The 57,671-nt window shown below is 32.8% G+C and carries 64 protein-coding genes (1 of these 64 running past the window's edge); 17 read left to right on the top strand and 47 right to left on the bottom strand.

The features are described 5' to 3' along the window. Window positions 1-98: 98 nt before the first annotated feature. The 17 genes from COJ46_RS11900 to COJ46_RS11980 form a co-directional block, all read right to left on the bottom strand. A complete protein-coding gene (locus COJ46_RS11900; protein WP_098565955.1) occupies window positions 99-692 on the bottom strand; it encodes a YdeI/OmpD-associated family protein in 594 nt (197 codons plus the stop codon). A gap of 268 nt (window positions 693-960) precedes the next feature. Next, the gene (locus tag COJ46_RS11905; RefSeq protein ID WP_097974631.1) at window positions 961-1,668 is read right to left on the bottom strand and encodes a nitroreductase family protein; all 708 of its coding nucleotides are present in this window, start codon (window positions 1,666-1,668) and stop codon (window positions 961-963) included. Between the two features lie 121 nt (window positions 1,669-1,789). Continuing rightward, window positions 1,790-2,212: an RrF2 family transcriptional regulator gene (locus tag COJ46_RS11910; RefSeq protein ID WP_176522472.1), complete on the bottom strand. Its 423-nt coding sequence runs from the start codon at window positions 2,210-2,212 to the stop codon at window positions 1,790-1,792. A 169-nt stretch (window positions 2,213-2,381) separates the two neighbouring features. Continuing rightward, window positions 2,382-3,008: a class I SAM-dependent methyltransferase gene (locus COJ46_RS11915; protein ID WP_098565956.1), complete on the bottom strand. Its 627-nt coding sequence runs from the start codon at window positions 3,006-3,008 to the stop codon at window positions 2,382-2,384. Between the two features lie 89 nt (window positions 3,009-3,097). Beyond that, window positions 3,098-4,609 (bottom strand): MDR family MFS transporter, encoded by a 1,512-nt coding sequence (locus COJ46_RS11920; protein ID WP_098565957.1) that lies wholly within the window; start codon window positions 4,607-4,609, stop codon window positions 3,098-3,100. Window positions 4,610-4,766: 157 nt separating this feature from the next. Next, on the bottom strand, window positions 4,767-4,946 hold the full coding sequence (locus COJ46_RS11925) for a hypothetical protein (RefSeq protein WP_097974623.1): 180 nt from the start codon (window positions 4,944-4,946) through the stop codon (window positions 4,767-4,769). 288 nt (window positions 4,947-5,234) lie between these two features. Continuing rightward, on the bottom strand, window positions 5,235-5,777 hold the full coding sequence (locus COJ46_RS11930; protein WP_098565958.1) for an MFS transporter: 543 nt from the start codon (window positions 5,775-5,777) through the stop codon (window positions 5,235-5,237). Window positions 5,778-5,781: 4 nt separating this feature from the next. Further along, entirely contained in the window at window positions 5,782-7,218 is a 1,437-nt protein-coding gene (locus COJ46_RS11935) for an FAD-binding oxidoreductase (RefSeq protein WP_097974619.1), read from the bottom strand. A 108-nt stretch (window positions 7,219-7,326) separates the two neighbouring features. Further along, window positions 7,327-8,742 (bottom strand): PH domain-containing protein, encoded by a 1,416-nt coding sequence (locus tag COJ46_RS11940; protein WP_176522471.1) that lies wholly within the window; start codon window positions 8,740-8,742, stop codon window positions 7,327-7,329. After that, window positions 8,735-9,214 (bottom strand): PH domain-containing protein, encoded by a 480-nt coding sequence (locus tag COJ46_RS11945; RefSeq protein WP_098565959.1) that lies wholly within the window; start codon window positions 9,212-9,214, stop codon window positions 8,735-8,737. Before COJ46_RS11945 ends, COJ46_RS11940 begins: the two co-directional genes overlap by 8 nt. Window positions 9,215-9,433: 219 nt before the next feature. After that, a complete protein-coding gene (locus COJ46_RS11950) occupies window positions 9,434-10,219 on the bottom strand; it encodes a polysaccharide deacetylase family protein (RefSeq protein WP_097974615.1) in 786 nt (261 codons plus the stop codon). Window positions 10,220-10,564: 345 nt separating this feature from the next. Continuing rightward, window positions 10,565-11,833 (bottom strand): peptidase, encoded by a 1,269-nt coding sequence (locus tag COJ46_RS11955; RefSeq protein ID WP_097974613.1) that lies wholly within the window; start codon window positions 11,831-11,833, stop codon window positions 10,565-10,567. A 6-nt stretch (window positions 11,834-11,839) separates the two neighbouring features. Beyond that, the gene (locus COJ46_RS11960; RefSeq protein WP_420488139.1) at window positions 11,840-12,487 is read right to left on the bottom strand and encodes a 3-oxoacid CoA-transferase subunit B; all 648 of its coding nucleotides are present in this window, start codon (window positions 12,485-12,487) and stop codon (window positions 11,840-11,842) included. 11 nt (window positions 12,488-12,498) lie between these two features. Then, window positions 12,499-13,128 carry a CoA transferase subunit A gene (locus COJ46_RS11965; RefSeq protein ID WP_286133481.1) on the bottom strand — a complete coding sequence of 210 codons (630 nt, stop codon included), beginning with the start codon at window positions 13,126-13,128 and terminating at the stop codon, window positions 12,499-12,501. A 65-nt stretch (window positions 13,129-13,193) separates the two neighbouring features. Then, complete coding sequence (locus COJ46_RS11970) at window positions 13,194-14,522, bottom strand: aspartate aminotransferase family protein (RefSeq protein ID WP_097974608.1); 1,329 nt, start codon at window positions 14,520-14,522, stop codon at window positions 13,194-13,196. A gap of 639 nt (window positions 14,523-15,161) precedes the next feature. Then, window positions 15,162-15,950 carry an SDR family NAD(P)-dependent oxidoreductase gene (locus tag COJ46_RS11975; protein ID WP_097974606.1) on the bottom strand — a complete coding sequence of 263 codons (789 nt, stop codon included), beginning with the start codon at window positions 15,948-15,950 and terminating at the stop codon, window positions 15,162-15,164. A gap of 15 nt (window positions 15,951-15,965) precedes the next feature. Beyond that, on the bottom strand, window positions 15,966-16,946 hold the full coding sequence (locus COJ46_RS11980; protein ID WP_097974604.1) for an MBL fold metallo-hydrolase: 981 nt from the start codon (window positions 16,944-16,946) through the stop codon (window positions 15,966-15,968). 315 nt (window positions 16,947-17,261) lie between these two features. On the opposite strand from COJ46_RS11980, the gene proC reads away from it, so the two are divergent. Together proC and COJ46_RS11990 are read left to right on the top strand one after the other, a co-directional pair. Continuing rightward, on the top strand, window positions 17,262-18,101 hold the full coding sequence (gene proC, locus COJ46_RS11985; protein WP_097974602.1) for a pyrroline-5-carboxylate reductase: 840 nt from the start codon (window positions 17,262-17,264) through the stop codon (window positions 18,099-18,101). Window positions 18,102-18,179: 78 nt separating this feature from the next. Beyond that, window positions 18,180-18,431 carry a hypothetical protein gene (locus COJ46_RS11990; protein WP_097974601.1) on the top strand — a complete coding sequence of 84 codons (252 nt, stop codon included), beginning with the start codon at window positions 18,180-18,182 and terminating at the stop codon, window positions 18,429-18,431. Between the two features lie 118 nt (window positions 18,432-18,549). Here the strand turns inward: COJ46_RS11990 and cbpA are convergent, their stop codons facing one another. The 5 genes from cbpA to rnz all read right to left on the bottom strand — a co-directional run bounded on the left by cbpA (window position 18,550) and on the right by rnz (window position 23,211). Then, on the bottom strand, window positions 18,550-19,197 hold the full coding sequence (gene cbpA / locus COJ46_RS11995) for a cyclic di-AMP binding protein CbpA (protein ID WP_025671671.1): 648 nt from the start codon (window positions 19,195-19,197) through the stop codon (window positions 18,550-18,552). Between the two features lie 1,077 nt (window positions 19,198-20,274). After that, a complete protein-coding gene (locus COJ46_RS12005) occupies window positions 20,275-20,916 on the bottom strand; it encodes a PspA/IM30 family protein (protein ID WP_069033441.1) in 642 nt (213 codons plus the stop codon). Window positions 20,917-20,931: 15 nt separating this feature from the next. Beyond that, entirely contained in the window at window positions 20,932-21,261 is a 330-nt protein-coding gene (locus COJ46_RS12010) for a lmo0954 family membrane protein (RefSeq protein ID WP_097974594.1), read from the bottom strand. A 158-nt stretch (window positions 21,262-21,419) separates the two neighbouring features. Continuing rightward, complete coding sequence (locus tag COJ46_RS12015; RefSeq protein WP_097974593.1) at window positions 21,420-22,172, bottom strand: polysaccharide deacetylase family protein; 753 nt, start codon at window positions 22,170-22,172, stop codon at window positions 21,420-21,422. Window positions 22,173-22,284: 112 nt separating this feature from the next. Beyond that, the gene (rnz, locus tag COJ46_RS12020) at window positions 22,285-23,211 is read right to left on the bottom strand and encodes a ribonuclease Z (RefSeq protein ID WP_098565961.1); all 927 of its coding nucleotides are present in this window, start codon (window positions 23,209-23,211) and stop codon (window positions 22,285-22,287) included. 147 nt (window positions 23,212-23,358) lie between these two features. On the opposite strand from rnz, the gene COJ46_RS12025 reads away from it, so the two are divergent. The 3 genes from COJ46_RS12025 (at window position 23,359) to COJ46_RS12035 (ending at window position 25,677) form a co-directional block, all read left to right on the top strand. Next, entirely contained in the window at window positions 23,359-24,474 is a 1,116-nt protein-coding gene (locus COJ46_RS12025) for a BMP family lipoprotein (protein WP_098565962.1), read from the top strand. Window positions 24,475-24,546: 72 nt separating this feature from the next. Next, entirely contained in the window at window positions 24,547-24,930 is a 384-nt protein-coding gene (locus tag COJ46_RS12030) for a hypothetical protein (protein WP_098565963.1), read from the top strand. A 135-nt stretch (window positions 24,931-25,065) separates the two neighbouring features. Continuing rightward, window positions 25,066-25,677, top strand: coding sequence for a DsbA family oxidoreductase (locus COJ46_RS12035; RefSeq protein ID WP_098565964.1), 612 nt, complete (start codon window positions 25,066-25,068; stop codon window positions 25,675-25,677). A 166-nt stretch (window positions 25,678-25,843) separates the two neighbouring features. Here COJ46_RS12035 and COJ46_RS24160 read toward each other — a convergent pair whose 3' ends face one another. Beyond that, on the bottom strand, window positions 25,844-26,005 hold the full coding sequence (locus tag COJ46_RS24160) for a hypothetical protein (protein WP_176522467.1): 162 nt from the start codon (window positions 26,003-26,005) through the stop codon (window positions 25,844-25,846). A 226-nt stretch (window positions 26,006-26,231) separates the two neighbouring features. Here COJ46_RS24160 and COJ46_RS12040 point away from each other — a divergent pair, with 226 nt between their 5' ends. Continuing rightward, window positions 26,232-27,173, top strand: a complete 942-nt coding sequence (locus tag COJ46_RS12040) for a Gfo/Idh/MocA family protein (RefSeq protein WP_098565965.1) — start codon at window positions 26,232-26,234, stop codon at window positions 27,171-27,173. Window positions 27,174-27,241: 68 nt separating this feature from the next. On the opposite strand, the gene COJ46_RS12045 is transcribed toward COJ46_RS12040, so the two are convergent. After that, a complete protein-coding gene (locus COJ46_RS12045) occupies window positions 27,242-28,105 on the bottom strand; it encodes an AraC family transcriptional regulator (protein ID WP_098565966.1) in 864 nt (287 codons plus the stop codon). Window positions 28,106-28,186: 81 nt separating this feature from the next. Then, window positions 28,187-29,110 (bottom strand): DMT family transporter, encoded by a 924-nt coding sequence (locus COJ46_RS12050; RefSeq protein ID WP_098565967.1) that lies wholly within the window; start codon window positions 29,108-29,110, stop codon window positions 28,187-28,189. Between the two features lie 195 nt (window positions 29,111-29,305). Here COJ46_RS12050 and COJ46_RS12055 point away from each other — a divergent pair, with 195 nt between their 5' ends. Continuing rightward, entirely contained in the window at window positions 29,306-30,226 is a 921-nt protein-coding gene (locus COJ46_RS12055; protein ID WP_098565968.1) for an NAD(P)/FAD-dependent oxidoreductase, read from the top strand. A gap of 136 nt (window positions 30,227-30,362) precedes the next feature. Here COJ46_RS12055 and COJ46_RS12060 read toward each other — a convergent pair whose 3' ends face one another. The 3 genes from COJ46_RS12060 to COJ46_RS12070 all read right to left on the bottom strand — a co-directional run bounded on the left by COJ46_RS12060 (window position 30,363) and on the right by COJ46_RS12070 (window position 32,691). After that, a complete protein-coding gene (locus COJ46_RS12060; RefSeq protein ID WP_097974577.1) occupies window positions 30,363-30,749 on the bottom strand; it encodes a hypothetical protein in 387 nt (128 codons plus the stop codon). 479 nt (window positions 30,750-31,228) lie between these two features. Beyond that, complete coding sequence (locus tag COJ46_RS12065) at window positions 31,229-31,993, bottom strand: MerR family transcriptional regulator (RefSeq protein ID WP_097974575.1); 765 nt, start codon at window positions 31,991-31,993, stop codon at window positions 31,229-31,231. A 197-nt stretch (window positions 31,994-32,190) separates the two neighbouring features. Further along, on the bottom strand, window positions 32,191-32,691 hold the full coding sequence (locus COJ46_RS12070) for a hypothetical protein (RefSeq protein ID WP_097974573.1): 501 nt from the start codon (window positions 32,689-32,691) through the stop codon (window positions 32,191-32,193). A 250-nt stretch (window positions 32,692-32,941) separates the two neighbouring features. Between COJ46_RS12070 and COJ46_RS12075 the strand changes: the two genes are divergently transcribed. Beyond that, a complete protein-coding gene (locus tag COJ46_RS12075) occupies window positions 32,942-33,379 on the top strand; it encodes an SET domain-containing protein (protein WP_098565969.1) in 438 nt (145 codons plus the stop codon). 18 nt (window positions 33,380-33,397) lie between these two features. On the opposite strand, the gene COJ46_RS12080 is transcribed toward COJ46_RS12075, so the two are convergent. The 3 genes from COJ46_RS12080 to ggt are packed head-to-tail and all read right to left on the bottom strand — an operon-like array spanning window position 33,398 to window position 36,141. Then, a complete protein-coding gene (locus tag COJ46_RS12080; protein ID WP_097974570.1) occupies window positions 33,398-33,925 on the bottom strand; it encodes a chromate transporter in 528 nt (175 codons plus the stop codon). Beyond that, on the bottom strand, window positions 33,922-34,503 hold the full coding sequence (locus tag COJ46_RS12085) for a chromate transporter (protein ID WP_097974568.1): 582 nt from the start codon (window positions 34,501-34,503) through the stop codon (window positions 33,922-33,924). The genes COJ46_RS12080 and COJ46_RS12085 overlap by 4 nt, the downstream gene beginning before the upstream one ends. Window positions 34,504-34,524: 21 nt before the next feature. Beyond that, on the bottom strand, window positions 34,525-36,141 hold the full coding sequence (ggt, locus tag COJ46_RS12090; RefSeq protein ID WP_286133475.1) for a gamma-glutamyltransferase: 1,617 nt from the start codon (window positions 36,139-36,141) through the stop codon (window positions 34,525-34,527). A 229-nt stretch (window positions 36,142-36,370) separates the two neighbouring features. Here ggt and COJ46_RS12095 point away from each other — a divergent pair, with 229 nt between their 5' ends. Next, window positions 36,371-37,051, top strand: coding sequence for an N-acetylmuramoyl-L-alanine amidase family protein (locus COJ46_RS12095; RefSeq protein ID WP_098565970.1), 681 nt, complete (start codon window positions 36,371-36,373; stop codon window positions 37,049-37,051). Window positions 37,052-37,155: 104 nt separating this feature from the next. Here the strand turns inward: COJ46_RS12095 and COJ46_RS12100 are convergent, their stop codons facing one another. Further along, complete coding sequence (locus COJ46_RS12100; RefSeq protein ID WP_097974566.1) at window positions 37,156-38,394, bottom strand: DNA polymerase IV; 1,239 nt, start codon at window positions 38,392-38,394, stop codon at window positions 37,156-37,158. Between the two features lie 153 nt (window positions 38,395-38,547). Between COJ46_RS12100 and COJ46_RS12105 the strand changes: the two genes are divergently transcribed. The 3 genes from COJ46_RS12105 to COJ46_RS12115 all read left to right on the top strand — a co-directional run bounded on the left by COJ46_RS12105 (window position 38,548) and on the right by COJ46_RS12115 (window position 39,983). After that, window positions 38,548-39,066 carry a VOC family protein gene (locus COJ46_RS12105; RefSeq protein ID WP_098565971.1) on the top strand — a complete coding sequence of 173 codons (519 nt, stop codon included), beginning with the start codon at window positions 38,548-38,550 and terminating at the stop codon, window positions 39,064-39,066. Between the two features lie 123 nt (window positions 39,067-39,189). Further along, complete coding sequence (locus COJ46_RS12110; RefSeq protein ID WP_025672250.1) at window positions 39,190-39,567, top strand: globin domain-containing protein; 378 nt, start codon at window positions 39,190-39,192, stop codon at window positions 39,565-39,567. Between the two features lie 17 nt (window positions 39,568-39,584). After that, window positions 39,585-39,983, top strand: coding sequence for a thiol-disulfide oxidoreductase DCC family protein (locus COJ46_RS12115; RefSeq protein WP_098565972.1), 399 nt, complete (start codon window positions 39,585-39,587; stop codon window positions 39,981-39,983). 68 nt (window positions 39,984-40,051) lie between these two features. Here COJ46_RS12115 and COJ46_RS24480 read toward each other — a convergent pair whose 3' ends face one another. Further along, a complete protein-coding gene (locus COJ46_RS24480) occupies window positions 40,052-40,216 on the bottom strand; it encodes a hypothetical protein (RefSeq protein WP_175403474.1) in 165 nt (54 codons plus the stop codon). Between the two features lie 270 nt (window positions 40,217-40,486). Here COJ46_RS24480 and COJ46_RS12120 point away from each other — a divergent pair, with 270 nt between their 5' ends. Then, on the top strand, window positions 40,487-40,771 hold the full coding sequence (locus COJ46_RS12120) for a YiaA/YiaB family inner membrane protein (protein WP_056475296.1): 285 nt from the start codon (window positions 40,487-40,489) through the stop codon (window positions 40,769-40,771). Window positions 40,772-40,837: 66 nt separating this feature from the next. Here the strand turns inward: COJ46_RS12120 and COJ46_RS12125 are convergent, their stop codons facing one another. The 3 genes from COJ46_RS12125 to COJ46_RS12135 form a co-directional block, all read right to left on the bottom strand. Continuing rightward, window positions 40,838-42,178, bottom strand: a complete 1,341-nt coding sequence (locus tag COJ46_RS12125) for a glycosyltransferase family 2 protein (RefSeq protein WP_097974560.1) — start codon at window positions 42,176-42,178, stop codon at window positions 40,838-40,840. Window positions 42,179-42,365: 187 nt separating this feature from the next. Beyond that, complete coding sequence (locus tag COJ46_RS12130) at window positions 42,366-42,560, bottom strand: helix-hairpin-helix domain-containing protein (protein ID WP_097974558.1); 195 nt, start codon at window positions 42,558-42,560, stop codon at window positions 42,366-42,368. Then, entirely contained in the window at window positions 42,553-43,260 is a 708-nt protein-coding gene (locus tag COJ46_RS12135) for an alpha/beta hydrolase family protein (protein ID WP_097974556.1), read from the bottom strand. Before COJ46_RS12135 ends, COJ46_RS12130 begins: the two co-directional genes overlap by 8 nt. Window positions 43,261-43,455: 195 nt before the next feature. Between COJ46_RS12135 and COJ46_RS12140 the strand changes: the two genes are divergently transcribed. Then, the gene (locus COJ46_RS12140) at window positions 43,456-44,052 is read left to right on the top strand and encodes a DedA family protein (RefSeq protein ID WP_097974554.1); all 597 of its coding nucleotides are present in this window, start codon (window positions 43,456-43,458) and stop codon (window positions 44,050-44,052) included. 468 nt (window positions 44,053-44,520) lie between these two features. Here COJ46_RS12140 and COJ46_RS12145 read toward each other — a convergent pair whose 3' ends face one another. The 3 genes from COJ46_RS12145 to mce are packed head-to-tail and all read right to left on the bottom strand — an operon-like array spanning window position 44,521 to window position 47,625. Next, window positions 44,521-45,639 carry a M20/M25/M40 family metallo-hydrolase gene (locus tag COJ46_RS12145; protein ID WP_097974552.1) on the bottom strand — a complete coding sequence of 373 codons (1,119 nt, stop codon included), beginning with the start codon at window positions 45,637-45,639 and terminating at the stop codon, window positions 44,521-44,523. A 38-nt stretch (window positions 45,640-45,677) separates the two neighbouring features. Then, on the bottom strand, window positions 45,678-47,219 hold the full coding sequence (locus COJ46_RS12150) for an acyl-CoA carboxylase subunit beta (protein WP_097974550.1): 1,542 nt from the start codon (window positions 47,217-47,219) through the stop codon (window positions 45,678-45,680). Beyond that, window positions 47,206-47,625 carry a methylmalonyl-CoA epimerase gene (gene mce / locus COJ46_RS12155; RefSeq protein WP_097974549.1) on the bottom strand — a complete coding sequence of 140 codons (420 nt, stop codon included), beginning with the start codon at window positions 47,623-47,625 and terminating at the stop codon, window positions 47,206-47,208. The genes COJ46_RS12150 and mce overlap by 14 nt, the downstream gene beginning before the upstream one ends. A 443-nt stretch (window positions 47,626-48,068) precedes the next feature. Between mce and COJ46_RS12160 the strand changes: the two genes are divergently transcribed. Then, window positions 48,069-49,727 carry a M4 family metallopeptidase gene (locus tag COJ46_RS12160; RefSeq protein ID WP_098565973.1) on the top strand — a complete coding sequence of 553 codons (1,659 nt, stop codon included), beginning with the start codon at window positions 48,069-48,071 and terminating at the stop codon, window positions 49,725-49,727. A gap of 228 nt (window positions 49,728-49,955) precedes the next feature. Then, complete coding sequence (gene prli42 / locus COJ46_RS24485; RefSeq protein ID WP_156339731.1) at window positions 49,956-50,048, top strand: stressosome-associated protein Prli42; 93 nt, start codon at window positions 49,956-49,958, stop codon at window positions 50,046-50,048. A 70-nt stretch (window positions 50,049-50,118) separates the two neighbouring features. Here prli42 and COJ46_RS12165 read toward each other — a convergent pair whose 3' ends face one another. Both COJ46_RS12165 and COJ46_RS12170 read right to left on the bottom strand, forming a co-directional pair. Continuing rightward, entirely contained in the window at window positions 50,119-50,634 is a 516-nt protein-coding gene (locus tag COJ46_RS12165) for a L,D-transpeptidase (RefSeq protein ID WP_097974545.1), read from the bottom strand. Window positions 50,635-50,647: 13 nt separating this feature from the next. Continuing rightward, complete coding sequence (locus COJ46_RS12170; protein WP_097974543.1) at window positions 50,648-51,607, bottom strand: aromatic acid exporter family protein; 960 nt, start codon at window positions 51,605-51,607, stop codon at window positions 50,648-50,650. Window positions 51,608-51,755: 148 nt separating this feature from the next. On the opposite strand from COJ46_RS12170, the gene COJ46_RS12175 reads away from it, so the two are divergent. Continuing rightward, entirely contained in the window at window positions 51,756-52,280 is a 525-nt protein-coding gene (locus COJ46_RS12175; RefSeq protein ID WP_097974541.1) for an acyl-CoA thioesterase, read from the top strand. A 67-nt stretch (window positions 52,281-52,347) separates the two neighbouring features. On the opposite strand, the gene COJ46_RS12180 is transcribed toward COJ46_RS12175, so the two are convergent. The 6 genes from COJ46_RS12180 to COJ46_RS12205 all read right to left on the bottom strand — a co-directional run. Beyond that, on the bottom strand, window positions 52,348-53,898 hold the full coding sequence (locus COJ46_RS12180) for a solute symporter family protein (RefSeq protein WP_097974540.1): 1,551 nt from the start codon (window positions 53,896-53,898) through the stop codon (window positions 52,348-52,350). Then, window positions 53,895-54,239: a DUF485 domain-containing protein gene (locus COJ46_RS12185; protein ID WP_097974538.1), complete on the bottom strand. Its 345-nt coding sequence runs from the start codon at window positions 54,237-54,239 to the stop codon at window positions 53,895-53,897. The genes COJ46_RS12180 and COJ46_RS12185 overlap by 4 nt, the downstream gene beginning before the upstream one ends. 335 nt (window positions 54,240-54,574) lie before the next feature. Continuing rightward, the gene (locus COJ46_RS12190) at window positions 54,575-55,297 is read right to left on the bottom strand and encodes an amino acid ABC transporter ATP-binding protein (protein WP_097974536.1); all 723 of its coding nucleotides are present in this window, start codon (window positions 55,295-55,297) and stop codon (window positions 54,575-54,577) included. Next, the gene (locus COJ46_RS12195; protein WP_097974534.1) at window positions 55,290-55,949 is read right to left on the bottom strand and encodes an amino acid ABC transporter permease; all 660 of its coding nucleotides are present in this window, start codon (window positions 55,947-55,949) and stop codon (window positions 55,290-55,292) included. The genes COJ46_RS12190 and COJ46_RS12195 overlap by 8 nt, the downstream gene beginning before the upstream one ends. An 81-nt stretch (window positions 55,950-56,030) precedes the next feature. Continuing rightward, window positions 56,031-57,371: an aspartate aminotransferase family protein gene (locus COJ46_RS12200; RefSeq protein ID WP_097974533.1), complete on the bottom strand. Its 1,341-nt coding sequence runs from the start codon at window positions 57,369-57,371 to the stop codon at window positions 56,031-56,033. Between the two features lie 96 nt (window positions 57,372-57,467). Then, window positions 57,468-57,671: the final stretch of a transporter substrate-binding domain-containing protein gene (locus COJ46_RS12205; RefSeq protein WP_097974531.1), read on the bottom strand. It continues 552 nt past the right edge of the window; the window shows 204 of its 756 coding nt (coding positions 553-756); its start codon lies off the right edge, out of view — the gene reads right to left on this strand; its stop codon occupies window positions 57,468-57,470.

Below are 57,671 nucleotides of genomic sequence, written 5' to 3' on the forward strand. Positions count from 1 at the left end.
GCTTGCAATCAGTCTGAAAAACAAGTTTTTTGTACTTTGGCTACACACTAAAAGAGCAATATTAATCGCTCTTTATTTTTTTATTTGTTTTAATAAAACTAATCATTTAATCCTTTTCCATCGAGAATTTGACCAATGTATTTCTCAACCCTAGACGTACGTGTTTTCGATTGTTTTGGTTGAGAAAAATAATAAATATAAGCTCTTTGACGTCCTGGCGTTAATGCTTCAAAAGCCGTTTTTAAGGTCGGATTTTCATCTAATTTAAGTTGTAATTCTTCAGGAACTTCATAATCTGAAGTCTTTTTTAATTCTACTTGCAAACCTGCTTTTTCCACTTCAATTGCTTCTTTAATATAGTCCTTTAAAACGCTTTCCATTTCAATTATTTCCTGAATATTGGTGAACCGAATCTGACGTGCTGATTGTACATTTTCTGTTTGTTGAATCAGAATGCCTTTTGGATCTTTTAACAACGCACCTTTGTGAAACAGAAGTGCACAATATTCTTTAAAACCATGAATTAAAACGATATTTTTATTATCAAGTGTGTAACAAGGATGCATCCATTTAAAATCTTCAGTCAGTTCACAGTCAATGACGATATCTCTTAACTTATAAAATTCCTCTTGCCACTTTTTCGCTCTCAATAAAAATGCTTCAACTTTAGGATGCATATTATTATTTGACATCGATAACACCTCTTATTAATTCCACTTTTTTAGCATTACATAATTATAAATTAACGTACAACATGAAAAATCTTCATTTTAAATTTTACTATACATGTTTTTATAATACCACTAGGATTGGCTCATCTACTTTATTCTTAGCTAGTTGACTGGATAATTAGTCCCCTCCAAAAAAGCTATTCTTTAAACGGATGCAAATTTCCTTCAATCAAAAAAAGAACAGGTCAAAGGTTTCCCTTATCCCTGTTCTACATACTCTTCTAAGTAATTAGTACTGATCCCAAGCAACAACTTCATCTAAAGTTAAACGAACTTTTTCGAATCCTGCTTTGATTCCTTTACCAACTGAAATTAACATAACTGGTTTGAAGTTTGCTGGTACATTGAAAGCTTCTACAAATTTCGCTTGGTCAAATCCACCCATTGGAACTGTATCTAAACCTTTTGCTTTTGCTGCAAGCATAAATTGCATTGAAACTAATCCACCATCAACCATTGCAATTTTTGTTGCAATTTCTTCTGGTAAACCACCGTAGTTTTTCACGATTGATCCTACGTAGAAGTCTTTCACTTCCTGAGTCATCATACCTTTTTCTACTAATTCATCATAAATGCGATCGGCATTTTTGTATGCTTCTGTATCACCTAAAACAGCGATTACCGCAGAAGCATCTACAACTTGTTGTTGGTTATTAGCGATTGGTAATAATTTTTGTTTAGTTTCTTGGTCCTTAATAACAAGGAATCTCCATGGTTGTAAATTAGAAGAAGATGGAGCTTGAACTGCAATTTCTAGTAACTCCTTAATTTCATCATCAGACATTTGAAAGCTTGGATCGTAGTGACGAACTGATCTTCTTTCCTTTGCTACAGTAAAGAAATCCGTACTATCAAGTTCTTTTGGCGCTTCTTTACCAAAATCAATTTCGTTTACTTTATTTAAATATTCTTCTTTTTCAGATTTAACATTAGACATATTTAATCTCTCCTTAATTAACTGTATTCTTTATAAATACAGTATATGACTTTAACTGTATAAAAGTCAACTACAGTTTATAAAAAAAATAAAATCGAAACATTTTAGTTTCGATTTTATTTTATCCATTTTCCTTTGGTAATAAGTCTGCAATTGTTTTCTTTGCGAGACCTTCAACAAGCCAGCTTTCCATCTCATCTTTTAAATCATATAAAGCTGATCGTGTAGATGGTGTAAAACATTCCTTACTATTTACATCTAAAAAGCCTTTTGAATATGGATCTGATCTCATCGCATCATAAACATCTTTTAAAGTAATTTCATTAGCACCTCTGGCTAAATAATATCCACCATCTCGTCCTTCTTTAGCTGAAATAATGCCTGCCTTAACTAAATTAGCAAGAATTTTTCTTAAAAAAGTAGATTGTGCTTCAAGTTTTTGAGCTAATACTGCGCTTGGACAAATTCCATCTTGCTCCGCTAAAACTAGTAGAGATTGCAGTGCTAGTCCAAACCATTTCGTACTAGAAACCTTATCTTTCAAGATCATTCACCTCAGTTACTAGTCTAAACTATTTTTCGAAAAAGACAACCTTATCTAAATTAATGTTATACAGGGTGAAAAATTTAAGTGAATTTAGAAAAGCCCTACACCTTTTCCTAAATTCACAAAAATGATTCGTAGTTTTTAGTGACAATAAGATTTGCAAGGATTATTTCTTTTGACATTTCACCATCGTAAATTTAAAAGGAGGTTTACTTTCCATATTCTTATGTGGTTCAAGAATTTCGGAAACTTCAATCAATCCATAGTCTCCAAATTCTTGTTTGATCGTGTCAGAATCATAAAAGAACATTTTTATCCCTTCCATTATTTCAAAGTATTCTTTACCTAGCTGTTTGCCTTTTCCGTACATTGGTGCATCTTTTGAAATCGTAGTAAATACCATATAGCCATTCGGATTTAACAGATTATAGCAATCTTTAATAAACTTCTCTCTCTCTTCTTTATTCAATAAGTGAATAAGTGCGTAACAAAATATACCGTCATAAAGCTTTTGATCAAAAGGCATGTCGGTAACTGAACCATGAAAAATAGTAAAATTAATTCCATTTCGTCTTGCCAATTCAATCGCTGTTTTTGATATTTCAATACCTGTTACGTTTATTCCATTGTCAGTAAAAATTTTTGCGTTTCTACCATATCCAATCCCCGGAATCAAAACATCCTGAACTTTCTTTTCAAGGAAAAAGTCCTTTGTTAAAATTGCGGAGTCTGAAGGTTCAAATCCCCACATCATTTGATTTTCTATAAAACTCGACTCCCAAATTTCTGTCATATCTAAATCCCCTTTCAAAATCATTCAATCTACTTACCCAATTGTGTTCAAAAAAAGAAAGACCCAAGGCCTTTCTTTTTTATTTCTATTTATGACGCATTGCTCTTAGCCAATTCTTTATCTGATAAACGCTCGTTACCCATTAAGAAAATTGAAATCAATGCTAATCCTACAGGAACTAATGTCCAAAGGAATGTATGAGCAATTGATGTTGAAAACACGTCAGTAATTTTTGTCAATATTGGTGCAGGAATCAATTTGGCAGCTTCAGGAGTAAAGGCTTGATTAATATTTGAAAAATCCTGTGGTGCGCCAGTTTTTGCAAATGCATCAGCAATTTTATCAGTAAATACATTTCGTTGAATAACACCAAATACCGTAATACCTACTGTCATGCCAAGTGCACGTAGGAATGCGTTAGTTGAACTTGCAGAACCACGATTTTCATTATCAAAATGATGCATCGCAGACATACCAAGCACTGAGAACGATGCCCCTACACCAAATCCAACAATGATCATATAAACGATCACTTGGAATTTAGACGTATCAGGTGTTAAAGTACCTAGGCAAATAATACCTGCTAACAGAAGCACAACTGATCCGACCATAATATTACGATAACTAGTTTTATTTGCTAAAGTTCCACCAAATGCGGCAGAAATACTTACACTCACCATCATTGGTAATAAAACTAAACCAGAATTCGTAGCTGTTCCACCTTGAACAAACTGGATAAAGATCGGAATGTAAATTGTTGCAGCGATGAATGCCGCTCCATAAAATAATCCAACAAAGTTACTAGCAGCAAACAGACGATATTTAAACATACTAAACGAAATAATCGGCTCAGCTGCTTTACGTTCAATAAATAAAAAGCCAATAAGGAAAACAGCAAATCCAGCAAATAAACCTAAAATTTGAACTGAATCCCAAGCGTATTCTTTTCCACCTAGTTCAAGTGCAAACATTAAACAGACGATACTAATAATAAAAGTTGTTGCACCCCACCAGTCGATTTGTTGCTTTGTGTGGTTTTTTGACTCGATATAAAAATAACTAATTAGTCCAAGTGTTAAAAGTCCAAAAGGAATATTAATATAGAAAATATATCTCCAGTTAATATAATCTGTGATATAAGCACCAATCAATGGTCCAAGAACACTTGATAACCCAAAAACAGCACCAAAAACACCACTCATTTTACCACGCTTTTCAACAGGAAACACATCCCAAATAATTGAAAAAGCAATTGGCATTAATGCACTTCCACCAATACCTTGGATAGCACGATAAATACTAAGCTGAATAATAGAAGTCGCTGTTCCACAAAGAACTGAACCTAAAATGAATAGAATAATTCCTAACATAAAAAATCTTTTTCTACCGTACATATCAGAAAGTTTACCGAAAATTGGCATCCCAGCCATTTCTGTAACTAAGTAAGCTGATGTTACCCAAACAAATTTATCATAGCCACCTAAATCTTTTAATATTGTAGGCATTGCCGTAGAAACGATTGTGTTATCAAGGGAAGCGAAAAATATCCCAAGCAATAACGCTATCATAACAGGAACCAGTTTTGTTTCCCTTTTTTGCATGACCATCTCTCCTTTAACATTTCAAGCATAAAATTTAATTTCAATACTGTATTCATGGTCTAACTTAAGTATCTGACTGACTAAAAAACGCTATTCTTTCGAGGCACTTAGTCTGATAAGAGCTATCCTTTGGCAATCATTAGCACAGCCGTCAAAATCAGTCTTTATTAATGTATAAAATAGCATTACTTAATAGACCTAAACCTATTCCAATTCCAAAACCAATAAATCCTCCTACGACTAAATGTGATGTAAAATAACCTACACCTAAACCAATCGTTAATCCTAAAATAACAAAAGCAGCATAAAAAATCCCTACAGCTTCCTCATGTCTCATAATATATAATCATTCCTTCCATACAATTTAACTTCACATAAAGTAATGAATGTCTCCATAAATACTTTAATTAATTTAAAGTTAATATAACATTGTTTCGTTACTTAAACAATATATAAATTTAAATTTATTATTTTATTTTTATTAAAAACAGTATTTTATATGTAAATCATGGTACATATTCATTAACTTTATTGTATAAAAAGGAATATAACAACGTTACGCACAAAAACAACCTATAAAAACAAAACATTGTTGCGTTACTCTGAATTTAAATAATAAACTTCATTACTTAGGACCAGTCTGCCCCATGCTCCTTATCATTTTATAACAAAGACCAAGTGCACTTATTAAGAAAAGCCAAGCTACTAAATGAAACATAAATTGAATGTCAATTGAATCAAGTAAAGTTCCAACACCTATAATACAAATAGCAGTTACAAAAGAAGTCCAAAATAAGTAACTCCTATAAAAATCGGATGAAGCGTTCATAAATAATTTCTTTTCAGCGATCTTGAATAACGCAGTAAATCCTCCAAATAAAACTTGCCCAATATAAACAATCTTTATATTATCGATTAAAGGCAGTGAAAAAAACAATAAACAGCAAAATAATGAATGGAATATCATTAATAAAAATGGTGAAACCCGGTCAACGAATCGACCACCAAAGTATACAACTACACTTAAACTTAATGAAAAAATTCCATATAATAAACTAAATACGTCATACGCATCTCCTATATTCCTTAAGAAGAGGACATAATATGGAAATACTAAAGAGCTACTAAATCCAATAATACTAAGTAATGCGATTAAAAAACGGTTCATAGGATTACTCCCCATAATTTTCATAAAACGTATTCATAAATACACTATTTGGATCAAACTCTCTTTTCTTATTGAAAAAATCTTGCGTTTTTGGATATGCTGAAACCATTTGTTGCTTAGACTGATATGGATAATAAGGTAAATAATAAGTACCTCGATGCTCTAGAGTTAGATCAGTCCACTTTTGAATGACTTCTTTTGCATATTGAACAGAATCTTTATCTTTACCGTGTTGAATCAAAACAACGAAAGCAAACATATCATCTTTCGCATAATTCATGACTGTTTCATCATCTTTTTCAACATATCGAATCGTAATATTTAATATATTTAAATTTTCATATTGTAAATATTCTCTAACATCATCAATGTAACGAACAAATTCATTTACAGGTACAAAAAATTCCTGTAAAACTTGTGTATCTTGACGATCATCGAATTCCATAAACTTACTTTCAGAACGCATGACATTATTGCGAGTTTCATAGTTTCCATTTAGGGAGTGAATAAAGCGATATTGAAAATCCCAAAATAGATTTTTACCAATGTCCGAAGTTCTGGACATACCTAGTGCAAACTTCGGTAAAAAAGCAGAATGATCTTCCTTCAGCTCTTGATCTGAATCGGTCATTTTATGGGATGTTGCCATATAATTAATTGCATAAACCTTATCTAAAAAGCTATCTGGTGCTACAGAAATCCTAGCAATATGCATTCTTGCATTTGGGTTTTCTAAAACGTTCTTGTTAAAATAATTTGGATACTTCTTATAGTCCATCGTTTTTGTTTCTACTCGATATAATTCATTATTTGTTAGTTGAAACTCTACTTCTAAAATAATTCCAAACAATCCATATCCACCTAATACATACGGGAATAATTCTTTATTCTCGGTGCGGCTTACTTTAATTACCTTCCCTTCTGGTGTTAATAATGTAAACCAATTAACAGTACTAGCTAATGAGTGATTCCGAATGTCACGACCATGTGCGTTCACACTTAATGAACCACCTACTGAGAATATCTCTTGTGACTGAGTTACCTTCAAAGCAAGATGATAAGGATTAATCGCTTTTTGTATATCTCCCCATGTAGCACCACTTTGAACAATAACTGTCTTTTGAACAGGATCCACTTTTTCAACCTTATTAAATGTTTTTAAATCAATCACCACACCATCTTTATAATATGTATGACCTCCTTGACTATGTCGCTCACCTGCAATTGAAACTGTCTTCCCTTGTTTTTTTGCTTCAATTACAATTTTCTTTAATTGATCTACTTCCTTTCCTTTGACAATACGATCAATTTTAGTAGGAAGAAGATGGCCAACATCATCAATCACTCCATGCTTTAATGGTGCAGGTTTATTCCACAGCGTATGTAAAACTGTTACAAACACGGTTAAGAGGAGTATTCCTACAAATATTCTTTTCCCCAAGTTCTTTTCCTCCTAATTGAAAAAATAAATTTAAGCGTTAGAAAAAGACGTGCTTACACTAATGTATACACGTCTTCTTTTAACGATCTGTACTTGTTCAATACGATATTAACTAAACCAACCAATCATTTGATTTACGTCTTTTTCATCTAAATGTCTTACCTGATAAGTACGACCAAATTGGCTTGAAAGAATCGTAATGTAGATAGATTTTAGTTTTACTCTTTTTTGAAGGAAACTTTGTTCACCGATCAATACTTGTATTCGCTCTTTTGGTAAAATCGCGGTTGTTCTTGAGAAATAACCAGACTGAATGATCACAGTTCGATCTAATAATGTATAGCCTGCGTTTCTAAATCCTAATTCCCCAATAAATAGACCAATTAAAACAATGCCATAAGCCCAGAAATGGACAAATGGAAGTAATACAATTCCACTTGCTATTAGAAGAAAAGTAATAATCATTCTTGAATAATACGTTTTTCGAGCTCTTTTTGGTGCTCGGTTTGATATTTCATCATAGTTAATAGAAGGAATAAAATTTTTTAGGAATAAGTGGACATCCTTCGTTTTAATAAATGGATGTAGAACATGTCTACCTTGTTCCTGTTTATCCCCCATTCCAACAGCTTCGACGTAAACTGTAGAATAGCCGAATAATTGACGAATGATTCCTTCTTTTATAACTACTCCTTGAATTCGTTTTAACGAAACCGTAAATTCATTTTTTTCGAATAACCCTCTTGTAATAATAATTCGATCATCTCTTCTTTGGACAGTAAAGTTTGCAAATTTCAATATGTATCGAATGGTTGAAAAAATTAGGGAAAGTAATAAACTACCTAAAAATACAATAAAAAACATCATGTAAGTGAATGTTTGTATTTGATTATATATTGCCACATAAATACTATGTGGAAGTAAATCCTCGATTTGTGAAAATAATGATGCTAAAACGGCAAAAGCTAGTCCAACTTCAAAGGAAGTGATTCCAGCTAAAAAAAGTTTTCTCGTTTCAATTGTTAAACTTATATCTACTAAAGGTACTGCTTGTACACTATTTTCCTCAGCTACAACCAAACCTACTTTTTTCTTTTTAGAGTTTAATACTTCATTTTTTAATGAAAGTGCCACTTCCTTAGGTATCGCATTTAATATACCTTCAGCTTTTTTCCCACCAGCTGTTTCAATTCGTACGCTCACCACATTAAAAAACTGTTGAATAAATCCAGCATTAATTGAAAAAGACTGAATACGTTCTTTTTGAATAAATGTATTTTCGATTACAAATAATCCCGAACGAATTCTAAATTCATCTTCAGTTATATAGTAGGTAAATCGATACCATTTTATGATTGCTGAAGCAACTGGAAAAACAATCAGAACAGCAGCAAACAAATATTGAAACATTGAACCTTTACCACCTGAAACTAAAAGTATAATAAGTGGTATTAGTACGTTTTTAATTTGCTCTAAAAATACGGTAAGTATATAAGCTGGATGTTGTCTTTTTGGCTCATACATCGTCATCACTTATCCTTGCTAAGTAGATAATTTTATCTCTAAGCTTTTCTGCGACATGGTGTTCTAAGCCTTCAATTTCATGTGTGGTAGCAGCCGTGGAAATATTCACTGTAGATAAACCGTATCGACGCAGTATTGGTCCAACTTCTGTCGTCACGTGTTGAACTCTGACCATAGGAATAACAATTCGTTTAATAACAAATATTCCTTTTTGAATTTCTAACTCATTTTCATAAATCTCATATACGGTATATTTCAATTTAAGTGTAGGTAAAAATAAAGTTAAAAAAATAATTAACGCTATAACGATACCTATAATAATCATTAAAATAAAGAAGGGAAGTGAAAAATATCTCATAAGAAAATAATAGATAATTGGTAAAGCAACTAAAGAGATACTGCTAAGTAGTGATGTAATTCTCCATACTGACCTCATTTTAGATGATGGTCTTTGTGATGGATTTGCTCTCATTTAATCACCTTTTCTATCTCATTAATCTATCACTTACTATATCATACCATGAGACAAACTATTCACAAACCTCCTATTTATCGACAAAGTTAAAAAAAGGTAATTTTCCCCATGATTGATGAAAAAATAATCTTTTAACTAAGCAAATATCTTTAATAATCAATAAAATAAGGTTAACTCATAAAGTCGAACGTACAAAGACTTATGAGTAACCCTATATCAATCGTAATAAATAGTCTCAGATTCTCTAAAATTTACAATTACCTTAGCCTGTCCTTCTACAATCTTAGCAAATTCATCCATCGTAGTGTCATACTTAATATAGATTCTAGGTAAAAGATAGACTTCATTCTTTGTACCCTTTTCTAGATAATATTTCGGATCTGTCGCTACTGCAAATTTATAGTACTTTTTTGTTTCCTCAATTACTTTATCATTATGATAACCATAAGGATAAGAGAGAGCTATCACAGCTTTTCCAGTGATTGATTGGATCTTATCTTTGGAATCTTTCAACTCGTGATGATAATCATCTATCTTCCTTAAATCTGGATGGGTTGCAGTGTGTGATTGGATTGAAAACAACCCTGAATCAGACATCTTTTTTAAATCCGTACTAGAAAGACGATCCGGCCATCCAATATAGTCGGATATCGCAAAGATAGTTGCTCTTGGTGTAAACGTATCCGATTTCAATTTTTGAAAGATTTTTAACACATTTAAGTTATTTTTATAACCGTCATCAATTGTAATAAATACAGGTTTCTTTACGTTATTACGGTCTCCCCATTGTTCAAAAGTTAAAAGCGTAAATCCATGATCACGTAAATAGATCATTTGCTTTTCAAAATTCTCTGGTGAGACAAACAAGTCTCTAACTCCGTGACCAGTAAACTCATCAATGGAATGATAAATTAAAATTGGAATTTTGTCTGCAGCATGTGTTTTTTCTGGCAACTGCATCCACAAAAATAGACATAGAAAAAATAAAGTTATCTTTCGCATATAAATCCTCCCTTTATCTTTTTACTATTTAGTGTTCCAATTTCCATTTTAACTATCATTATTTCTAGTAATTTTATACTATTTGAAAAAGTTGTTTTACCTTCCATTAAAATAAACAATGAGGCTTAACTTTTCTATTAATAAATGAAGGCCCGTTACTCATAATGTAGTAACGGGCCTTTCTATTTAATGGTTCATTTTAGAAGGGGCAATTAGGTTGAATGTTCCTTCAATCTTCGTCGATTATTTACAATTTATTTAATATAAAATCTTAAATTATTTCCTTGAAAATATTTTGGGACTTCGTTTTCAGTTGTGTTCTACTTGTTTTAATTAAATAATTCATTATTCATCTACTCCACACCAATCTAGTAAAGTGTATGCAATTACCTCCGCACAACGAAATAATTCATCTAAATCAATGTATTCATTTGGATAGTGTGCAACCTTCGTTTCACCAGGTCCAAACACTATAGTAGGTATTTGTTTTATTTGTGAAAATAATCCGCCGTCCGTACCCCATGGAGAGGCTTCAATAATTGGTTCATTTTTATAAACATATTCATATGATTTCTTCAGAGATTCCATAAATGGATGCTCAAGATCGATACTACCTGGTAACCATCTTGCTCCAAAAAATTCAAGCTCAACCGGATTTTCAATAAACCAATCATCAATTAATGAGAGTGTTTTAAGCCACCTCGTTATTTCAAGTTTAGCTTCTTCGATTGTTTCATTTGGTGAAACACCTAGCCTTCCCTCAAGAGTAACTAGATCCGAGACAGAGGAGGGCCAAGTACCTCCATTTATTTTTCCGATATTAATTGGAATTGGAATTGGCACATTTTTGTATAGTGGATCATCTAGTAATCTTGTATTTCGAACTTTTTCTAATTGATTTATATGATTAATAACCAATATACTTTTTTCAATTGCACTAATACCTTCATACCTTGTTCCACCGTGGGCGACTTTACCTTTTACTTTTATTCGAAACCAAACACTGCCTTGCTGTTTCGGAAAAATTTTCATTTTAGTTGGTTCTGGAATAAGGACAGCATCAGCTTCGTATCCTCGTAATATCGTTGCTAGCGTACCTGCCCCTCCGCTTTCTTCCTCAATAACACTTTCAAAATAGATGTCGCCTTTAAGAGGAATATTACATTTTTTTATTGCTTCAATCGCAAATAATGCAGCAACATTTCCGCCCTTCATATCTGTTGTTCCCCTACCATATAAGCGATTTCCTACGATTGCACCACTATACGGATGGCGCTCCCAACTACTTAGTTCACCCTTAGGAACCACATCAATATGTCCATTTAATATAATCGATCTACCATTTCCTGTTCCCTTAAAAATTGCAACGATATTCGGACTATCTTCAAATGAAGTTCGTTCTGAAATAAAATAAGATGATTTTGTTAATTCCTCAATTGACGGCTCAAACCGATCAATCACTAATTCAAGATTTTGTAAATAATTTGAGACAATTTTTTGTGCAGCAGCTTCATTTCCTGAAACACTTTTTTCACGAACAAGATTTTGAAGTAATTCAATTGCCTTGTTCTTATTTTTATGAATGTAGTCATTAATTTTAGCTTTCAAATCCAATCTTGATCACTCCCAACGATGAACAATAACATTTGGGTTCACAAATAGTGGAGCACCAGTTTTCTCAATCACATCGCTGACTAAATATGGAGACATTACTTCATTTAACCAAAGCTCTCCACTTTCTTTTTTAACTTCAATTACGGCCATTTCAGTAATGATTAAATCTACGCAATTTGGAGATGTAAGAGGGAGTGTACATTCAGAGACTATTTTTGGATCACCATTTTTATTAGTATGGTTCATTAAAACAATTACTTTTTTTGATTTTTGAGCTAAGTCCATCGCTCCACCAATTCCTGGCACTCTTTTACCAGGGACAATCCAATTGGCTAAATCGCCATTTTTACTGACTTCGAGGGCACCTAGTACTGTTAAATCTAATAAACCTTTTCGAATAATCGCAAAGGCTATGCTACTATCAAAATAACTCGAACCCGGAATTAATGTTACAGGTAATCCTGCAGCATTACATAAATTCTCATCTTCTTCACCTTTTTGCGGAGTAGGTCCTAAACCTAATACGCCATTTTCTGCATGGAACATTACTTGGCAATCATCTGGTAAGTAATTTGGGATCAGTGAAGGAATTCCAATCCCAAGATTCACAATCATACCGCTCTTTACTTCTTTTGCTGCACGTTTTGCCATCATTTCCCTAGGATTTATTTTTCCCAAACCCACTTCCAATTCACCCCTTCCGATTGAACGATGTGGTTTACGAAAGCGCCAGGCACGATAATTTCTTCAGGTTCTAATGCTCCTAATGGAACAATTTCATCAACTTCAGCAATTGTGATTTTTCCGGCCATTGCTACATAAGGATTCGTATTGCGAGCACTTTTATCAAAAACTAAATTCCCAAAAGGGTCTGCTTTCTTCGCATATACAATTGAAACATCTGAAATGAGAGGAGTTTCAACTAAATACTCTTTCCCAAATACATTCACTCTCTGTTTATCAATATCTATTACACTATCAATCCCAATATCCACTAAAACGCCACCTAATCCAACTCCACCCGCCCGGATCCGTTCGATAAATGTACCTTGAGGACTGAACTCTATTTCTAACGTACCATCTGTCATTTGCTTTCCAGCATTCGGATTTGATCCAATATGCGTTGTAATCATTTTTTTTACTCTTTTAGCCGTCACTAATTGACCGATCCCAACATCTGGAAAACCCGTATCATTTCCAATTAGAGTAAGATCTTTCACACCTTTCTCTAAAATGCTCCTTATTAATGTTGGTGGGTTACCGATTCCTCCAAACCCACCGAACATTAACACCATATCATCTTTAAAATAAAGCAAAGCTTCTTCAATACTAATGATTTTTCCGAAAGTATTGATTGCCATTATTCGATCTCCTTTGCTTCTTGATTTAGCTCATTAAATACTTCCTTCAATAAAGTTAGCAATTCATTTACTTGCGCATCAGTAATGACTAAAGGTGGAGAAAGCAAGAAACTATTTTCAGATCTTCCATATGGACCACTAACAGATGGATACAGTAATAATCCATGATTTTTAGCAATCTCAATTACACGATTTGTTACACTTTTACACTCAAAGAAATCATCATTTATTTCAATACCGATCAGTAGTCCTTCTCCCCTAACATCGAATAGAAAAGGATACTCTTTCTGCCAATCTTTTAGTTTTAATTTAATTTTTTCACCTTGTATTTTAGAATTTTGTACTAATCCATTTTTTTCAACATAGTTTAAAACCGCTAAACCTATACTTGCAGAGAGAGGATTCGCACTAAACGTATGTCCACTCATAACAAGTCGACTGCCTTCTAATATTGGTTGCATTACACGATCACTTGCGATTGCTACAGCAATTGGCGTATAACCAGCAGCTAATCCCTTACCGAGGACTAATAAATCGGGCACACAATTCCAATGGTTCATTCCGAACATTTCCCCAGTTCTACCTATTCCCGTCATTACTTCGTCCGCAATAAGTAACACATCATGTTTATCACAAATTTCTTTAATTTTTTCATAATATCCTTTTGGAGGAGTTAACGCAGCTCCTGCCGCACCAACAATAGGTTCAGCTATAAAGGCTGCTACATTTTCAGAACCTAATTTCTGAATTGTACGGTCAAGTGCGGTCGCACAAAGTAAACCACAATTTCCATGCTCTAATTCAAATGGGCACCTTTTGCAATACGGCGCTTCAACCATTGGATAATCCTCTAGTAAACTAGTAAAACGTTTCCTCCTTAAAGGATGCCCTGACATAGATAAGGATCCGATGGTGATGCCATGATAGCTCATGCTCCTTGATATAATCTTCGTTTTCGTATGAATTCCTCTTTCTTGAAAATGCTGTATTGCCATTTTCATAGCTGTTTCAGTAGCTTCAGTACCACTATTAACAAAAAAACTCCAGTTTAAATCTCCAGGTGCTAGCTGAGCTATTTTTTCAGCTAATTGTTCTGCCGCCTCACTCGTAAACTGTGATCTATAAACAAACGCCACTTTAGAGGCCTGCTTTACCATTTCATCAATTATTTCCTTCACACCATGACCAATACTTGCAGCAACTGCACCCGAAGAACCATCAATATATTTCTTTCCTTGCTTGTCCCATAGGTAGATAGTTTCTCCTCTATCAATTGTTGGATAACTATCACCTACAAGTGGTTTTATTAAATAATCCCTTTTAGTCATACTATCCCACCATCTTTCACTTAGATCTCATTACTATATATATAGTTGAAAGCGCATGAAGTTAGACTAATGAAAAACAATGGGGTTTACTTCGAATGAAATTATGTTGATTACAACTGAAAAAGACCACAAAAATGTGGTCTTAACTTTTCTTTATGTATTTAGCAAACTAATACGTTAGTTTACAACGAAGCTATTAATAACTTTTAAGTTAAAGGATTAAAAATTACAGGAACATCTAACTCGAATTGAACTTTTTTTGCCAATAATGCTCCCATTTGATTATGTTTAATTTTCTTAACTTTTGGTAGTGAAGGTGCCTTAAATAAATCTACTGAATTTTGATATTCAAGTACCCATGATATTAATTCTCTAGATAACTCTTCAGATATGTGGAGGTCATCAATATCAAAATTCCAATTACACTTTGCACACCAAATGGGATCAGCAAAATCTACTTCTACTCGATATAATTAACCATGACTACATTTATTTTTATAAATAATAAAAATCCCCTTTAATCTTTAATTGCAATATTTCTTTTTATATTTGATTCTTTGACATTAAAAAAAGCCTCGAGAAGATTCCTCTCTTAGCTCTTTTTTCTATCACCTAAGCAGTCTATATGAACAGCTTCTGTTATTTTTTATTTCCGAATTTCATCATTAAATAATAACTTACTTTAGGGAATACTGAATAGACTTTTGCTCCAAATCCCATCCATGAAGGTAGATCGATTTCATGAACATTTTTTCCAATTAAAGAAATAACTTTCGAAGCAACTTTTTCAGGGTCTAACATCATTTTCCGAACAGATTTTGCGTATGATCCTGACTCATCTGCTATCTCAAAAAACGGTGTATCCATCGGACCTGGATTTATATTCGTAATATAGATTCCGTCTTTTTCAACTTCTTGTCTTAAAGCATTGCTGAATCCTAGCACCGCATGCTTAGAACCTGCATATGCTGCAGCCTTTGAAGTTGCAATCTTACCGGCTAAAGAAGCGATATTAATAATATGTCCCTTCCCTTTTAGCTTCATTGACGTAAGGGCAAGCTTTGAACAAATCATGACTCCAAATACGTTGACATCAAACATTTGCTTCATATCTTGAAGTGACATTTGTTCAACTGTTTGAAATAGACCAAACCCTGCATTATTTATTAAAACATCGATTCCATCAAATTGCTCTTCGATTTGATGAAATGCATCGTATACTGCATTTTCATCTGTCACATCTACAACAAAATAATGACATTTAACTGGAAAATCTTCTTGTATTTTTGCCTTTAAGTTTTTTAGCTCTGTTTCTCTTCTAGCAATTAAGACGATATTAGCGCCTTGTTTTGCAGCAGTTAAAGCTAAATCTTTCCCAAGACCACTCGAAGCACCTGTTATTACTACCGTTTGGTTACTTAACCTCAAAAATTTCCACCTCTATTATTGACTGACTGAATGCTCATTCGTTTTATACTCAAGTATACCATCATTTCGTTCATTTAAACTAATAAAACCTAAGTTTTCCAGGTAGTCTAATTGACCAATTGTTTCAGACAAAGTAAGTGAAAGTTGTTTTTGATAAACCTTTGGAAATAACATTTGGCAAACTTCATAAGCAGTTAACGGTTGTTTTTTAATCATTTCATATACTTTTTCAGATCTAGCTTTTTGCTTTTCTAATCTACTTTTTACTAACCCTTTAATATCTGTAACTGGTTCACCATGACCAGTATATAATTTTGTAATCGGAAGTTCCGCTATTCTTTTTAAAGAGTGATTGTATTGTAATAATGGTTTTACACGTTCGGTTTCACCATTTAATGGGGGCTCAATAATTGGGTTTGACGAAACTTTATCTAATAATAAATCTCCACCGAATGTAATGCCATCATCCTCACTGAATAAAGAAATGTGAGAAGTTGCATGACCAGGTGTGTACAATACTTTCAACCCAAAAATACTATCAATTTGATCGCCTTCATCTATCGTATGAGTTAAAGAACGAATACTAGTATATGGCATTTTCTCTGTTGTACGTGGCATTCTTTGTACATATTCTTGTGGTACACCGTATAATAGTGCATTTTCAATAAAGTACTCATTATAGTAATTTAGGAATGATTGTTCCTGAGTTAAATACGGAATATTTCGTTCATGGCCTAAAATCTTCACATCTTCATTGAACTCTTCTAATAATCCTGCATGGTCTGGATGATGATGAGTTAAAATGACCTGTTCAATATCTTCTAATTTATACCCTATTTTATCTAATTCACTTTTAAGTGCATCTAATGTATCTGGCGTATTCGTTCCTGTATCAATTAAAGTCAATAAATCTCCTTCAACTAAAAAAACATTTACTGTATTCATTGCATAAGGTACCGGGAGTGTAATTTGGTGAATCTTATCTTCAGGGATCATGTTAATTCCTCCTTATCTGAATCTTCTTACAGTTAATTCTAATATACATTTAAAAAAATACAAACAAAGATGATTAGAATTTTACATTAATGTAATACCAGAACCTAGAAAGTACTGTGAACACGGGGATCGAAAAAGGTATTAATCGTTACAAAACTAAAAAAATTTCCCAATTACTTCTTTTCTGCTTAAAACTTTGCCTTCATCTAAAAATTATTTAAAAATATTTTTAAAAAATGATATAAAAGTAACTAGGAATATAGCTTTTATTTCTCTAATATAAATATCTATTACAATAGAGGTGAGGTGAATGTAATGTTTCTAGGAAAAGTTGCGTTTATTGGTGCAGGTAGTATCGCAGAAGCATTAATTGCAGGATTAATTGATAGTGGGTATATTGAGAGTGATCAAATTGCAATCACTAATAGGAGTGATTTAGAACGTTTAGATAGTTTACATACAAAATATGGTGTATTAGCTACTACTAACCGTCAGCTAGCAATCTCTGGTTCAAGTGTAGTTTTTTTAGCGATGAAGCCTAAAGATGTTACAATCGCTCTTGATCAAATTAAAAGTTTTTTCAATGAAAAACAATTAATTATTTCATTAGTAGCAGGTGTTACAATTAGTACACTTAAACAGTTATTAGGAAATGAAAATCTGAATATTGTTCGAGCAATGCCAACTACGTCTTCACTCGTAAGAAAATCTGCTACAGCACTTGCTTATCCAGATGAAGTTCCTTATGAAAAAGTGCAAACAGCAAAAAAATTATTTGAGCGTGTCGGTATTGTCGCTAAAGTTGAAGAAGACGAATTACATGCTATGACTGGATTATTTGGTAGTGGTCCAGCCTATATATATTATGTCATCGAACAATTTGAACGAGCTGCAATGGCACTAGGGATCCATCGTGATATTGCCAAGCCATTTATTCAACAAACTTTAATGGGTTCGATTTCAATGCTTCAAGAAACGAATAAATCTCCATTAACATTGAGGAAGAAAGTTACTAGCCCAAATGGCACTACTCAAGCTGGAATCTCTGTTCTTGAAGACCGTGAAGTTGCTAATTCATTTTTAAATTGCTTTATTGAAGCAACTGTTCGATCACGTGAGATTCAAGAGGAGTATGAAAAAATTAATAAAATTTAATCAGCTTGTCATGACTCTCTTCTTTAGGTAATAAAATGATACAGGTAACTGTGTTGTCCTAAGGGGGAGAGTTTTCTGATGAAAATAACAAACAGTAGAGTATTACGAGCAAGTATTAAGCGTATTCTCATCACAATTGCTTTAATCGTTACACTAGTTTTAATTGTTGGCTTTCTAACAATCAGTTATGTTGTTGGTAATTCAATGGTAGAAGCAAAAGGCAAACCACTTAGCTACCCTCAAAAAGTATCAACTCTCCTACTATTAAAATTCGATTCATTAAAGAAAAATAAAGAATCAAATCATGAAGTACATAAAAAGCTAAATTAAGGGTTTAACTAAGTCCAAGCCTATCAAACTAGCATCAAAAATTAAAAATCAAATTAAAAATATGCTTATAAAAAAAGAGCAAGGGACTGTATAATGATCCCCTTGCTCTTCTTTTTAATCATTTTTGAGTAGCATGACTTGTTGCAACTTCTTCATGCATAATATGAAACTCTTTTTTAATAATATCTTTTTTCAACTTAATATAATCGTCTTCACTAATAGTTGGTGGTAGCGTAATTAAAACTCTTCGATAAACCGAATCACTATCTAGTGTAATACAGCTCTTCAAATTAGAATATTTATTTACAAGCTTAGCTAATCTTGCTAATGCACCTTCATGTTCCATCGTACTAACAGTTAATGAATAACCGCCGTCCTTCAGTCCCCATGCTTCTTCTAATAATTCAAAAACTGTTTTATGCGTTAAAATTCCTACAAATTCATTTAAATCATTTACTACTGCTAAATATGGAAAACGTTTAATCGTAAAGAATACTTTGAAAAATGGTGAATCCTCCTGAATTGGTGGACATTCTTTGCGCACAAAATCATTTACTGTCTTGCCTTGCAAAGAATCGTTATCTACTAAATACTCAGCTAAATCAACACGATAAAGATTCCCAACATACTCTTTATCATTTTCACTTAAAACTGGAATACATCGATATTTTGTTTTCTTTAAAAGATCCCATGCAAACTGTGCCTCAGTTGAAACCATACAATGAACTACATCATGTTTTTTTACGATATTACCCTTAATTCTCAATAATAACCCTACTTTCAAAATTTATTTTACTAATCATTCTTAATTTTTCTATTTTAAAAACACATATACAAAAATTACAACTCCATCAAGTCGCATGTTTTAATTAAAAGCACTGTTAACATAAGTAGAATCGATTCAAGCCCCTCATCCCAAAGATTGAAACTCTACAAACCTCCTTATACGCCCCTTAAATGTAGGATCTTTATTTATGTGGGAATCTTACGGATCTTACGTTAATAAATAACAATGTCTTTTAAAACCATCTCGAAGCCTTTCATAATTAATTCGCCCTTTCTCAAAATGTACCTTTTTTGTTTCACAAACTAATTCAAAATTTTCAAATAATTGAACAATACTATTTAAAGTCAACATCATATCTATATTTTTAAAAGAGAAATTTATTCCAAAATAATCAAAGAAAAGACAAAAGAATGGGTTCATGAAGAACTTAAAATGCTTTTTCTTGTCATTTACTTCCTCATAACGGGTTCATGAGAGTACTTAAATTGCTTTTTCTTGTATTTTACTTCCTCATAACGGGTTCATGAGGTACTATAATTGCCTTTTCTTGTATTTTACTTCCTCATAACGGTTTCATGAGGTACTATAATTGCCTTTTCTTGTATTTTACTTCCTCATAACGGGTTCATGAGGTACTTATATTGCCTTTTCTTCTAATTTATTTCCTCATAACAGGTTCATGAGGTACTTATATTGCCTTTTCTTCTAATTTACTTCCTCTTAACGGGTTCATGAGGTACTTATATTACCTTTTCTTCCAATTTACTTCCTCATAACAGGTTCATGAGGTACTTATATTGCCTTTTCTTCTATTTTACTTACTCATAACAGATTCATGAGGTACTTAATTTGCTTTTTCTCTGTACCTCCTTATAAAAGGTTCATAAGTAACTTAAATTACTTTTTCTTGAGAATTACTTACTCATAACATCCTGTAGTGGAAATCCACCTCACTCATCTACTTCTCAGTGAAAAAAAATGAAATTAGTTGAATTGTTCCATTTTAAATCCACACAAAAAAAGAAGAGATAGGTGATCTCTTCTTCTCGAAAACGATTATGCTTCTTGCTTTACTTTATTTGTTAATTCTTTTTTTAATAAGTCAATTTTGTAATCAAATGATTGAAGATCAAATTCTGAACGAACTCTTAGCTCTAAATCACGAATTTGTTTTTCAAAGTAGTTGAAGTCAATTGATGGCATTTTACTATTAAGTAAATGGTGAGTTTCATTTATTTTTTTTGTCGCGTGAGCCATGTTTTGGCGAGACATTAAGTCATATTTTTTCGTATGAAGCTCTTTTAACTTTTTTTCAATTTGATTAACTTGCTCATGCATAAAGCTAATTTCTTCTTCTGTTTTAGCGATTAACGTAACAAACTTTTCAGCTTGTTCTTTATAAAAAGCTAGATCTTCAGTTGCACGTTTGATTAACTCTTCAGCTCCAGCTTCATTTGCAACCTTTAATTGTTCTTCACGTTTTTGCACCATTTGAAGTGCTCCCTCACGTTCGACCTGGAATTTCGTACGTAATGAGTAATGTCTTTCAAGTAATCCCCTTACTTTTCCTAATTCACTTTCAGATTGTTTAATGAAGTAATTCAATTGTGAGATAGGATTTTGTTGTTCTTTCTCATCTAATAAGCCATGTAAATCCGCTGAGATTTGATTTTTAATACGAGTAAATAAGTTTTTCATAGTCATACACTCCTCTTATTTTATAGGGTTGAAATTTTCATCATAAATATTAAATTCATCATCTTTAAGTTTTTTTTGATTTTTATAATCTTTATATAGGTAATAAAGCAAAATTGCTGCTGCTGCACCTATTAAAGAAGGAAGACCACTTATTGCAATCGATAATCCGATTAATCCAATAATTGTCCAGATGATTTTCATTAAAATCGAATCTGTTTTCATAAACTTTTTAAAACTGAAATATGTGATTACTAACCCAAGTGCTAAAGTAATCAAGCCACCTAAATTCGCTAAAGCAACTCCAATTAATATTAGTACGAGGATAAAAGTTAAGAACTTCTTCATGACCTCGTCGCCTCCTTTCAACTTATACTCTTATCTTATACAAGTTTTTATATTGGAATAATGGCCTGAGGAATGGTTTTATATCAGACTTAAGAAGTAGAAAAGCCAGACAAACAAAAAACCAGATCAATTTGGATAATCCATTGATCTGGTTTTGACTAAAAATTAGGAAGTTTAACTCCTGCTTTTAATTGTAATAGTTGTGATACCGTTACAAACTGATAACCTTGCTTTTGAAGAGCTGGTAAGATTTGTTTCAGTGCTTCGATAGTTTGACTACGGTCCCCGCCGTGATCATGAAAAAGAACAATATCTCCTTTTCTAGTATCTTTTAATACATTTGATACGATTTTATATACTCCAGGATTTTGCCAATCAAATGTATCCTGATGCCATGACCACATAACAGTTAAATAGCCAAGATCATGCACTGTATTTATCGAACGCTCACTATAGTAACCAAATGGTGGTCTAAATAATACTGGTTCGACATGAGTTGCAGCTATAATTGCATCATGAGTTTTATGTAATTGATCTCTTATTTGATCATCAGTTAAATACTGAAGTCTAGCATGCGTATATGTATGATTCGCAACTTCATGACCTTCTTCTATTTCTCTCATTACAACTTCAGGAAATTTCGCAACTCTCTCACCGACTAAAAAAAATGTTGCTTTAGCATTATACTTCTTTAACAAATCTAAAACTTCTGGAGTATATTCATCATTCGGCCCATCATCAAATGTAATTGCTATTACTTTCTCTTTTACAGGTACCTCCCAAATAGCAGTACCTTGCTTTTCGTAGTAATATCGATTTTTACTTTCAGCTGATGCATTAATAGAACTGTAAAAAATAGATTGGAAACAAAAAATAAATAAAAGGATAACTTTTAATTGTTTCAAAGCCATGACCTTCCTTTTACGCAGAATACTTATATCATGTCTCTAAACTATTCTTTTATGTACACATCTCAACTTTTTAAAAGCTCTGCATCTTAACTGAAAATTTCAATCGTGAAAATTAATCATTTCTTGTGATTTCGTATTCATCAAAATCATTCGCTATATATGTATGATCAAAGATTTCACGTGCTTCATCTAATAATTTTTTTGAAGCTTCCCCTTGATATCTTGCACTTATATGTGTTAAATAGAGTGTTTTAATTTCCTCACATTTAGCAACAGTTGCAATTTGAGTACTTGTAGTATGGAAATAATCATATGCATGAGCTGTTTCATCGTCTGCAAAGGTTGATTCATGTACTAATACATCCATACCTCTTGCAAGCAAATTACTTTTATCAGTTATACGAGTATCCCCTGCTATTGCAATGCGTCGACCTTTTTTTGAAGGCCCAATAAAATCCTTACCATTTAAAATTCTTCCATCCTCTAACGTTACTGTTTTCCCTTCTTTTAGGAATTTATAAACTGGCCCTGGTTTTACACCAATTTTCTTTAATTCCTCTACGTTCAATTCCCCAGGTAAATCCTTTTCAATAATTTGATAACCAAATGATTGAATTCCATGTTCAAGCTCTACTGCTTGAACAATAAATTGGTCATCTTCAAAAACGATCCCTTCAGAAGTTTCAACATAATGAATCGGATATTTCAAATAAGTACCACTAATTTTAAAGCTAGTCTCTACATAATCCTTTAACCCTTTAGGTCCATAAATTGTTAATAAATCTTCTCCACCTAAAAAAGTTCGACTACTTAATAATCCAGGTAATCCAAAGATATGATCGCCATGGCAATGAGTAATAAAAATTTTCTCGATTCGTCTTGGCCGAATTGTCGTATGTAATATTTGATGCTGTGTTGCTTCACCACAATCGAAAAGCCAAGTCGCTCCTCTTTCCTCTAAAAGCTGTAATGCAATACTTGTTACATTCCTACCTTTTGATGGCATTCCTGCTCCCGTTCCTAAAAATACAAGCTTCACGTTAATGCCTCCATCTTAATCATTTCTAATTGTTACAGTACCACTTGTATATTAAATTGCCAACACTTTAAAGAATGATTTATGAATTGATTGGGAAATTTACACAATAGAGCTTAGTTTTTTAAAAATAATAAATGGAGGAAAACAATGCGAAGACGTTTTTTCCAAATCGCCACTGTCTCACTAATTGCTAGCCTTACTTTAACCAGCTGTGCTAATCGAAATAATAATATAAGTGCATCGGAGAAAGAAAAAGAAAATGATTTTAAGATTGGAATTGTTATGGGTAAAACTGAAATTCACGATAAAGGATTTAACCAAGCAGTTTGGGATGGAATTATAGAAACTGGAAAGAAACATGGTTGGAAGGAAAATAAAAATTATGTAAAAACTGATGCACCAAACGACAAAGCAGCAAAAAAAGAATTAATGAAGTATGCAAAGAAAAAATATGATTTAACATTTGGAATAGGCTATTCATTTCAAAAAGCCATCTCTGAAGTTGCGAGTAAAGAAAAAAAATCTGACTTTGTCATAATTGATGGGATTGTTGAAAGACCAAATGTCGTAAGTGTTACCTATCGTGATGAGCAATCAGCATTCCTCGCTGGTATTGCAGCAGCGATGAACACTAAAACGCATAAGATTGGATTTATCGGTGGTACAAAAGATCCATTTATAAAAAGATTTGAATACGGATTTAAAGCAGGTGTTATGTCAGTCGATCCAAAAATAAAAGTATTGACTGAATTTGCAAATTCATATGATAAACCTGCAGAGGGAAGTAAATTAGCAAAGTCCCTATACAATGATAAAGGTGTAGATATAATTTTCCAAGTAGCAGGAAAAACAGGATTAGGTGTATTTACTGAAGCTAAAAAATTAAAGAAAAATGGTAAAAAAGTTTGGGTAATTGGTGTTGATCGGGATCAATATAAACAAGGATTACCTGAAAATGTCACCTTAACATCAGCAATTAAACGAATAGATAAAGGCGTAGATGAAGTAATTAAAAAGAAATTAAAAGGGAACTTTCAAGGCGGACGCATTTTGAGATGGGGCATTAAAGAAAATGGCGTTGACCTTGCAAAAACAGATAAGAATTTAAATAAAGACACAAAAGAACAAGTTGATTTATATAAAGCAAATATAAGAACAGGGCATATCGAAGTACCAGAAACAAAAAAGGATTTTGATAACTTCTCTCCTACAAAACCTGAAAAAGCAGAAATTAAAAAGAAAAAAGTAAAAATTGGTAAATAAAAAATTCTTGTCCAATTATATGAATATTCTGCATATAGTATAGTACCAACAAAAAAAGTTAGGTGTGATACTATGTCAATTCGAGATTTCATATTACTCTTCTATTGTTTTATCATCTTTTTATCTGTACCAATTGGGTATAGATATGCTTCAAAGAAAACAAAAGAGACTGGACAATTTTTACCGTATTTAGTAGTATCGCTTGCCATAGTTTTAGCAGACGGTATCCTTTCTATTTTAGTTTGGTCACTTTTTACATCACAAATGGATACATTCATGTATATAGGTGGATTACTTACTGGAATGATTTTCACATCAATCTGTGGTCTATTACTACTATCCGTTTTACTTTTAAGAAGAAAATATTTTTTAAACGCATTTGTTGATCTGAACACTGCTAGAATCGGAACGAATCCACCACCTGATGATCAAACAACCAATGATATAAAGAAATAGAGCTCTCATGCTCTATTTCTTTTTTACTTGAAAATCAGTTATTCCATATAAAAATTTCGTAATTCGAAGCTAATAAATTGAGATTTAGTTCTAATATTGTTTATACTTTCTTTAATCGATTTAGGAGGTTTCATAATGAAAGTTACAATTTATTCGGACTATGTATGTCCGTTTTGCTATTTAGGAAAAAAACCACTTGAGGACGCTATGAAAGAAGTTAGCGACGTAGAGCTTGTATGGAAACCATTCCAATTAAGACCTGAGGGAGCTGAACCTTTAAGTCCAAATAGTTCTTATATTCAACAAGGATGGAAATTCGGTGTTCAACCACTTGCACAAAAACTCGGTGTAGAGATGATTTTACCAACTATGGATCCTCATCCTTCAACTAAAAAAGCTCACAGAGGCTTTTTATTCGCTGAAGAAAATGGAAAAGGTGCTGAATATGCACAAGCGGTTTTGGCAGACTTTTGGACAGAAGGCAAAGAAATTGGTGATGTAAACGTACTTGCAGATATCGCTGAAAAACTTGGCTTAGACCGTTCTCAATTCATAGAAGCTGTTTCAAATTCTAAGTATGACTCATCGATCCAAAACCCTAATTTTATTAATGCAGTACCAACATTTATAATTGGTGATCAAGTTTTACAAGGTGTTCAAAGTAAAGAGGCATTTATTCAAGCTTTAAACAACCAAAAACTTGTTGAGCAGTCTTCATTAAGCTGCGACATTGATGGAAACTGTTAATACTCTTTAATCAAAAAGGATATCTCTTAAGTTTGTTTAACTTACTAACTTATTGGACATCCTTTTTAATTTTAATAAATCAAGTGGGATAAACAATTTTTTAATTCATTATTTTGCTGATCGTTTTTTGGTTCGTTCTTAATCAAGAACAAATAGGAATAACAAATCATTTCCCAGCTACTTTAACTTGACTCCAATCGATAACAAACGGATTACCAGTTAAATTTTTTCTTACTTCAGTAACAATACTCATTTGCTTTACAACTTCTGATTGAATTAATTTTTCTCCATCCCCACTACCATCATAATACAACGGCTTCTTCTCCATGATGTCACCTCCATTACTTACCAATGAATTATATTCTCTTTCTGTGTCGAAAACCCCTTTTTGAAATTGGTAATTCGCAAAACTTTTTACTCAAAAAATTATTTTTAATGAGCAATTTGTAATACTTCAATTCTCTTATGCAAAGAACATGATACCTATTTCTTTAATTATTTAATTTTTCTTACTATAATTACAATATAAATCTATTTTGAAAGGTGTTTTTCTCATGATAAAAGTTGGTATTATTGGTCTTGGTGCAATTGGCCAAAGATTAATTCCTTTATTTTCAAACAACCAAGAAACAAAAATAGTAGCAATATGTGACACTTTAGAAGAAAAAGTTCAAGAAACAAGTAGCCAATTAGAATCAGTTTTAACCTTTACAAATCATCTTGAGATGCTTGAAAATGCTGAACTTGATCTCGTTTATGTGACTGTACCTCCAAAATATCACTATTCGGTAGTATCTGATGTAATCGCAAAAGGAATTAATGTGCTTTGTGAAAAGCCTTTGGCAAATTCAACAGAGGAAGCTCTAGGACTTTATACTCAAGCTAAAGAAAAAGGTATTTTTCATGCTATGAACTTTCCATTAAACTATAATGTTGGTAGTAAGTCTTTTGCTAGCCTTATAAAATCCGGATATGTTGGTGACTTAAGAAGAATCGAATTAAAGATGCGTTTTCCAAATTGGCCGAGACTATGGCAACAAAATGAATGGGTTGCTACTAAAGAACAAGGAGGTTATGTATTAGAGGTTGGTGTGCATTATATTCAACAAATTCAAAAGATTTTTGGTAACATGAAAGTCAATACGAAACATATGCAATATCCCGCTGACCCTATTGCTTCCGAAAATGGAATTATCGCCTTTTTAGAATTAGAAGATGGCACTCCTGTATTAATAGATGGCTTAAACCAAATTGCAGGTGAAGAAGAAATTAAATTTACAGCATATGGTTCGGAAGGAACTCTTTCTTTAGTAAATTGGGCTAGTTTAGAAGGAGGAAAAATCGGCGAGCCAATTAGGCAAATTGAAGCCGATCAAACTTTAGCTGATTCATTAATTGACAAATTAGTAAAGGCTCTAAAAGGTGAAGAAGCTACAATCATAGATTTCTCTGAAGGCTACAAAGCACAAGTAGTTTTAGAAGCATTAAGAGGATAAATCCCTACATAAAAGAAAAAGGTGCTCTCTTTAGGAAGCACCTTTTTTTACGCTTATAATAATCGGATTTATTTTACCGGAATCCAAATTTCAGTATAATAATCTTCACTAAATGGATTTCCTTCCGGATAAAGTTCAAATTCAGGGATGCCTGCATGTGAATAGCCGCTTGAAGGAAACCATTCCGAAAAAATCTTCTTCCATGCCGATTGCATTGCATGTGGCATTGCTCCGTGAACACCAAATACAGCCCATTTTGATGCAGGAATTTCATGATGATAAAAACCTTCTGGTACATCTCCTTCATATGCGGTTGCAATCCAATATTCTAGTAGATTTTTTGATTTTTGCTCTTCGCTCATCATACACACACCTAAAACACCTTTAATGTCACCGTTGTTCATTTCGTACAAACGATCACTCGTACCATTTTCATTAACCTCATCCCACATTTTAGGAATCAGTTGCTGTTGTTGATCATTCAAATAAGAAAACTCTTTTTTCACGCCAACTACTTGAAAAGCACTTTTTTCAACAATATTAAATTGCATTGGTTCTGCTCCCTTCAAACTCACCTGAATAACAAGGCGGTTATATGACTTTAGATTTCCAATAAACTTTCTTGCTTCACTTGGTGTTACACCATGCTGTCTTCTAAACGCTTTTGCAAAAGCCTCAGGAGAGTCATACCTATATTTCAAGGCTATGTCAATTATTTTATGATCAGTAGTTGTTAATTCATTGGCCGCTAGCGTCAATCTTCTTCGCCTTATATATTCAGCTATATTAATATCAGTTAAAATTGAAAATGTTCGCTGAAAATGAAAAACAGATGAATTAGCTTGTTTAGAAATTTCTTCAATCGTTAACTCGTTTAATAAATTGTCTTCAATATAATCAATTGCCTTTTGTAAAGATTCAACCCAAGCCATATGACTCCTCCCTTATTTACATCCTAACAAGTTAAAATTATTGAGTCCTGTCTTTTTATGCTCTTTTGTGACAGATAATAGTCAATTAGCCCCTTTTCGATCAGCCATTGCTAAAATGATAACCGTACTTATTATACATAGGCTACCGATCCAGTCTATCATTTCAAAATTTACTCTTAACCAAATGACTGATAGTACAGCTGCTGATAATGGTTCCACACATGCAAGTAAGCTAGATTCAGAAGCATTAATATACTTTAAACTCTCTAAATAGCAATAGAAGGCAATTAACGTCCCAAAAATAACAATAAAAATGACTGCGAAATATGCATTCATCGACCAATGACCTTGGAAATTAAAAGGTGAATGTATGAAGCTAAAACAAATTCCACCGATTAGCATTCCCCAACCTACTACGATTGTCGACCCAAATTTTTTTAAAAGATTTTGAGGCTGTATTGAATAGAATGCTAAAGCAAAAGCGGAAGTAAGTCCCCAAAACAATGCCCATCCAGTAATAGACAATCCTTTAATCGTTCCATGTGTTACCAATAAAAATGTCCCTGCAAGCGCTAAAATGACAGCCAGTACTTCTTTTCTATTGGGTACCTTTTTGAAACGCATTGCCAAATAGCATGTAATAATGACAGGTGCCAAATATTGTAAAATTGTCGCCGTAGCAGCATTTGAAGCTTTTATTGCGGCGAAGTATGTATATTGAACTGCTAACATCCCAAGAATACTAAATAACAATAAACTTAAGACATCCTTCTTATCCTTCCAAATTTCTGTTATATTTCTTTTTTCTTTCAGACTAGCAAAAATTAATAGGATGATTCCTGAATACAATAATCGAATAACTACTAACCATTCTGGACTAAAATGATTTCTTTGAAATACAAATTGTGCAACAGTTCCAGATATGCCCCATAATATTGCCGCAGTTAATACGAGAATAATTCCCTTCGTTCTAGAATTTGTTAAGGCAATCTTATCTGCACTCATTTTTACTCCCTCCACAAAAAACAACAAATTAAAATAAGGTAATAGAAAAATCGTACCTAACTATTCAGAATATATCAATCAAAAATCTATTAATTTTCTACCATTAGATTAATTGAGAAATTGTGATTAGAAATTGCTTAATTGGAAAAATTGAACATATACGATTTTGTATTAAATGATTTAGGAGACAAGTCTATGAATGAGTTATTTGAATGTATCATAGTAGGAGGAGGTTTCGCAGGTTTACAGGCATCAATTCAGCTTGGGCGATACCAAAGGAATGTACTCGTAATTGACTCAAATTATGGGCGCTCAACATTATGTAAAACATATCGTAATATATTAGGTTGGCCTAATAGTGTAAGTGGACAAGAGCTAAGACAACTAGGAAGAAAGCATGCTGAAGTCTATGGTGTATCATTCACCCAAGATAAAGTAATAAGTATACATAACGTAAACAATCAATTCTTAATAGAAACGAAAGCAGGAAAATCTTATTCTGCCAAAACAGTCTTACTCGCAACTGGACTAATTGATCGAATTCCTCAAATTAAAAATCTAGTCGATTGTCTTGGATCGACAATTTATGTTTGTCCAGACTGTGATGGATATGAAATTTTAAATAAAAGTGTTTTAATACTTGGATCTGGTAATACTGGTGCAAATCTCGCCATAACATTAGCTTATTGGTCAAAACAAATTACATATATTAATCACGAAGGACATGACCTTGATACCAAATTGAATGACCAACTACAGAAAATTGGAATTCACTATCGAAAAGAAAACATTAAAGAAGTACTTAAAGAAGACGATTCCACTTTTAAAGGCATTTGTTTACAAAGTGGTGAAAAAATTTATGGGGACCGAGCTTTTATTGGTTTTGGTGGAAATGAAGTACAAAATAATCTTGCTATCCAGTTAGGAGTAAATCTTTTAAATAATAAGCATGTTATTGTAGACCCACGAACAAAGGAGACGAATGTTCCAAATGTATGGGCAGCCGGCGATTTAGTAGCCCATTCTCAACAAGTCACAATAGCAATAGGCGATGGTACCCAAGCCGCTGTTTGGATTCAAAAAAGATTATTAGAAATGAGTGTAAAAGATTCATAAACAAATTACAAAGATAAGCGATTTGCCCCAACCCTATCCATTCTCTAACAAAGTTACTATTTAAGCTCAACAAAAAAAGTATTACATCATTTAATGAAGTAATACTTTTTTTCTGTTTTCATCTTAATAAATCGTTTTAGAAAAATACTTTTAATAAAGTATACATAGTGATGATTGCTAAAATAAACACTAAAATTGGTATTAATATTCGGATGAAAGTTGAGGGCATTCGATATCTTCTATAAGTATCCTCAATACAAATAATACATAGTAAATAGATTAATCCTGATATGATTGCTCTAGCTAAATCAAAATTCCCAAGTGATCTAATGGTGTGATTAACATGCTGAACATGCTGAAATATATAAAATTGTACAAGATTGAAAATTAAAAATAATAAAAAATAATAAAATACACTTAATATATAAGTACTAAATTTTATTTTTTCACGCTCAATATTTTCACGCTTTCTAATAAAGCGCTTCTTATGTCGCTCTTTCCTCGATATAAATTGTTCGTCCATTTTAGTACATCCTTAGTTTAAAAATTGAATTATTTAAATCAAATTCTTACCTATATTGTACATAAACATTCCATTATTTAAAAATTTATAATACTTCTCTATAAAATTTACATCAAACTACTTAATCATAAAAATAATTATACCAAATTTTGTTGAATACATTTACTATTTTTTTCCAAAAAAATATAAAAAAAGTGTACTTGGAATGAATCTAAGTACACTTTTTGGTTGAGCCTGATTTACACTACATAATATTGTTTTCCATGGGACATGAAAGTTGAGCCATCGCGTTGTTTTGACAAACGTACATAGGTACCTAGCCTTCGTGAATAACTTATAGGAAACTTAAGAGGATGACAACATCTCATAAACCTTTTATGAGTATGATATTTTCTTCTTTTCCCTGTTTTACTTCCTCATGAGTAACATTCACGAATTATGAGAAGGTGTACTTAGAACTAGAGTACACCTTCCCCGACTTATTTTTTATGTTGCGTGTAAATATGAATTGCATCTCTTAAAAATTCAGCAATTCCAGGTTGTTCCTTATCGTAATGTGCTTTAAAGCGTTCATCGTCTACATACATTTGGGCTAAGCCCGCGTGCGCTTCCTTACTATATTTGCTCCAATAAAATGTTAACCAATGTTTATGCAGATCAGCTGCTTTTTGTGCAATTTCACTTGATGGATCGCCCGTTTTAAATGCTTCAGCTAGTGTTTTTGCTAATTCTTCAGCAAGTCGCGTTACTTCTTTATGATCTTCTTCTGTCATATTCATTACTTTTTGATTTGCTTTATTAACAGCTTCATCTCCATATTTTTCACGTGCTTCTTTTCCATATTTCTTTTCATTTTCTTCGATCATATCTTTCTTAAAGCCTTCAAATTTTTCTTTATTTGACATTGTAATTCTCCCCTCTGTTAGAGCAATTGACTTTTCAACGTTTGTAATTAATAAATCCAATTGCTTTCTTTTATCAAGAAGCTGCTCACGATGCTCGGTTAACGCCTTGGCACTATTAAAATCAGGTGAAGTGATAATTTCTTTAATGTTTTCTAAATTCATACCTAGTTCTCTATAAAATAAGATTTGTTGCAAGCGATCTACTTCCGCTTGGCCATAAATCCGATATCCTGATGAGTTAATTCTTGCCGGCTTAAGAATTCCAATCTCATCATAATATCTTAAAGTCCTTGTGCTGATTCCTGCTAGAAGTCCAAGCTTTTGTACTGTATATTCCATTGCGACTACCTCCTGACATCATTACAATACACCTTTACGCAACGTTAAAGTCAATTCTATAATTTATATTTTTTAAGATTTTTTTTCGGAGTAACCTACATATTCCATAAACGATCGTTTGGCATCATTCTTTACAAGACATAAAAAAATCCCCTCTTCTTTAGGGGATTACATCGTATAGACAAACTACTAAATAATTATTTACCTGTAAATACTTTCACACCATTTATACCATCAAATGGTTTTCCACCAGGAGCGTGCAAATGACGAACTGCAAGTTTAAATCGCTTATTTGAAGGTATTTCTTGTTTAAAGGTTAACAAGAATGAATTGTTATCTCCTTGTACCTTTGTAATTGTAACTTGATTAGTTGATAAAGCGTTCCTTGCATTAAATTGACTTTTGCTTCCTAGAGATGCAATTCCGGTAGGGATTTTATCAGATAAACTTTGAATCCAATAAAATGATGCTTTTGTTCCTAAATTTAGATCAACTTGTGAATCAAAAGTTACTAGGATCTGATTTGTTGAAACCTGGAAAATATCAGCTAGATTAGGAATTTTAGTTACAGTTTGGTTTGGCTTATATCCTTCAATTCGCAGAAATTCCTTTTTGCTAGTTGCATTTACCTGCTTATTTCCTGGAAGAATAGAAGACATTACAATCAATAAAATCATAATCTTATAAAAAAATTTCATTATAATCTGCCTCCCTATATATATATAACAATTTTATAATTTGATGTTTTGGCAAAATATATACTTAGATTTTTTTTATTTTATCCGTTTTTAATCTTATAGTAGACTTGTCCTGGGTTTTACTACTTCTTTCGATCGAAAAAGAGACGCACTTTTATGTGAATAACGCTAATTAGATAAAAAAATTGATTTATATCTAAAATAGTGGCAAACTATCTATAAGACTTAAGAGAGAATTATAGGTGTAATTATGATTGAAATTAAAACTTCTACGTTGAGTGACGGTGAATTTAATCGAGGTGTCTTTGCAACACGTGATATTGCAAAAGGTGAACTGATACACGAGGCGCCAGTTATATCTTACCCGAACGAGGAACATGAGCATATCGAGAAAACTTTATTAGCAGACTATGCATTTGAATATGGTATTAATCATTCAGCTATTCTTCTAGGATACGGAATGCTATTCAACCATTCTTATGATGCAAATGCAACTTACGATATTAACTTTGATAATCACACATTTGATTTTTTCGCTTACAAAGACATTAAAGCTGGCGAAGAAATTTTGATTAACTATAATGGCGAAGTGGATAATATGGATCCTCTTTGGTTTAATAAAGATTATGAAGAAGTTATGAGCAAACAAAAAGAAGAAGAAGAAGAAAAAGAAAAAGAAACCAATTAATTGGTTTCTTTTTTATTTTTAAAGATTAATGGCACCATAAATTAATGCACCAAGTACTACAAAAGCCGGATGAATTTTAAATTTTTCCATTAAGAAAAATGTACAAACTGCAATAAAAATAACTTGGAATGCTCCAATATCATGAAATGAATCAGAAAAAGATTGATATGTAAGTAGGCCTAATAGTACTACAATTGTTGGTTTTACATATGCTGTCATTCTTTTCACTCGAATTGAGTCACGATTTTTATAAAGCAATCCAATTAGTAGAATCATAAGTAATAAAGAAGGGATTACCGTTGCAAAGACTGCTATAAAGGAACCAAGAATCCCTCCAATTTTGTATCCAATATAGCCAGCCATTTTAGTTGCGATCGGCCCTGGTAAGGCATTCCCCATGGCAAATGCTTCATGAAACTCTTGTTGAGTTAACCAATGATTTTGTGTAACAACATCATTTTGAATTAATGGGATGGTAGCCGGCCCCCCACCATATCCTAAAAGATTCGTTATAAGAAATGAAAGAAATAATTTCCAATAAATCATTCGTTTGTACTCCCCTTCCTCGTCTGATGGTCATTTGAGGAAGTTGCTCTCACTGGCTGGAAAATTGCAAATAGTAGTAAACTACCAATTATAATCGCTGGGTGTATGTGTAAAAATTGAATTAGAAACAAACCGACAACTAAATGAATTAATATTGTTGGTGTTTTCAATCCTTTTTTTGAACTTTGATAAAATTGCCATGTTAACACACCTAACATTACCCCTACAACAGGTACAATTGATTCCTTCATCCCATTAACCCATTTAATATCTTTAAAAGACGCTAAAGATGTTAAAAGTATAATCATTAAAAGGATTGTCGGTAAGATCGTTGCAATAATCGCATTAAGCATTCCGATTATGCCACCAATACGATAACCAATATAACCTGCTAATTTTGTATTGATTGGACCTGGGAGCATATTTCCTATAGCTAAAATTTCAGAAAACTCTTCGTCTTTCATCCATTTATACGTATCCACGACTTCTTTATAAACTAGAGGAATCGTAGATGGTCCCCCACCATATCCTAAAATACTACTTCGAAAAAAAGCGATGAATATTTCTAATTGTTTCATTAAATCAATTCCTTTTCATATTTACCAACTTGCTATACAACCGTCCGTTCTTGATTCAGTACCACCCATTAAAACGCCAGAGTCTTCATTTCTCCAAATAATTTGCCCTCGCCCGAAACTTCCAGTATCCTTTGCTACCTTAATTTCATGACCTTTAGCCTGTAACTCTTTTACAATCTCTTGAGGAAAATTAGGTTCAACTTCAACTATTTTCTCTTCAATCCATTGCCATCTTGGAGCATCTAAGGCTTCTTGGGGATTTAAATGAAAATCAATGCTATTCATGATTACTTGAACATGGCCTTGTGGCTGCATATAACCACCCATTACACCGAATGGTCCAATACCTTTATTATTTTTTGTTAAAAAAGCTGGAATAATCGTATGATATGATTTTTTTCCACCAATTAAAGCGTTGGCATGTTTTTCATTTAAGCTAAAATCACAACCTCTATTTTGCAATCCAATCCCAGTTCCAGGAATTACTATACCTGACCCAAAACCCATATAATTACTTTGAATAAAGGAGACCATATTTCCATCTCCATCAGCTGTTGCTAAATAAACAGTGCCTCCACTAGGCGGTCTTCCAGGTAATGGTGTATGTGCAGTTTCCGTGATCTCTAAAAAGCGTTCTTTTCCATATTGATCACTTAATAGACTTTCAACCGAAGTCTTCATAAACTTTCGATCTGTTACATATTCCTTTCCGCAAGCAAAAGCTAACTTCATTGCTTCAAATTGTTTATGATATGTAGTTACGTTCTCTTTGTCATCAAACTGTTCATTTTTCAACATATTTAAAGCCATCAGTGCGACAATTCCTTGACCATTAGGTGGAATTTCCCAAACATCATAGCCTCTGTAATTTATACTTATTGGATTTACCCATTCCGGTTTAAAAGACTCTAAATCTTCTTTTGTTAAAAAACCACCATATTCATTTGAAGAAGCAATAATTTTATCTGCAATTTCACCTTTATAAAAATCTTTACCATTTGTTTCGGCTATTTTTTCTAAAGTTATTGCATGATCCAGTGACGACCAAATTTCTCCTACTTCAGGAGCTCTTCCATTTGGAGCAAACGTATCAAACCAAGCAGCAAACTCCTCAGAGTTTAACTCCTTTTTGTATATTTCATAAGCCTTTTTCCAAAACTTACCTAATGTTGGTGAAATCGGAAAACCTTCACGAGCATATTCAATTGCCGGTTGCAGCACTTCATTTAACGAAAGTCTTCCAAACCGATTCGATAATTCTACCCAAGCAGCCGGAGCACCAGGGACAGTTATTGGAATCCAACCATATTTAGGCATTTTTTCATACCCTAAATTTTTTAATTTTTCAATTGATATATTTTTAGGTGCTGGTCCACTTGAATCTAAACCGTATAACTTTTCGTTCATCCAAACTAATGCAAATGCATCTCCACCAATACCGTTTGAAGTAGGCTCTACTACTGTAAGGCAAGCAGCTGTAGCGATTGCCGCATCTACTGCATTACCACCCTTTTTTAAAATATCTAGGCCCACTTGTGCAGCCAATGGTTGGGAAGTAGCGACCATTCCATTTCTAGCATACACCACATTACGATGTGATGAATAAACGTGTTCATTCGCTTTCATTTTTGTATACATACACTTTCCTCCTTGGCTGTTGGCAATAGAAAAATTAGATATAACTTAATCTTTAAATTCGACAATATTTTAGTATTCCCCTACTTAACTATCAATCTAAATAAAAGAATCTATTAGAATGAATGTCTAATTCAACTAAATCTCTTAAATTTGGTTATATACATTAGATGCTTGTCCATTTCAACTAAAGGCTACTTTGAATAGATTATCATTAGGAGGGATAAATTTCATGTTGAAACTTTATTTAGATCCAGGGCATGGTGGCTCTGATTCAGGTGCAGTAGGTAATGGATTAAAGGAAAAAGATCTAACTTTGGATATCGCTTTAAGAATAAGAGATTTATTGAATAACTATAATGACGTTGAGGTTAGAATGAGCAGATCTACAGATACTGATCGTTCTTTATCTGAACGTACTAACGATGCGAACTCATGGGGTGCTACCTACTTTTTATCTGTTCATATTAATTCATTTAATACATCAGCGTCTGGCTACGAGGATTATATATACGATGGTTTGTCAGATACGTCTACTTCAGCTCAATATCAAAACGTTTTACATCCAGAAATCGTAAAGGTAAATGGTCTAACTGATCGTGGTAAGAAAAAAGCTAATTTTCATGTATTACGTGAATCAAATATGCCAGCAATTCTGACTGAAAATGGATTCATAGATAATGCAAGTGATGCTGCAAAACTAAAAGACCCAAATTGGCGTCAAAAAGTAGCTCAAGGGCATGTAAATGGATTAGTAAAAGCATTTAACTTAACAGCTAAGGCTAAGTCTGAAATGCATAGAGTAATCGTAGACGGAGTACAGGTCGGTGCATATCAAGATGATCAAAATGTACTGAATGCAGTGGAACAATATCTTCCAACAGCAACTAAAATTATTATTGAGAAAGTTTAAACGGTTATATAACTATTTGAAGACTGTCTAATTAATAGACCGTCTTTTTTTGTTAAAAAACGAAGACAACAAAAAAGACCTTCGATTGAAAGCCCAGCAGTTGTTTACTCTGTAGATTTCAATATATCTAATATATTGTTTGAGTCAATTTTCTTTTTTTGTCTCCCTAAACTAATCACTTGTTCTCCATATTTATCTTGCAATTTATGTAATGTTTCAAACAATGGTTCTTGTTTGGCATCCTTTTCAAAAGAAAATAGGTCTAATTGCTTTGATATTTCATCTTTTGGGTTTAATTGTGATGCAGTTACTCCGATTAAACGTAATGGTTCTCCGTTCCAATTTCTTTTCCATAAATCAAATGCCTCTTTAAAGATATCATTAGCTTGTTGTACAGGTGTTGAAAGTTTTTTACTTCGATTAATTGTTTTTCGGTCACTAAATCGAAGTGTAATTGTCACAGTGTCAGCAACTAAACCCTTCTTAATTAATCGTTCAGCTACCTGTTTAGATAGAGCTTCAAATTTTTCTGCAATTATTGGTTCCTCAAAAACATCAAATGAAAATGTCGTTGATTGGCCAATTGTCTTATGTGAAAGCATACGACTAGGATCGACTTCTCTCTCATCTATTCCATTAGCCTTATTTCTTAAAGATTTACCGTTTACACCTAATAATTCTTGTACTTGTTTTTCATTACTTTTTGCCAAATCTTCTATTGTAATAATACCAATTTCATTTAATTTTTCTTCAGTTTTCTTACCAACCCCATGCATTTCTCCTACTTTTCTAGGCCATAAAATAGTAGGAACATCCCTCTTACGAAGAACAGTAATTCCAAGTGGTTTTTTCATATCTGAGGCTGTTTTAGCAAGAAATTTATTTGGACCAATACCGATACTGCATGGCATATCCAGATCTTCTAACAACATTGACTGAATCAATTCAGCTATTTTAATTGGATGACCTAGTTTTTCATCACAATTAGTTATATCAATATATCCTTCATCAATTGATGCCACTTCAATTTTAGGACTTATTGCACCTAATTTTTCAAATATTTGCCTTGAGACTTTTCGGTAAGCTTCAAAATTTGGAGTTTTCACAATCATCTCAGGACATTTTTTTCGCGCTTCCCATAATGGCATTGTTGCCCGAATTCCATAAGCTCGAGCTTCATAACTTGCAGTTACGATAATTCCCCTGCGCTCTTTTTCATTGCCGGCGACAACTACTGGTTTACCTTTTAATGTTGGATCATTCGCTATTTCAACCGAAGCAAAAAATGAATTCATATCAACATGTAAAATGACTCTTCCGCTCTTTGGTGCCCATTGATTCATTGCTACACCTCCTATGCTAGTATAATATCATTTTTTTATATTTCCTATAAACGTGTATTAATGTTGAAGATAGTTAAAACTGATAAAGTTTGAATCAAATCTAAAACCAATATCTAATTATTATAAACGTTTTTGGATTAAAGGAGAAAAGCTATGCAAAGTGAAATTCAAAAAATATCAACGAATTTATGGTTTGATACCCAAGCCGAAGAAGCCGTAAATTACTACACTTCTATATTTAAGAATTCAAAAATTGAAACAATCACACGTTTTGGAAAAGAAAGACATGACCCAAACAGTATGCAAGAAGGAGCTGTTATGACGATCCAATTTAGCTTAGAAGGGCTAGATTTTGTTGCGTTAAACGGTGGACCACACATTAAATTTACAGAAGCAATTTCATTCATCGTTCATTGTGACTCCCAAGAAGAAATAGATTATTATTGGGAAAAATTATCAAAGGATGGAGATAAAAATGCGCAAGCATGTGGTTGGTTAAAAGATCAATTTGGTGTCTCATGGCAAATTGTTCCGACCATTTTACCTCAACTATTAAATGACTCTAATCTAGAAAAATCTGAACGAGTAATGAAAGCTGTTCTACAAACTAAGAATAAAATCAATATAAACAACTTAATTGAAGCTTATGAAGGAAACCCCTCTTCTAATTAGAATAGGGGTTTTAATAATAAATACATTCCCCTAAGATTCCTATTTACTTCTCATAAAGTCCAAAAAGAGATAAAATAAACCTATCTAAATTGTATTTTTTGAAATTAATGGAGGTATTTTCTTTTGAGTAACGAAAATCAATCAATGTATGATTATATAGGGAAAGAAAAATTAGAAGAGCTAGTGGATACTTTTTATTCTTATGTTTCAAAACATGAGAGACTTTCACCAATATTTCCAGGTGACTGGGAGGAAACAGCACGTAAACAAAAACTATTTTTAACACAGTTTTTAGGTGGACCACAATATTATAGTATGGAACGCGGTCATCCAAGAATGCGCGCGCGTCATTTGCCTTTTCCAATTACAATTGAATTAGCTCATGACTGGTTGGATTGCATGGGAAAAGCGATGGATGATGTCGATTTAGATGAAGAAATTAAAGAGCCATTATTACAACATTTAAGAAATGTTGCTTACCATATGGTGAACCAAGAATAATCTTTAGGGGATAAATTATGAGCGAGAGGCCAGTTATTTTATTTGATGGTGAATGTATTTTATGCAATGGAGCTGTTCAATTGATAATTAAACATGACCAAAAAGGTTATTTTCATTTTGCCGCACTACAATCCACATTTGGCGAAAAGCTTAAGAAGGATCACCCTGAACTTGGTTCAATTGATTCAATTATTCTTGTTCAAAATGGAAAAATAAAAATTGAATCTTCAGCTGCACTTTCTATTGCAAAAAATTTAGAAGGCTGGCCAAAATTTTTCTATGCCTTTATCATAATCCCAGCAATAATACGTGACTATTTATATAGACTGATCGCAAGAAATCGTTTTAAATTCTTTGGAAAAAACGAATCGTGTATGTTTCCATCAAAAGAAATTAGGGATCGATTTTATTTATAAAAGTCCTCTTCAATTGAAAGAACCACAAGGTTATCATTTCCCCTTGTGGTTCTTTTTTAGTTCCCGAATTAACTTTTTATAAGAAATCTTGTTAAAGCGAGCCCTAAAAATCCAACACCCATTCCAATTAGCCAACCAGAATGTGGTTCATGTAATAAACTTCCGATTCCTCCGCCTAGAAACATACAGCCTACAAACACGATTCCTCCAATACCGGCACCTCTATTACTCAAAATCTGACCATCCTCTCCAAATAAATATTTCCTATCTATTTGTGGATAGATATCTTTTTGTATTTCTCTATTTTTTATTTAGCTTTTTCCTAAAAAATTCCAGTAATATTTTCTAACTTACTAATTTATTAGAATTTTATTACTATTCAATTACAAATTTTATATAATAATATTAGACGTTAAGAATTTTTTTGAAATCATATATTCCTTCTTAATTGCATTTTTAACGTCAAACAATTAAGAAAAATCTTAGCCGGAGCGTGATTAAATTTGCAGAAGCACAGACGTAGGAACACACCAGCATTTACTGTTTTAGCTTACTTTACATTAGTTGCAGGGGTATTTTTGTTTTGTATCGGACTTTACAATGCAGATATGGAATTAAACGAAAAAGGTTATTATATTGCAGTTATGCTATTAGTAGCAGTAGGCTCAATTTTAACCCAAAAGGTTGTTCGTGATAATGCCGAAGATGATGATATTATCGCTGAGCAAGAAGTTCAATTAAAGATGAAACTAGATAGTTCAACAAAGAAAGAAACAACTAATTTATAAAAAAAAAAGGGGATCACAAAAAGTACATTTACTTTTGTGATCCCCTTACTTTTGATTATAAAGTTTTTATTCCCAAACTCGTTTTAATTTAAAGAATTCTTGAATATAGCCATAAAGTGAAACTGGCGACATAATCATTTGATAGCATAATAGAAAGAATAGAAATCCTATACGATTATTTCTTATTCTTAAATTCAAATTACGGAAAACATAGTTTTTCTGGTAAAAATAAAGGATTGAATAGCTAATAAATGTTAATGGGAGAACTAATAAAGTCATTGGACCAACAATAATGTTGATTCCAAAAAACGCTAAAATCAGTCCAGGAATCCAACATAAAGTGTAAATAAGATCTAAGTAAATCATCATGAGATTAATACCAGTTAAATATTTCGTATAAACTTGTGGTTGTTGCCACGGTTTTATTTCAATTAGTCCTTCAACCATACCTCGTGCCCATCTTGATCTTTGTTTAGCAAAATGACCAAAGGTTGTAGGTGCATCAGTAAATGCTACTGCTAATGGTTCGAAGTATACCTTCCATTGCTTTTGTAAAAGTCTCCATGTTAAAACGATATCTTCTCCAATTGCATCTGGCCAACCATTAACTTCCTTTACACAATCAGTTTTATATAAACTAAACGCCCCTTGTGCAACAAGAGTTCCTTGATATAATCCCTGAAGTCTTTTTATGGAAGCAATTCCTAAGAAGTAGTCCCACTCTTGAATCTTAGTCCAAAATGTTTCACGACTATTACGAACTAACATTGAGCCAGCAACAGCACTAACATCAGAAGGACTACTTTTTATTCTTGAAACTAAGTATCTTACTGCAGAAGGATGAATTAAAGTATCTGCATCTAATGTAATGACATATGGTGTTTTTACATACTCCAAGCCTAAATTAAGTGCATGAAACTTACCTGGTTTTGGTTGATGTAATAAAGTAATATTTGAACTTAACTCTTTTTTCGCCCTCTTTACTTCACGATCTGTACCATCAGTTGAATTATTATTAATAACAATAATGTTTATTTTACCAGTATAATCTTGATCTGAAATATATTTTAACGTATTAAAAATAGCGCCTTCTTCATTATAAGCAGCCACTAATACAGTTACCGAATCATTTGGAAATTCATTTTTAAAATTCGGTTGTTTATCGAGTAGTAAACTTATGACCAAAAAAGTGCTCATATAGCCAGGTATGTAGGCAATACCCCCTATTATAATGATTGCTACTGGCGTAGTAACAACGTCAGATAAATCCTTTACCCAAGGAATTGATAAATAAATTGAAAAAAGTAACCAAGAAAATGAAATAAAATGGCTAAACCAAAATTTCTTATTTACTGTTAAATAATATCGGTTTCCTTTTTTTTGTATAGGAGACAAGTTAGGTTCCAATAGCCTTCCTCCTTTTTATGAAATTTTAACGATAAAGTTCATTATATCACTATAACTTTTAATAATATCCTAGCAACTTTTGGTAAAAAGGTATTAATCAACGATTTTATAACACCTTTATTTTATTACTTAATAATGACAAAATAAAAAAGAACTGAAATTCTATCAGTTCTTGATCTAGCCAATATTATTTCTTAAAAGCTAATCCTTTCTCTTCCAATGCATTTTTAATGGTCATAATTGCCTTAGGTCCCATCCCATGTAATTTTAACACTTCCGCTTCACTTAATTGTGTGAATTGCTCCAATTGTAAGTAACCTGCTGAAGTTAATGCTCTAATAGCAGGTTTAGCTAATCCATTTGGTAGTGAATTTTCACTCATAAAAAATCTCCTCCTTTTTAAAATTTTTATCAAGCCAATTGATGATGTCGTTTTTCATACTACCTGTGATCGTATGATTTACATCCTTATATTTAAGAAAATCTATATAAAAATGATGTTTTGTTGTTAAAAAATCGAGTTGTCCACCAATTGGAATAACTAAATCCTGTTCGCCGTGTAAGAATAAAACAGGCTTTCTTATCGTACTATCTTTATATTTAGGATCATATTTTACAAACGTTTCCAATTCACTTTCATTTAATGGTTCTCTTCTATCTTTTTTACGAAAATCCTTCTCAGAATAAATATAAGAACTTGATCCATTAATATTAATTAATCCGGCATAACTGTTATTTGAAAAAAACATTCCACTTGCAATAAAACCACCCATCGAACTACCTAACAGAATTGTATTTTCTTTTTTTAAACAAAGTTGATCTATCATTTCATCTTCTTCATCAATTGTTTCAAATATCGTTTTCCAAAAATATGTTTGTAAAATCTCTTGATCGAAATGGTTATTCAGAGCCTGTCTCGAATCATGATATTTAATTTCGGGAATAACAACTTTATATCCTAATTCAGATAGTTCTTTACCAAGTTGTATTTGTGATTCAATCGTTGAACCCCAACCATGAAACATGATGATAGTTTCTTTCCTACTAAATATATTTGGGGTTATTTCATAATAATTAATCATTTTTCCCACCTAAATTTCTTTATTTTCTATCGTAATATTAAATCATTCTAATAATAACAAAATTATTTGAATTTTGAATTGCCATATTTAAAAAAATGCTATAAAATACTTTTGTTTGTATACAATGATATTATCTTTAAAATAAATTTTTGCCTATTTACTTCACGCGGAAAAAAACGAGGATGTGTATGATCAATGGTTCAACATTTAAACTTAATAATTAGTCACTATGGTTATTTAGGCATCATTTTAGCATTAATTGGAGGCATTATTGGATTACCACTACCAGATGAAATTCTTTTAGTATACATAGGTTATAATGTATTTCTAGGTAGATTATCATATTTACCTTCTATAGCTTGTGCGATTATTGGAATCATTTGTGGAATCTCATTAAGTTATTTACTTGGATACATATTTGGTTTACCTTTACTTAATAAATATGGACCAAAAGTTCATATTACAGAGAAAAAAATTGAAATGACAAAAAGCTTATTTACAAAATTTGGACCATATATTCTTATAATAGGATTTTTCATACCCGGAATCAGGCATTTAACTGCTTATTTTGCTGCCATTAATAAATATTCTTATAAAAAATTTGCAACTTTTGCATTTATTGGAGCAATTCTTTGGGGATTCACTTTTATAACATTAGGTAAAATTTTTGGTGAAGAATGGGATAAAGTGGCGTCTATTTTTGCAAAGTATAGTTTAGTCATATTTCCAACTGCCTTATTGCTTGCGATCGTATTCTTTTTCCTATATAGAAAACGATTAACTACAAATTAGAGTTAGGTTTTAGACTTATTAACTATAAAAAAAGGCGAGACAGTGTGTTTCGTCTTTTTTTTGTTGGAAAATGAGTGTGTCAATTATCCTTGAATATTAGCCTGCAATTAAATTCTGAAAATCGCAATTAAAATTAGGAAAACTGCAATTAAATTCCAAGGAATCACAATTAAAATTAAAAATTACCCATACCCGCTAAGGTATTATAGCTAAAATAGCTAAAAATCGTATAATAATTGATCCTTTCAAATAGAAAACTAGCAAATATACTCTAAATCGATTAAAAACTTGATAAAAAGCTTCTAATCCACTATAAAAACAACGAGCATTTCATGTAAAAATAAATTGAGCCCTTGAGATACCCTTCTCATTACACGTAAGTACGTTCTTTTATTATTTTTAAAAACAAAAAGAGGGCGCCTATTTATCAGTTAATCTGATAGATAGGACAACCCTTTTTTTACTTAATTATTTAGCAACTTCTTCTACAATTGCAATGACCATTTCAGCAGTTTTTACTAACTCTTTAATTGGCATTCTTTCATTTGTAGTGTGGATTTCTTCATAACCGATTGCTAAGTTTACAATTGGGAAACCGTGACCTGCGAATACGTTCGCGTCAGATCCTCCACCACTTTGTTGTAATGCAGGAGTACGTCCAATTTTTTCTGCTGCACGTTTTGCAACTTCAACAACGTGGTCTCCTTCACCAAATTTAAATCCTGGGTACATAATTTGAACTTCTACTTCAGCACGTCCACCCATTTCAGTAGCTGCTTCTTCAAAAGCAGCTTTCATTTTAGCTACTTGAGCTTCCATTTTTTCACCGATTAATGAACGAGCTTCAGCTAAAATATTCACTTGATCGCATACGATATTTGTTGCACTTCCACCTTCGAAACGTCCGATATTAGCAGTAGTTTCTTCGTCGATTCGACCAAGTGGCATTCTTGCAATTGCTTTTGAAGCAATCGTAATCGCTGAAACGCCTTTTTCAGGTGCAACACCTGCATGTGCTGTTTTACCAAAAATAGTCGCAATTACTTTAGCTTGAGTTGGAGCTGCTACGATAATGTTACCTACTTCTTCATCGCTATCTAATGCATATCCAAATTTAGTTGTGATTAATTTAGGATCCATTGCTTTAGCACCATGTAATCCAGATTCTTCACCAACTGAGATAATGAATTGGATTTCACCATGCTCAATATTTTGTTCTTTAATGATTTTAACAGCTTCTAAAAATGCTGCGATACCCGCTTTATCATCTGCACCTAGAATTGTAGTTCCGTCAGTAACGATATATCCATCTTTGATTGATGGCTTGATTCCTTTACCTGGAGTTACTGTATCCATATGACAAGAGAAGAAAATACCGTCAACGCCTTCTTTAGTAGCAGGAATTGTAGCAACAATATTTCCAGCACCGTGACCTGTAACACCCATCGTGTCGTCTTCAAAAACATTCATTCCAAGAGCTTCTAATTTTTGTTTTAAAACCTTTGCAATTTCAGCTTCAAACTTAGTTTCAGAGTCTACTTGTACTAATTCTAAAAATTCTTCGACTATACGTTGTTCATTAATCATTTGTGTCATGCCTCCAAATTGTATATGTAAAAAAATGTCTACAAAGGTATATTACCATGTTTTTTTGCTGGGCGCTTTTCATTTTTGTTTTTTAATACTTCTAAAGATTGAATAAGCTTTTTTCTAGTCAACCTTGGATCAATAACATCATCAACTAGACCGTATTTTGCAGCAACATAGGGATTAGAAAATTTCTCTTTATATTGATCCATCCATTCTGATCTTAACTCATCTGGTCGATTACTTTGAGAGATTTCTTTTCCGTATAAAATATTTACAGCACCTGCAGCACCCATTACAGCGATTTCAGCGTTTGGCCAGGCAAATACTAAATCTGCTCCAATTGATTTACTATTTAATGCAACGTATGCTCCACCAAATGCTTTTCTCGTAATGACTGTAACTTTAGGAACTGTTGCCTCAGAATACGCATATAAAAGCTTAGCACCATGCCTTATTATACCTCCATGCTCCTGTTTTACACCAGGGAAAAACCCTGTCACATCAACAAAAGTGATGATTGGTATATTAAAACTATCACAAAAACGAATAAATCTTGCCCCTTTATCAGCTGAATGTAAATCTAATCCTCCAGCCATAAATTTAGGTTGATTACAAACGAGACCTACTACTTCACCATTTAATCTAGCAAAACCTACAACTAAATTTTTAGCGAAATCTTTTTGAACCTCAAAAAAGGAATCATCATCTACAATCATTTCTATTATTTTTTTAACATCATAAGGTCGACTACTTTCATCAGGAATTAGCTCCATTAAATCATCAAGATCTTTTTCAATTTTCATTTTAGTAGGTGCTTTTTCTTCCCAATGAGCCGGTAAATACTCTATTAAATTTCTAACGACCTTAAGGGCTTCTTCTTCCGACTCAGCTTGAAAATGAGCATTTCCACTTATCTCATTATGGACTTTAGCTCCACCTAAATCCTCTGCAGAGATTTTCTCACCTGTTACACTTTCGATTACCTTAGGTCCAGTAATAAACATTTGGCTAGTTCCATTAACCATGATAACGAAGTCAGTAATTGCTGGAGAATAGACTGCACCACCTGCACAAGGCCCCATAATAACTGAAATTTGTGGTACAACCCCTGAATAAATCGTATTACGATAAAAAACATGTCCATAACCATCTAAAGAAAGGACACCTTCTTGGATTCTAGCACCACCTGAATCATTTAATCCAATAATCGGAGCTTTACACTGTACTGCCATGTCCATTAATTGACTTATTTTTTTCGCATGCATTTCACCTAAAGCACCGCCGAACACAGTAAAATCTTGCGAAAAAACAAATACCGTTCGATCGTTAATTTTGCCATAACCTGTGACAACTCCATCACATGCACCATTTTGTTCATCCATTCCAAAATCTGAACAACGATGCTCGACAAAACTAAATAACTCAACAAAACTCCCTTCATCTAAAAGCATGTCTATTCTTTCTCGTGCTGTAAACTTTCCACGTTCATGTTGTTTCTCAATCCGTTCAAATCCTCCACCTTGCTCTATTTCAGATTTCTTTTCATATAGTTTATAAAGATCATCATACTTGCTCACTAAACTCCCCCCTTTTTTGAACAATTTCGATTAATACTCCAAATTGTTTAGGGTGGATAAAGGCAACTTTTGACCCCTCACTCCCATTACGCGGTGAATGATGGATTAAATTGAATTGGCGTTTTTTTAGTTCTAATAGTGATTTTTCGATGTCATCTACTTGAAAAGCAATATGATGCAATCCTTCACCTTTTTTTTCAATATATTTATGTACAGGATTCGTTGATGTAAGTGGTTGGATTAATTCGATGTTAATTTTATTTGTTTTAAAAAATGCGACTTCTACACCTTGGTCTTCATCTATTTCTCGATATGAGTATGATAAGCCTAAATCACCCTCATACTTTTTAATACTATCGTTTAAATTTTTTACACAGATTGCCATATGATCTATATTTGTAAACATTTTTTTCCCTCTCCTTCAATTCAACGCTTTTATTAGAAGCATATGAGATTTTTCATGTACTGTAATCTGTTCAAAAGTACATAGCTATTATTTAAACAATATTCAAGAAAGTGGACAAACATGATTAAAAACCGTAGCAGTATACAACCGTATTTTAAGAGATAACAATGAAAATGAAGCTATGATTTTGAATCTGAGTACAATTAAGCTAAACACCAAAACTACAAGCAATTAAAAAAAGTTCGACGGCATTCCCCTCACTTTTCTCTTTTCATAAAACAATCTGACTACTTATCAACCGAATTGTTATTTAGACTCGATATAAAAGGCTTATTTTCCCCAAAAAAAGTGCAATTATTGCAGTTTTTGTAGTTTGTAAACCTACTAGATTACATGATAATATTACCTCGTTATCACTATTTGTTAACTAGGGAGGAATTTACGTGAACAAAAAAGTTTTAGCAGTTGGGTTATCTTTAGGATTAGCAGCAAGTAGTTTTTCAGTAACAAATACATATGCTGCACCAAAAAATGTGTTATCTAGCTACAAGTACAATGAATCTGTAGGATCACCTGAATTTATTTCAGGTCAGCTGACAAAGTCATCAACTCAAAGTCCTGAGAGCATTGTACTAGGTTATGTCAATGCTAACAAAGATAAATTTAAACTCGGTTCGAAATCCTCAGAAGAATCATTCATCATTAAATCTAGCAATAAAGATATGTTGGGTACCGCTCTTCGACTACAACAAGTATATAATGGTGTACCTGTTTGGGGCTCTACTCAAACAGCATTAGTTGCAGACGATGGTGTTCTAACAGCTTTCTCTGGTACGGTAGCACCTAATCTAGATACGAAAAAAGGATTGAAATCTGAAAAGAAAGTAAATGCCTACAAATCTATTAAAATTGCAGAAGCCGACCTAGGTTATACTCCTATCTATGAAAAAGACCCTACAGCAAATCTAGTAGTTTACACAAATGGTGATGAAGCTACTTACGCTTACCTTGTAAACTTAAACTTCCTTTCTCCTAAACCAGGAAACTTTAATTATTTCATTGATGCATCAACTGGAAAAATATTAAATAGCTATAATAATTTAGACGAAGCAGATAGTAGTGCCCCTCCTACAAAACCTGGTGGAACAACAAGTAGTACGAATACAACTGGAACAGGAGTTGGCGTGCTTGGTGATACAAAAACATTAAATATGACTGTATCGGGTTCATCTTATTATTTACAAGATAGACTGCGAGGATCAGGTATTTTCACTTATGATGCGGCTAACAAACAACGTCTTGCTGGTACACTTTGGACAAGTCCTGATAATCTTCTAAATAGCACTTATGATGCGGCAGCAGTTGATGCACATTATTTTGCAGGATTAACATTTGATTATTATAAAAATGTTTTTGGACGCAATTCATATGATAATAAAGGCGGTGCACTAAAATCGAGTGTCCATTATAGCCGTAATTACAACAATGCGTTTTGGAACGGTACGCAAATGGTTTATGGCGATGGTGATGGTACAACATTTATTCCATTATCAGGTGGTATTGACGTAGTAGCACATGAGTTAACTCACGCTGTAACAGAAACTAGCTCAAATTTAACTTATCAGAATGAATCTGGTGCACTAAACGAAGCAATTTCTGATATTTTTGGTACTTTAATAGAGTTCTATAATAATAAAAATCCTGATTACCTGATTGGTGAAGATATTTATACGCCAAAAATTGCTGGTGATGCACTTCGTTCGATGAGTGATCCAACTAAATATGGAGATCCAGATAACTATGCAAATCGTTACACTGGAACATCTGACAATGGAGGAGTTCATACGAATAGCGGTATTATTAATAAAGCTGCTTACCTAATTGCTAAAGGTGGAACAGCTTACGGCGTGTCTGTTACAGGAATCGGAAATGATAAACTAGCTCAAATTTTCTATCGTGCAAATACTGTTTACTTAACAGCTTCCTCTACTTTCAGTCAAGCACGTGCTGCGTGTGTTCAAGCAGCTTCTGACACATACGGTGCAAGCTCCGCAGAAGTAACTACTGTAAATAAAGCATTTGATGCGGTTGGAGTTAAGTAAAATTTTAATTACATTTTGAGTAAATAAGGGATGTCTCGTAAGCTAAAAATGCTTATGAGACCCTTTTTTATTTTGGGAAAAGACAGCGTATTTATTAGGCAAGGGAATTACTATAAAAAAGGCTTAGACTATAAAAAATATCCGACATATGCTAAAATAGGACAACACTTGTATGATTCTAATAAAAAATTAATAAATTGTAATTCTTTAATATAAGGTGGTAATCACATGAGAAAAAAAACACAAAAAGTAGTTGTTATGATTATGTTAATTTCAATGCTCGCTACTACTTTACTTGCAGGTATCGCTGCAATGTTATAAAAGGTCAAATAATATTGAATAAGAGGATTCATCATCAAGATCTTGAGATTTTGATGGTGAATCCTCTTTATTATCTGATCGCACCTTGTTCACGAGCTAATTGCTCAAATGAACTTGTTGATGTTGTGATTAACACTTTCGTTCCATATGGTATTTTATCAAAAAGTTCATTCACATCATTTGTGTACATTCTTACACATCCATTTGATACATATTTACCAATTGTTGAAGGGTCATTATTTCCATGAATACCATAAATCGAACCATCAGTACCTAATGCGTCAAAACCAATCCATCTAGTTCCTAGAGGATTTTTAGGATCTCCTCCTGGAATATTCTTTTTGCGCCAATATGGATTTTTGGCTTTATATGTAATATTAAAAATACCTTCAGGAGTTAAATCTGCTGTTTTTCCGGTAGCAATTCGATAAATCCTTAGGACTTTACCATCTTCTATATATGCCAAATTATTTACTTCTTTATTAATAATAATAAATGGTTCGCCTACCCTTGGATTTTGTCCAAGTGGCCATACTGGACCAATTACTAAAAGTAGTGATAGAACTAGTTTAAGCAAATAAAGCAACTCCTTTTTAATTTCACTTAGCGTATTTTCCCTTAAACTTTGATTTCATAATCAAAAAACTTTCCATTTCATTGATGATCGTTAATACCGATGCTCTAGTTTCAAAATCATCAGATGTTTGTGGTAACGGCATCGCCCGAAACATATGATAGATTTCTTCCAATTGATATAAACATATAGCTCCACTGATGATTGGGTTTATTGAAAAGCTTAGATCATTAAAAAATTTGGATAAAATATGTGATTGTTCGTTACTTACTTTAATGTCACAAACCGCTTCAATAATACGGTGAATAATTTCTAGTTGCCGCTCTCTTAATAGAAAGTACTCATAATCTTCATCATTCGAAGATTTAAAATAATGATTATCGATTTCTAATTTTGAAATTCTTTTTGCTTCTTGAAGCAATTTTACTGTTTCATCATATTCTTCTAAAAAACATTTATTAGCTGGTTCTTTTAAATAAATAGAAATCTTCTCAAAAATAAAACAAAATTTAGAATCAATTTGTACTTTAAAGCTTTTTATTTGATCATCTAAACTAGGCATATATAAATTACAAAGTAAAGCTACACCAATTCCTATTACAATTACAGTTAACTCATCTACTATTATTGAAGCTGTAATGTTTTTTAGACCATATAGATGTAGCATGATCACTGCACTAGAAATGACTCCCTCTTGAATTTTAAGCTTTACTAAGCTTGGAATAAAAAATAAAAGTAATAGTCCAATCGCTAAAGGTGTATAACCAAAAATATGAAAGAAAAAAATACAAAAAAGGATGATCAGCACGCATGCAGAAAACCTTCTCAATGCTGTATCTAATGAACGCTTTTTAGTAGTTTGTATACATAATATTGTTAATGTTCCCGCAGACGAGTAAAAATGAACTCCCACCGATTGTGCAATAAAAATTGCAACCGCACTCCCTAACGCCGTTTTAACAATCCTTGAACCAATTCTAAACATAATATCACCTATTATTTATGTTTTACTTTATGTCATATTTGATTCATTGAATAGGTTAATATTTCTAATGAAAATTTCATCTCATAATTACGCTTAATAAAAAATAGATTGGTAAAAATATCATTATTCTAATAAAAGGTGTGAATTTATGAGTTCAAAATATTGCCATGAATCACGTTCAGCATTAACTGTTCGAGTTTTCCCTACTGACCTAAACAATCACCAAACATTATTTGGTGGAAAAATTCTTGCTGACATGGATATGACTGCTTCAATTACTGCTTCTAAACATTCAAGATTGAAATGTGTAACTGCTTCGATCGACCATGTAGACTTCTTACATCCTGTTACAGAAGAGGATTGTATCTCTTATGAATCCTTTGTCGTCGTTACAGGAACTTCATCTATGGTAATCTTCGTAAAAGCGATTGCAGAGAACTTGATTACAGGCAATCGCCGCGTTGCAGCTGCTTCATTTTTAACATTTGTTGGAATGAAAGATAATAAAACGGTACCAGTTCCAACGATCATTCTTGAAACCGAAGAAGAACGAGAACTTGCTGAAATAGCAAAAGTAAGAATCGAAAATCGTAAAAATAATAAACTAATTAGTAAAAACATTGAATCGATTATCTCTACGAAACCTTTAAAATTAAAACAAAGTGATGAGTAAATTAATTTGTTCCTAAATAAAAAAGAAACTGAGAAATTTTCTTCAGTTTCTTTTTTTCTAATTATGATTAATGCGTAGAAACACCAGATACCCCATGGCCAGTATTAGACTTCACAAGAATTTCATCAAATTTAGCTTCATTTTCTTTCCTACTTGATAGAATTGTACCTAAATAAGCAGCTATGAATCCTAAAGGAATCGATATAATCCCCGGATTCGTTAAATTAATTAATGGATCTCCAACAAAAATGGCTTTTCCTTCTATAGGACTCCAAATATTTGGACTTATCGCTACTAGTATGATTGCAGATAGTAATCCAGTTAACATACCAGTAATTGCGCCAGTCGTATTAAAACGTTTCCAATAGATTGTAAAGAGTATGACTGGTAAGTTCGCACTTGCAGCAACAGCAAATGCTAAGGATACTAAAAAGGCAACATTTAATGTTTGTGCAAATATTGCAAGTAAGATTGAGATTAAAGCAACTCCAATCGATGCATATCTAGCCATTGAAACTTGCTCTTTTTCAGTTGCTTTACCTTGTTTAAAGATTTCATTGTAAAAATCATGTGCAAAGGCAGATGCAGCAGTTAATACTAGCCCTGCTACTACTGCAAGTATAGTTGCAAATGCTACAGCTGAAACAAAGGCAAATAAAAAGTTACCACCTAATACTTCAGCTAAAAGTGGCGCCGCCATATTTCCTGCTGGATTTGCTTTTATAATCTCAGAATTTCCAACAAATGCAGCTGCCCCAAATCCAAGGAAAATGGTCATGATGTAAAATGCTCCGATTAACCAAGTTGCATAAACGACTGATTTTCGTGCCGTTTTCGCATCACGCACTGTAAAGAAGCGGACCAGTATATGAGGTAATCCGGCAGTTCCAAGAACAAGTGCTAAATTTAATGAAATTGTATCTAATCCATTTGTGTATTTTACACCTGGATTTAAAAACGAGTCCTTTAAAGGAGTTGCCGTTCTCATTTGACTAAACATTTCATTAATGTTGAAATTAAATTTAGCAAAAACGATGATTGAAATGACTAATGTTCCAAGCATTAGAAGGATTGCCTTTACGATTTGAACCCAACTAGTAGCCCTCATACCTCCAAATATTACATATACAGTCATTAATATACCTACTATTAAAACAGCTGTCGTATAATCAATTCCAAGTAATAATTTAATCAGTGCACCAGCACCAACTAGTTGTGCAATCATATAAAAGATTGAAATCGTCATTGTGTTTAACGCGGCTACCCCTCTTACTTTTCTTTGATCAAATCGCGCAGCAATCATATCTGCTAACGTGTATTTTCCAAGATTTCGTAAAGGCTCTGCTACTAAATATAAAACGACTAAATATGCAACTAAAAATCCGATGCTATAGAAAAATCCATCGAATCCAGTTAAAGCGATCGCACCTGCAATTCCTAAAAAGGATGCTGCTGACATATAGTCACCTGCAATTGCAAATCCATTTTGCCATCCCGTCAATCCACCGCCTGCTGTATAAAAATCTTTCGCATCTTTTGTTTTTTTAGAAGCGAAATATGTAATAACTAGCGTTCCTAGTACGATAATTAAAAATAATGTAAATGCCGTCGTATTCAAACTTCCTCCCCTCCTTTATTTAACTTTTCCAATACACCATCAGCCATTTTGTCAAAGGATTCAGCTTTCTTACTGTAAATCATACATAATACCCATGTCATAACAAATTGAGCAAATGCAAAAATCCAAGCCCATGTTACCTCCCCAAATGCTTTTGTATTTAGTGCTTTAGAATAAGAAGTCATTAATGGTAATGCAATGTAAAAACAAAAAAAGAATAAAGACATTGGTAGAATAAACTTTCTTTTTGCTTTCAATAACTGCTTAAACTCATCAGATTTTGCCACTTCCGAGTATTTGCTTTGAGTTATACTCGTACTAGAATTTTTGTCCAATTCCATCATCATACTCTCCTTTCAAGTTTTTATTTCTTGAAAAATTTGAAGATATTATTGCAATTAAAATGAAAGAATATTCAGAAACTAAGATAATTTTATATCATTTTGATCCACTTTAATAAATGTTTTCGATAGACAAGAATTAACAAGTTCTAATGATTAAATTTTTTTTTGTAAAATTTGAGTACAAACTGAAGTTGAAATACAAGAAACACACGCTAACTTACAAACCTAAAACAGATTTAGACATTTTTTAAGTAATTCAATGAATTTTTTGTCAATAAAAAAATCCCTCTTTTCAGATGAAAAGTAGGGATTCTTCACATTTAAGTGATGACTTATAAAACTTTCTCAAGGAATAACTTAGCACGATTTGTTTTTGGTCTTGTGAATAATTCGATTGGAGTTGCATCCTCAACTAGATTTCCTTCGTCTAGGAATAGAATTCGATCTGCAACTTCCTTTGCAAAACCCATTTCATGTGTAACGATGACCATTGTCATACCAGTATGAGCTAATGATTTCATTACTTCAAGTACTTCTTTTACCATCTCTGGATCTAAAGCTGATGTTGGTTCATCAAATAGCATTACTTTAGGTTCCATTGCAAGTGCTCTTGCTATAGCTACACGTTGTTTCTGACCACCTGAAAGTTTAGGTGGATATACGTTTGCTTTTTCAAGAAGTCCAACTTTTTCAAGAAGTGCCTTTGCATTTTCTTCTGCTTTAGCCTTACTCATACCTTTTACATTAATCGGGGCATACGTAATATTTTCTAGTACTGTCATATGTGGGAACAAATGAAAATGCTGGAATACCATACCTACTTCTTCACGAATTTTCATTATATTACTTTTAGGATTTGTAATTTCAATATCATCCATCCAAATTTCACCATCTGAAGGAGTTTCTAATAAATTCATACAACGCAAAAATGTAGATTTACCAGAACCAGATGGGCCAATTACAGCAACTACAGACCCTTGTTCAATTATAGTTGTGATTCCTTTTAATACATGAACATTTCCAAAGCTTTTATTTAAATTAGTAATTCTAATCATTTGTACGCATTCTCCTTTCAACAGATTTTCCTAGAAGTGATAGGATCATAATGATAATGTAATAGATTGCAGCTACAAAAATAAGTGGTTCCATAAATGAGTAAGTTTCCCCACCTACTAAGAATGCTCTCCTCATTAAATCAGATGCACCAATTACTGTTACCATTGCTGATTCCTTCGTTAACGTAATAAACTCATTCATTAAAGCTGGTAAAATATTTTTAAATGCTTGAGGTAAAATAATTTTTGACATCATTTTACGGTAAGGGATACCTAAAGCTGAAGCAGCTTCTTGTTGACCTTTATCTACTGCTAGTATACCTGCACGGATGATCTCTGATACATAAGCTCCTGAATTCAAACCAAAAGCCAATACCGCTGCGGGGAACTTTTCGATATCGAAACCAATTAATTGTGGTAAACCATAATAAATAATCATTAATTGCAAAACCATCGGTGTTCCACGAAAAATTGAAGTATAAAAATCAGCTAATACAACTAACCATTTTGCACGGCTAATTTTCATTAATGCAAGTAAAATTGCTAAAACAAGACCTAATAAAATTGAACAAACAACTACTAATAGTGTTAATTTTAATCCAGCCAATATATATGGAATTGAAGGGACAATTTGAGAAAAATCTAAGTTCATATTGTAGTACTCCTTTACTATTTGTCTTTTAAATTGCAAAGTTTATATTCGACAAAGTCTGTTTAGATAAAGAGCACTGGTTTAGAAACCAATGCCCTTTGTTTCATATAATTCATATCCAATGGATTGCTCATATTCTGTTAATGCTTCATCTAAGATAGCTAACCCATCATCAATTTGATTCTTCGTAACTGTTAATGGTGGAATCATTCGGATTACTTCACTGTTGTTACCACAGAAGTAGAATAAAACACCTTTTTCCAAAGCAAGATCAAGAATTTTAAATAAACCATCACCGTTTGGTTCTTTTGTAGCTGGATTAATGATTTCAATGCCGATCATTAAACCAATTGAGCGAATGCTTCCAATTACCGGATGCTTTTCTTTTAAAGCATTCAGTTTTTCTACTGCGTAAGCTCCAACTTCTTTCGTATTTTCTAAAAGCTTTTCTTCTTTAATAATTTCTAAAACAGCCAGTGCAGCTGAACAAGCTATTGGATTACCTCCAAATGTTGTTCCATGACTACCTAGTGGCCACTGTTTCATTAGTTCATTTGATGCTACAGTAGCACTTAAAGGAATACCATTTGCAATACCTTTTGCAATTGCCATAATATCTGGCGTTACATCAAAAGTATGTGCAGCAAACCAATCCCCTGTACGTCCAAATCCAGTTTGAACTTCATCAAAAATTAGTAAAATATTATTTTTATCACAGATTTCTCGTATTTTCTTTAACCATGCTTTAGGTGGTACTATATATCCACCTTCACCTAGAACTGGCTCTACAATAACTGCAGCTACTTCTTCTGGTGTTACTTGATGATTAAATAAACGTTTAAAATCTTTTTCTAATTGCTCTACTGCATATTGTTCTTCATCATAACCTTCAGGGCATTCTGAAACATTTGCATAAGGAATTTGATAAGAGCCTGTTGGTTGTAAAAATTTTCGATACTTACTTTTTGAAGTCGTAACGCTTAATGCTCCCATAGAACGGCCATGGAAACAACCAATAAATGAAACAATATATGGACGTTTAGTAGCATGTTTAGCTAGCTTAATCGCACCTTCAATCGCTTCAGTTCCACTATTACCAAAAAAGAAAGTATCTAAGTTACCAGGAAGAATTTCAGCCAACTCATCTGCAAGCTTTAAAATCGATTCGTAAATAATAACACCCGATGGACCATGTGCTAAAGAATCAGCGCCATCTTTAATTGCCTGTACTACTTTGGGATGACGATGTCCAACATTTGTAGTAGCAATACCAGATGTAAAGTCTAAGTATTCTTTACCATCTACACCATAGTAGTAACACCCTTCTTCCTTTACAACAGGTAAGTTAGGATGATCCTTTGCCATGCTTGGCGCAAGACGTAAAGGCATTTTTTCTAATAAGTGACTCCAATCTTTCTCCATCAATAATTCCTCCCCTGATTACAACAAAAACTTATCATTTCTAAACATCTGCCATACCCGATAGGTTTATCTTTTAAACTATTAAAATCTTACCAATTACTTCAATTCACCGAACCATTTTTTAATTAATTTATCAACAGTTCCATCTTCTTTTAATTCTTTTAGTGCTTTTTCAAATTTAGGTGTTAATTTACTACCTTTTGGAAGAGCTACTGCTGAACCTGATTGTTCAAAGAACTCTTGCATTAATTCACCTTGCATTTCAGGTAATTTATTTAGATATCCACTAGCTACAGATTG

Origin of the sequence: Bacillus sp. AFS077874 (genome assembly GCF_002566505.1) — a bacterium.
Lineage (GTDB): Bacteria > Bacillota > Bacilli > Bacillales > Bacillaceae_G > Gottfriedia.

Coding starts and splice junctions, on each gene's coding strand:
- COJ46_RS12045 (WP_098565966.1), bottom strand. CDS start 28,105: ATGGCTTGGGTTGAATCTTTACAAAAGGCAATTGATTATATTGAAGAC.
- COJ46_RS12115 (WP_098565972.1), top strand. CDS start 39,585: ATGAGCGAGAGGCCAGTTATTTTATTTGATGGTGAATGTATTTTATGC.
- COJ46_RS12095 (WP_098565970.1), top strand. CDS start 36,371: ATGTTGAAACTTTATTTAGATCCAGGGCATGGTGGCTCTGATTCAGGT.
- COJ46_RS12050 (WP_098565967.1), bottom strand. CDS start 29,110: ATGAGTGCAGATAAGATTGCCTTAACAAATTCTAGAACGAAGGGAATT.
- COJ46_RS12130 (WP_097974558.1), bottom strand. CDS start 42,560: ATGAGTGAAAATTCACTACCAAATGGATTAGCTAAACCTGCTATTAGA.
- COJ46_RS11940 (WP_176522471.1), bottom strand. CDS start 8,742: ATGTATGAGCCAAAAAGACAACATCCAGCTTATATACTTACCGTATTT.
- COJ46_RS11945 (WP_098565959.1), bottom strand. CDS start 9,214: ATGAGAGCAAATCCATCACAAAGACCATCATCTAAAATGAGGTCAGTA.
- COJ46_RS12070 (WP_097974573.1), bottom strand. CDS start 32,691: ATGAAATTTTTTTATAAGATTATGATTTTATTGATTGTAATGTCTTCT.
- COJ46_RS12005 (WP_069033441.1), bottom strand. CDS start 20,916: ATGAAAAACTTATTTACTCGTATTAAAAATCAAATCTCAGCGGATTTA.
- COJ46_RS12190 (WP_097974536.1), bottom strand. CDS start 55,297: ATGATTAGAATTACTAATTTAAATAAAAGCTTTGGAAATGTTCATGTA.
- COJ46_RS12015 (WP_097974593.1), bottom strand. CDS start 22,172: ATGGCTTTGAAACAATTAAAAGTTATCCTTTTATTTATTTTTTGTTTC.
- COJ46_RS11960 (WP_420488139.1), bottom strand. CDS start 12,487: ATGATGGCAAAACGTGCAGCAAAAGAAGTAAAGAGCGGTATGATTGTG.
- COJ46_RS11930 (WP_098565958.1), bottom strand. CDS start 5,777: ATGAACCGTTTTTTAATCGCATTACTTAGTATTATTGGATTTAGTAGC.
- COJ46_RS12010 (WP_097974594.1), bottom strand. CDS start 21,261: ATGAAGAAGTTCTTAACTTTTATCCTCGTACTAATATTAATTGGAGTT.
- COJ46_RS12140 (WP_097974554.1), top strand. CDS start 43,456: ATGGTTCAACATTTAAACTTAATAATTAGTCACTATGGTTATTTAGGC.
- COJ46_RS12080 (WP_097974570.1), bottom strand. CDS start 33,925: ATGATTTATTGGAAATTATTTCTTTCATTTCTTATAACGAATCTTTTA.
- COJ46_RS12075 (WP_098565969.1), top strand. CDS start 32,942: ATGATTGAAATTAAAACTTCTACGTTGAGTGACGGTGAATTTAATCGA.
- COJ46_RS12055 (WP_098565968.1), top strand. CDS start 29,306: ATGAATGAGTTATTTGAATGTATCATAGTAGGAGGAGGTTTCGCAGGT.
- COJ46_RS11970 (WP_097974608.1), bottom strand. CDS start 14,522: ATGACTAAAAGGGATTATTTAATAAAACCACTTGTAGGTGATAGTTAT.
- COJ46_RS24160 (WP_176522467.1), bottom strand. CDS start 26,005: ATGGAGAAGAAGCCGTTGTATTATGATGGTAGTGGGGATGGAGAAAAA.
- COJ46_RS11990 (WP_097974601.1), top strand. CDS start 18,180: ATGAAAATAACAAACAGTAGAGTATTACGAGCAAGTATTAAGCGTATT.
- COJ46_RS11980 (WP_097974604.1), bottom strand. CDS start 16,946: ATGATCCCTGAAGATAAGATTCACCAAATTACACTCCCGGTACCTTAT.
- prli42 (WP_156339731.1), top strand. CDS start 49,956: ATGAGAAAAAAAACACAAAAAGTAGTTGTTATGATTATGTTAATTTCA.
- COJ46_RS11920 (WP_098565957.1), bottom strand. CDS start 4,609: ATGCAAAAAAGGGAAACAAAACTGGTTCCTGTTATGATAGCGTTATTG.
- COJ46_RS11905 (WP_097974631.1), bottom strand. CDS start 1,668: ATGTCTAATGTTAAATCTGAAAAAGAAGAATATTTAAATAAAGTAAAC.
- COJ46_RS12025 (WP_098565962.1), top strand. CDS start 23,359: ATGCGAAGACGTTTTTTCCAAATCGCCACTGTCTCACTAATTGCTAGC.
- COJ46_RS12145 (WP_097974552.1), bottom strand. CDS start 45,639: ATGATTAATGAACAACGTATAGTCGAAGAATTTTTAGAATTAGTACAA.
- COJ46_RS11950 (WP_097974615.1), bottom strand. CDS start 10,219: ATGCGAAAGATAACTTTATTTTTTCTATGTCTATTTTTGTGGATGCAG.
- COJ46_RS12100 (WP_097974566.1), bottom strand. CDS start 38,394: ATGAATCAATGGGCACCAAAGAGCGGAAGAGTCATTTTACATGTTGAT.
- COJ46_RS12065 (WP_097974575.1), bottom strand. CDS start 31,993: ATGGAATATACAGTACAAAAGCTTGGACTTCTAGCAGGAATCAGCACA.
- COJ46_RS12135 (WP_097974556.1), bottom strand. CDS start 43,260: ATGATTAATTATTATGAAATAACCCCAAATATATTTAGTAGGAAAGAA.
- COJ46_RS12175 (WP_097974541.1), top strand. CDS start 51,756: ATGAGTTCAAAATATTGCCATGAATCACGTTCAGCATTAACTGTTCGA.
- COJ46_RS12060 (WP_097974577.1), bottom strand. CDS start 30,749: ATGGACGAACAATTTATATCGAGGAAAGAGCGACATAAGAAGCGCTTT.
- COJ46_RS11900 (WP_098565955.1), bottom strand. CDS start 692: ATGTCAAATAATAATATGCATCCTAAAGTTGAAGCATTTTTATTGAGA.
- COJ46_RS11915 (WP_098565956.1), bottom strand. CDS start 3,008: ATGACAGAAATTTGGGAGTCGAGTTTTATAGAAAATCAAATGATGTGG.
- COJ46_RS11925 (WP_097974623.1), bottom strand. CDS start 4,946: ATGAGACATGAGGAAGCTGTAGGGATTTTTTATGCTGCTTTTGTTATT.
- mce (WP_097974549.1), bottom strand. CDS start 47,625: ATGTTTACAAATATAGATCATATGGCAATCTGTGTAAAAAATTTAAAC.
- COJ46_RS12185 (WP_097974538.1), bottom strand. CDS start 54,239: ATGGAATTGGACAAAAATTCTAGTACGAGTATAACTCAAAGCAAATAC.
- proC (WP_097974602.1), top strand. CDS start 17,262: ATGTTTCTAGGAAAAGTTGCGTTTATTGGTGCAGGTAGTATCGCAGAA.
- COJ46_RS12040 (WP_098565965.1), top strand. CDS start 26,232: ATGATAAAAGTTGGTATTATTGGTCTTGGTGCAATTGGCCAAAGATTA.
- COJ46_RS12105 (WP_098565971.1), top strand. CDS start 38,548: ATGCAAAGTGAAATTCAAAAAATATCAACGAATTTATGGTTTGATACC.
- COJ46_RS12195 (WP_097974534.1), bottom strand. CDS start 55,949: ATGAACTTAGATTTTTCTCAAATTGTCCCTTCAATTCCATATATATTG.
- COJ46_RS12030 (WP_098565963.1), top strand. CDS start 24,547: ATGTCAATTCGAGATTTCATATTACTCTTCTATTGTTTTATCATCTTT.
- COJ46_RS12170 (WP_097974543.1), bottom strand. CDS start 51,607: ATGTTTAGAATTGGTTCAAGGATTGTTAAAACGGCGTTAGGGAGTGCG.
- COJ46_RS12035 (WP_098565964.1), top strand. CDS start 25,066: ATGAAAGTTACAATTTATTCGGACTATGTATGTCCGTTTTGCTATTTA.
- COJ46_RS11965 (WP_286133481.1), bottom strand. CDS start 13,128: ATGGTGTTAATGTTCGGTGGGTTTGGAGGAATCGGTAACCCACCAACA.
- ggt (WP_286133475.1), bottom strand. CDS start 36,141: ATGTATACAAAAATGAAAGCGAATGAACACGTTTATTCATCACATCGT.
- COJ46_RS12085 (WP_097974568.1), bottom strand. CDS start 34,503: ATGAAACAATTAGAAATATTCATCGCTTTTTTTCGAAGTAGTATTTTA.
- COJ46_RS12200 (WP_097974533.1), bottom strand. CDS start 57,371: ATGGAGAAAGATTGGAGTCACTTATTAGAAAAAATGCCTTTACGTCTT.